The organism is Mesorhizobium sp. B2-9-1, assembly GCF_006439455.1.
In the GTDB taxonomy this organism is placed as follows: domain Bacteria; phylum Pseudomonadota; class Alphaproteobacteria; order Rhizobiales; family Rhizobiaceae; genus Mesorhizobium.
Map to the genome: position 1 here is coordinate 113,106 of NZ_VFTP01000010.1, position 45,261 is coordinate 158,366.

Below are 45,261 nucleotides of genomic sequence, written 5' to 3' on the forward strand. Positions count from 1 at the left end.
CCTCGCTTTCCGAACAGTCGCATGCGCGAGCGCTGATCGGCATATCCGGAGAGAAGGCGCGCGCGATGCTTGCGAAGCTGTCGTCGATCGACCTGCATCCCGATGTTTTCGGCGTGGGCGCGGCGGCCGCGACGTCGATGGATCACACCAGTGTCACGCTGTGGCGAGGTGGTGGTCACGATGACCAGGCTGTGTTCAATCTCCTGGTGTTTGCAACCTTCGCCGAGAGCCTCTGGCACACCATCCTCGACTCCGCCGCCGAGTACGGCGTGACGATCGGCCATTCGGAAGACGTGGCATAGCGATGCGCGACTCCCTTCTCCCCTTGTGGGAGAAGGTGGATCGGCGCGATAGCGCCGAGACGGATGAGGGGTGTTCCAGCGGAGTGAAACGCTGGCTTTCCCTGGAGCACCCCTCATCCGGCCGCTTCGCGGCCACCTTCTCCCACAAGGGGAGAAGGGAAGCCGGTGCTTGCCAAACGCATTCCCCCTGCTATTCTCTCAGCGAAAATAATTTTACACACAGGCAAACTTGTTTCTCGCTCGGAGGAGGGTTTTAGATGAGCCAGCCGCCCTACCCCGCCGTCCTGTCCGGACCGCCCAAGCCGAGCCTGATCCTTAGGCCCGGCCAGATCAGCCTGCCGCCGGGGATGGAGCGATATACCGTCCAGGGCAATGGCGCCGCGTTGATCGATGTCGAGGCCGGTGACAGCGTCAGCGTGAGCAATGTCGAAGGCGGCCAGCCTTGCGAGCTGCTGGCCTGGGACAAATCAGGCGCTACGGATCCCGGCATTTTCGGCGAACGGTCGAACAGCAACGCCGCCGGCATCAAGGCGCTGCTTGCCGAAGGCGACGACAGCCTCTCGGCGCAGCGCCTCAGCCTCGAGCGCCGCAACGTGCAGCTCGATCAGCCGAAGGCCGTGCGTGTGTTCGGTGGCGCCACGCCGGCCGGCACCGAGCAGAGCTTTGCCGTCCAGCGCGACGGCGCGTTGCTGATCGCGGCGCCTGGCGGGCCGATGCTGGTCGACGGCCACAACACCGCGACGCCGCTGACCGTCCTGGTGCGGCGCGCCACGATCCGCCTGAAGAACAGGTCGCAGCTTCCCGATCCGCTTGCCGATCCGGTGCTCGACCTTCGGGTGAAGTCGGCGACCGCAGAGGCCTATTTCGTCAAGGCCGGCGACTATCTGCAGATCATCGATGTCGATGGCCGGCAATGCACCGACTTCCAGTGTTTTTCCGCGCGCAAGCTGGACAAGGGGCGCGACCTGCCGCTGGACGTGACGACGACCCGCACGCTGATGGGTTCGGCCTATCCGATGCCTGGCCTGCATTCGAAATATTACGACCAGGACATGGAGCCGCTGGTCGAGGTGGTGCAGGACACGTGCGGCAGGCACGACGCCTTCGCGCTCGCCTGCGCCGCCAAATATTACGACGACATCGGCTATCCCGGACACACAAATTGCTCGGAGAATTTCAACAAGGCGCTCTCGGACAAGGGTGTGACGCCCCGCCCCGGCTGGATGGCGATCAACTTCTTCTTCAACACGGCGATCGACGCGCATGGCGTGATGGTGTCGGACGAGCCGTGGTCGCGGCCGGGCGACTATGTGCTCTTGCGCGCCCTGACCGACATCGTCTGCGTCTCCTCGGCCTGCCCGGACGACACCACGCCCGCCAATGGTTGGGATCTCACCGATATCCATGTGCGCGCCTATTCAGGCCAGCACAAATTCTCGCGAGCGATCGCCAGACGCATGAAGCCCGATTCGGAACCGAAAATGACCCGCGAGACAGCCTTTCATTCGAGCTTTGCCAAGCACACGCGCGACTTCGTCGAATACCGAGGTTATTGGCTCGCCAATTCCTTTGCCAAGGAAGGCCCCATCGCCGAATACTGGGCCTGCCGGCAGGCCGCGGTGATCATGGACCTGTCGCCGCTGCGCAAATTCGAGGTCACCGGTCCGGATGCCGAAGCGCTGCTGCAATACACGCTGACCCGCGACGTCAAGAAGCTTGGGGTCGGCCAGGTGATCTATACGGCGATGTGCTACGAGCATGGCGGCATGATCGACGACGGGACGTTGCTCAGGCTCGGCAAGGACAATTTCCGCTGGGTCGGCGGCGACGATCTTTCCGGCGAATGGCTGCGCGAGACCGCGAAGAAGCTCGGCCTCAACGTGCTCGTGCGCTCCTCCACCGACCAGATGCACAACATCGCCGTCCAAGGGCCGAAGAGCCGCGACATCTTGAACGAAGTGGTCTGGACCTCGCCCGTGCAGCCCTCGATCGGCGAGCTCGAATGGTTCCGCTTCGCCGTCGCGCGCATCGGCGGCGGCAATGGCGTGCCGGTCGTGGTCTCGCGCACCGGCTATACGGGCGAGCTCGGTTACGAGATCTGGTGCCATCCGCGCGACGCCGAAAAAGTGTTCGACGCCGTCTGGGAGGCCGGCCAGCCGCACGGGCTGAAGCCGATGGGCCTGCAGGCGCTCGACATGGTGCGCATCGAGGCGGGACTGATCTTCGCCGGCTACGAATTCTCCGACCAGACCGATCCGTTCGAGGCCGGCATCGGCTTCACCGTGCCGCTCAAGACCAAGGCCGACGACTTCATCGGCCGCGACGCGCTGATCCGGCGCAAGGAGCATCCGCAACACAAGCTCGTCGGCCTCGACATCGATGCCAATGTCGCCGTCGGCCACGGCGACTGCGTCCATGTCGGCCGCGCCCAGATCGGCGTCGTCACCTCCGGCATGCGCTCGCCGGTGCTCGGCAAGACCATCGCGCTGGCACGGCTCGACGTCGCCCACGCCGAGATCGGGACGGAGGTCGAGATCGGCAAACTCGACGGCCACGCCAAGCGGCTGCCGGCGCGGGTCGTCGCCTTCGCCCATTACGATCCGCAGAAGACCAAGCCACGTTCCTGATAGCGGCAACCCTTGCCTTCTTCCGTTGTGGGAGCAGGCAAGCGCATGTTTCGCAAGCGCGATGTGCATGACATCCACAAAACGCTTGACGCGAAAGCGCGTCGGATCAATCTTCACTCTTAAGAAAAAAATACGACTGAGTGGAAACACGACAGGCCGACGCCGATTTGCCGGGGAGCAAGCTTCGCAAGAGCCGAAGCATCGCTGGCGGGGAACAACAAAAAGGGGAAGACACAAGATATGAGCACGATAAGCACGGCCCTCGAGCAGCCTGTCGAAAGCAAGCTGCTCAGGCATATCGACTGGCGCGGCGCCTTCTGGGTGGCAAGCGGCGTTCCAGCGCTGGTCCTGTTCTCGATCGGCGGCATTGCCGGCACGACCGGAACACTGGCCTTCCTGATCTGGACGGTGTCCATGATCATGGGTTTCCTGCAATCCTTTACCTATGCCGAAATCGCCGGCCTGTTCCCGAACAAGTCCGGCGGTGCCTCGATCTATGGCGCCACGGCATGGCTGCGCTATTCCAAGTTCATCGCGCCGCTATCGGTGTGGTGCAACTGGTTCGCCTGGTCGCCGGTGCTGTCGCTCGGCTGCTCGATCGCCGCCGCCTACATCCTCAACGCGCTGGCGCCGATCCCGGCCTTCACCGAGACATCGCCGGAAGTCATCGCCTACATCGCCGCACATGCCGGGACGGCGCCTGCCGACGCCATCGCCGCGGTGGCGGCTGCCGCTACGCCCGCGATCCGCACATGGTCGCTGTTCAGCCATACGCTGGGTCCAGTGTCCTTCACCTTCAACGCCACCTTCTTCATCGGCGCGGTGCTGATGCTGATCATCTTCGCGATCCAGCATCGCGGCATCCTCGGCACGGCCAATGTGCAGAAATACATCGGCCTTCTGGTCATCATCCCGATGCTGATCGTCGGCGTCGTGCCGATCTTCACGGGCCAGATCGACTGGGCGAATTTCTCGCCGCTGGTGCCGTTGGCGGCCGCCTACGCGCCCGACCCGGGTTCGTGGAACATCGCCGGCTGGACGCTGGTGCTGGGCGGCATGTTCATCGCGGCATGGTCGACCTACGGCTTCGAGACGGCCGTCTGCTACACGTCGGAGTTCAAGAACCCCGGCACCGACACGTTCAAGGCGATCTTCTATTCCGGCCTGCTCTGCATGCTGCTGTTCATCCTAGTGCCCTTCACTTTCCAGGGCGTGCTCGGCCTGAATGGCATGCTGGCGACACCGATCGTCGACGGCTCGGGCGTCGCCGACGCGCTGGCCGGCATGGTCGGCGGCGGCAAGCTGATCCACAGCCTGCTGGTCATGCTGATGATCCTGGCCCTGGTGCTGTGCATCATGACGGCGATGGCCGGCTCCTCGCGCACGCTCTACCAGGGTTCGGTCGATGGCTGGCTGCCGCGCTATCTCAGCCACGTCAACGAGCATGGCGCGCCGACGCGGGCGATGTGGACCGACCTCTGCTTCAACCTGATCGTGCTGGCCATCGCCTCGGCCGACGCGACGAGCTTCTTCTTCATCCTCGCCGTGTCGAATTGCGGCTACATCATCTTCAACTTCCTCAACCTCAACGCGGGTTGGATCCATCGCATCGACAACGGCCACATCAATCGTCCCTGGAAGGCGCCGACCTGGCTGCTCGGCATCGGCGCGATCTTCGCCTATGTGAACGCCATCTTCATGGGCGCCGGCGCCAAGGTGTGGAACCCGATGGCGCTGTGGGCCGGCCTGATCACCGCTGCCTTGATCATCCCGGTGTTCTGCTTCCGCCACTACATCCAGGACAAGGGCAAGTTCCCCGAACACATGCTGGCGGACCTCGGCATGGCGGGGGCCGACCTCTCGGTCAAGAAGGCGGGCATGCTGCCTTACCTGACGCTGATTGCCGGCGTGGCGGTGATGCTGATCGCCAACTGGGTGTTCGTCATCTGACACGGCAGCCTGAAGACAGACGGGCGCGCCTCGGCGCGCCCGTTCGTTTTTTGCCGATCGCCTCGATCTCTGCATCAAACCGGCCTTTTGGACCGCCTCGCTTTCAAAGAGCCGATCTTCTGGACGCTTCGGGCCGAGATTCTCGCGCAGCGTCGAACCTTCGTCGCGTTGCCGAAAAGCAATTCTGTTTTGCCGAAATCTTGCCCCAGCCCCCGCGGACCTTTGATGCAGATCATCCGCCACCGGCTTTCACCGATGGCGGATGATGCAGGTTGCCACGTCTATTTCTATTCCGCAGCCAAGGCCAGCTGCGGTCTTTCGATGCCTTCGACCTTCTCCGGCTCGGGTGCCTGCTCGTCGGCCTTGGCCTTCTTCGGCGCGCGTCCGAAGAACAGGGCGTAGCCGGCCGGCAGCACCAGGATGGTGAGCACGGTGGCAACGAGGATACCGCCCATCATGGCGTAGGCCAGCGGCCCCCAGAAGACGCCGCGCGAGATCGGGATCAGCGCCAGGACGGCGGTCAGCGCGGTCAGCATGATCGGCCGGAAGCGGCGCACGGCTGCACCCACGATCGCTTCCGATCGCTCCATGCCGGCGGCGATATCCTGGTCTATCTGGTCGACCAGGATGATCGAGTTGCGCATGATGATGCCGAGCAGCGCGATGACGCCGAGGATGGCGACGAAGCCGAACGGCGCGCCGCTGATCAGCAGCGCCGCGGCGGCGCCGATGATGCCGAGCGGACCGGTGGCCAGCACCAGCATCGACTTACCGAAATGCTGCAGCTGGACCATCAGGAGCACGACGATGACGGCGAGCATGATCGGCGCCTTGGCGGCGATCGAGGCCTGGCTTTCGGCCGAATCCTCGGCGCCGCCCTGGATCTCGACCTTGTAGCCCGGAGCGAGACCGGCGCGCAGGTCCTTCATGTTGTTGTACATCTTGGTGACGACGTCGTTCGACTGCACCCCATCCGGCAGCGTGGCGCGCACGCTGATCGTCGGCAAGCGGTCGCGCCGCCATTCGACGCCCTGCTCCATCACCGGCACGACCTTGGCCACTTGCGAGAGCGGCACTGAGCCGCCGAAGTCGGTCGGGATATAGACCGAGTCGACTGAAGAGAGCAGGTGACGGGTCGCCTCCGGCTCGCGGGCGACGATCGAGACCGTCTCCTCGCCGTCGCGGAAGTCGTCAAGCGGCGCGCCGGACATGGTGGCCTGCAGCATCTGGCGGATGCGCTGCGAGGTGACCCCGAGGGCGCGGGCACGATCCTGGTCGATCACCAGCTTCATCGCCGGCACCGGTTCCAGCCAGTCGTCGTGGATGGCGCCGAGCAGCGGATTGGCCTGGAACCTCGCCTTCACCTCGTCGGCGATACGGCGCACCTCCTTGCGGTCCGGGCCCATGACGCGCATCTGCACCGGCCAGCCGGTCGGCGGACCGAGGAAGAGGCGGTCGACCTTGGCGCGGATCGAAGGGAAGTCCTGCGCCAGGATCTTGCGCATCTTGACGATCAGCCGCTCGCGCGCCGGCTCGTCCTTGGCCATGACCAGGAGCTGGGCGAAGTTCGGGTTGCGGAGCTGCTGGTCGAGCGGCAGGAAGAAGCGCGGCGCGCCTTCGCCGATGTAGGTGGCGATGAAGCGCTTGTCCGGATCGTCCGCCATCTTGCCCTCAAATGACCTGGCCTGGTTTTCGACATCCTTGATCGAGGTGCCTTCCGGCAGCCACAGGTCGACCAGGATTTCCGGGCGCGAGGATTGCGGGAAGAAGTTCTGCGGGATGAACTGGAAGGCCCACAGGCTGGTGGCGAAGGTAACCAGCGTCATCACCAGAACGATGATGCGGTGGCGCACGGCCCAGGTGACCGTGGCGCGCAGGCGGCGATAGAAGCCGGTGTCGAACACGTCGTGATGGGTGCCGGCATGCTTGCGCTGCTTGAGGATCATGTAGCCCAGCCACGGCGTGAAATAGACCGCGACGAACCACGACACGACCAGCGCGATGCCGACGACATAGAACAGCGTGCGCACATATTCGCCGGCGGTGGAGGCGGCGAAGCCGACCGGGATGAAGCCGGCCGTGGTGATCAGCGTGCCGGTCAGCATCGGGAAAGCGGTCGAGGTGTAGGCGAAGCTTGCTGCCTCGATCTTGACCAGCCCCTCCTCCAGCTTTCGCTCCATCATCTCGACGACGATCATGGCGTCGTCGACCAAAAGGCCGAGCGCAATGATGAGCGCGCCGAGTGAGATGCGCTGCAGGTCGATGCCGATCTCGTACATGATGGCGAAGGTGGCGGCCAAGACGAGCGGGATGGCGATGGCGATCACCAGGCCCGAGCGCCAACCGATCGACAGCAGCGAGACTGCAAGGACGATCAGCAACGCCTCGCCGAGCGCCTCCATGAATTCGCTCACCGCGTCTTTGACGACCTGGGGCTGGTCGGAGATCTGATCGACCGACACGCCGTAGGGCAGCCCTGCCTCGAAGCGCTGATAGGTCGCCTCGACATCCGTGCCGACGTCCCTGACGTTAAAACCCTTGGCCATGACGACGCCGAGCTGGACGCTCTGATGGCCGTTGAAGAGGTATTTGTTGTCATAAGGATCCTGGAGGCCGGAAGAGACCGTGGCGATGTCGCCGAGGCGCGTCACCTGGTTGCCCGAGCGCAGCCTCAGCTCGCGGATATCCGCGGCCTTGGTGACATCGCCCTCGACCGAGATGCGCACCGAGCGCAGGCCGGTGTCGACCGAGCCCGCCGGGTCCACGGCGTTCTGCCCTTTCACGGCGTTCTGCAGGTCGAGGATGGTCAGGCCGCGCTCGGCCAACGCCTTGGACGAGACGTCGATATAGATCTTCTCAGGCTGGTCGCCGATGATGACGGCCTTCTCGACGCCCGGCGTCGTCAACAACATGTCGCGCGCCTGGATGGCGAACTTCTTCAGCTCCGGATAGGTGAAGCCGTCGCCGCTGATCGAATGCAGCGTGATGAAGGTGTCGCCGAACTCGTCGTTGAAATAGGGGCCGAGCAGGCCCTGCGGCAATTCATTGGAGATGTCGCCGACCTTCTTGCGCACCTGGTAGAAGGCGTCCTTCACTTCCTCGGTGTTGGTGTCGCCCTTGACCTGCAAGGTGATGATGGCGCTGCCGGCGCGGGTGTAGGAACGGACGAAATCGAGATGCGGCGTTTCCTGCAGCTTGCGCTCGATCTTGTTGACGACCTGATCCTCCATGTCCTGGATCGAGGCGCCGGGCCAGATCGCCTGCACCACCATGACGCGGAAGGTGAAGTCGGGGTCTTCCTTCTGGCCCATGCGCATCAGGCCGAGCGCGCCGGCAAGGATGATCAGCCCGAACAGGAATCGCGCGATGCTCGGATGTCCGATCGCCCAACGCGAAAGATTGAAGGGCCGCTTTTCAGTGCTGCTGTCGCTGGTGGTCATGGCACACTTCCAGTCCAATTGATCGGCAAGGCACGCCCGCTCGGCATGCCGCTTCCAGTTCGGTGGGCTTCCGGGCGGCGAGGCCCCTCAAGCGGAGAGAGACTCGCAAATCGCGCTTGACGCGGCACTGCTGCGGGGGAGCCAACATGCCGGCATCTCACGATAGGGGCGTTCGCCGCCCGGAACCCATGCTTTCCCCGGCTCGCGGCGCAGGCAGCGAGAGCGGGAAAGGCGTTCGTCACGCCTGACTTCAGGTTTTAGTTCGATGCATGTCGTTGTCCCAAAACCGCTTCGCACTTTTGGGCGACAAGCATCAGTGCAGGCTGCTGGTGGTCGCGACGTCGTCCTCCGCCGAGGCGGATTGCTGAGCGTCGCTTGCAAGCTTGACCTTCAGGTTCTCGGTCATGAACTGTGTGCCGGCCGCCACCACGACGTCGCCCTTTTTGAGGCCGTCCGCCACGGCGACGCCGTCGGCAGTGAAGTTGGCGACCTTGATCGGGCGCGGATGGACTGTGTCGGAGGCGCGGTCGACCGTCCAGACGATCTGCTTGCCATCCTTCTCGGTCATCGCGGTCAGCGGGATCGACACGAGCTGCGCCTTGCTGCCGACGGTTGCCTCGACATTGGCGGTCATGCCGAGCAGCACGCGCGGATCGTTGGGCAGCGAAACCCGGACAGCGAAGGTACGCGACTGCGGATCGGCGCTGCCGGCGACCTCGCGGACCTTGCCGTCAAGCGTCAGCCCTTCGTCCGACCAGAAGCTCGCCTTGACTTCCTTGCCGGGCTTGAACCCTGCAATATCCATCTCCGGCACCGCGATCGAAACTTCCTTCTCGCCGTCCACCGCGACCGTCATGACCGGCGTGCCGGCGCCGACCACCTGGCCGACATCGGCGGAGATGGCGGTGACGATGCCGGCCTGGCTGGCCTTGAGATCGGTGTAATGGACCTGGTTCTGCGCCTGGGCCAGCGTCGAGCGGGCGGCATCGCGCGTCGCCACGGCCTGGTCGTAGGCCAGCCGCGCCTGATCGAGCTGCGACTTCGGCGCGAAGTTCTTGGCATAGAGCTGCTCGGCGCGCTTCCTGGCGAGATCGACGGTTTCGACCTGGCGTTCGGCGGCGTCTAGGCTGGCCTGCGCGCTCTTCACCGACAGCTCGTAGTCAGACGGGTCGACGCGGGCGAGCACGTCGCCTTCATTCACATGCTGGCCGATATCGACCAGACGCTCGGTGACCTTGCCGGCGATGCGAAAGCCGAGGTTCATCTCGGTGCGGGCGCGCACCGAACCGGAATAGTCGAGTTGGCGGGTGGTCCGCGCCTCGCCGATCTCGACCACCTTGACCGGCCGGACGACTTCCTGAACGACCTCGGCCTTTTCCTGGCTGCAGCCGGCAAGGGCAAGCGCGGCGACGACGATGCCGATGGCGGGAAGGCCGGTGGCCGGCAGCCTGCGGAGGATGGAACTGGACAAAGACACTTTAGCACTCCCGAACTGGAGATGATCTGTCGACCGCACGCGGCGGGCGGCTTCTATTTCAAGGCTCTGATGGCGTAGTCGATAAGTTCGTCGGGCATTGCCCGGTTGGTCTTGGCAAGGCACTGCGCCACCATCTGCGGGTGGCACAGAATGACGGTGGCGGCGCCGAAGCAGCGCGCGGCGGTTTCAGGATCCTGCTGCCTGAACTCGCCTGCCTCGATGCCCTCGCGGATCACCTCGGCGAACAGGTCGTGGATACTGTTGACGTGCTTGTCGATGACGGACCAGTCGCGCTCCAGCGCGACGATGACCATCTCATGCACCTTCTGCTCGTCCAGCATGGTCTCGAGCGTCATCTTGTACTGGGCATGAATATAGCGGCTCAGTCGCTCCTCGGCGCTGATCGGGAGGTGCATGATCTCGTAGGCCATGTTGTAGCTGGCGCCGAGCATGCGGCCGCAGACGGCCTGGTGGATTTCGACCTTGGAGGCAAAGAAGCGGTAGATGTTGGCGGGCGACATGCCGAGCTCGCGAGCGATGTCGGCAACATTGGTCTTGCCGTAGCCATAGTGGCGGAACAGGCGCTCGGCGCAGTCGAGAATGCGGGTCACATTCTCCTGTCTGGCGGGGTCTGCCACGATGTTGGCGGCTTCTGACATAGCGCTTTCGTTTTGATGAGTGACGAATTTCAATTTTCATCAGTCGTAAAACGAAAGCGGCGAGGAGTCAACGCGAAATCGACGTACGCGTATAATTTGGTGACAGATGGTGACAGGAACAAGCATGCGATGAGCGATGACGACCTCACAGGTGCCGGCGAAAATTGTCGGAGTCCTGGGGCTGCGCTCACACCCCCTTCGCCATCTCCCGTAGCCGGAACTTCTGGATCTTCCCCGTCGACGTCTTCGGGATTTCGGCAAACACCACCGCCTTCGGCACCTTGAAGCGCGCCAGCAGCCCTCGGCAGTGCTCGATGATCTCGGCCTCGGTCGCGCTCTTGCCGGGCTTCAGCTCGACATAGGCGACCGGGATCTCGCCCCATTTGTCGTCCGCGCGGGCAACCACACCGCACGAGGCAACCGACGGATGTCTGTAGAGAGCGTCCTCGACCTCGATGGACGAGATGTTCTCGCCGCCCGAGATGATGATGTCCTTCGAGCGGTCCTTGAGCTGGATATAGCCGTCCGGATGCATGACGCCGAGATCGCCGGAATGGAACCAGCCGCCGGCGAAGGCCTCGTCGGTCGCCTTGCGGTTCTTCAGATAGCCCTTCATGACGATGTTGCCGCGGAACATCACCTCGCCGATGGTCTCGCCGTCGGCCGGCGTCTCGGCCATCGTCCCGGGATCCATCACCGCAAGACCTTCGAGCGCGGCATAGCGCACGCCCTGGCGCGCTTTCTTCTGCGTCCTCGGTCCCTTCTCCAGCGCGTCCCACTCATTGTGCCATTCGTTGACGACGGCCGGGCCGTAGGTTTCGGTCAGGCCGTAGAGATGGGTGACGGCAAAGCCGGCATCAGCCATGCCGGACAGCACTGCCTCCGGCGGGGGCGCTGCGGCGGTGTTGAAGGTGACGGTCTGCGCGAACTGCCGCTTGTCCTCGTCCTTCGCGTTGATCAGCACCGACATGACGATCGGGGCGCCGCACAGGTGCGTGACGCCGTGGTCGGCGATGGCGTCGTATATCGGCTTCGCCCGCACCCAGCGCAGGCAGACATGGGTGCCGGCCTGCACGGCCAAAGTCCAGGGAAAGCACCAGCCGTTGCAATGGAACATCGGCAGCGTCCACAGATAGACCGCGTGCTTGGCCATGCCGGCATGGATGGTGTTGGTATAGGCCATAAGCGCCGCGCCGCGATGGTGATAGACGACGCCCTTCGGATTGCCCGTGGTGCCGGAGGTGTAGTTGAGCGAGATGGCGTCCCACTCGTCATCGGGCATCGACCAGGCGAAAGCCTCGTCGCCGGCGGCGACGAACTCCTCGTAATCAGCTGAGCCAATCCGTTCGCCCTTCGGATAGGGCGCGTCGGCGGCATAGTCCGGATCGTCATAGTCGATGACCAACGGCTTCATCTTGGCCAAGGCCAGCGCGTCCTTGATGACGCCCGAGAACTCGCGGTCGACGATCAGCACCTTCGAGTCGGCATGGTCGAGCTGGAAGGCGATGACGGCGGCATCGAGGCGGGTGTTCAGCGAATGCAGAACCGCCTTGGTCATCGGCGCGCCGAAATGCGCTTCCAGCATCGGCGGCGTGTTGGACAGCATCACTGTCACCGTATCGCCTTTGCCGATGCCGTGCTTCGCGAGCGCCGAGGCAAGCTTCAGCGAGCGACGCCAGAAATCCCGGTAGGTGATGCGCTGGCGGCCATGGATGATGGCGACATGGTCGGGATAGGTCTTGGCCGCGCGCTCGAGATAGGTGAGCGGCGTCAGCGGCTGGTGATTGGCGGCGTTCCTGTCGAGATCCTGTTCGTAGGGATTGGCCATCCCATTCTCCCCGATGATCTTTTCGAACTTTCTAACCTTAGGGCCGCCGTCACGCTATCCCCCCTTCGTGGCTGAAAATGCTATGCTGCGCCGGCTTGGTGGAATGGCGATCCGGATTGCGCCGCACCGCTAGGCGATCGCCGCTCACGCATGCAAATTTGACTTTTGTCGAGAGCCGTGACTAATGTCAGCCGAGGAGGCGGCATGGCGATCAGACCGGCAGAACAGCTCATCCACAAGGCCGCCTGGCTTTACTACGCGCACGGCCTGCGCCAGGACGAAGTGGCGAGTCAGCTCAACATTTCCCGCGCCTCGGTCGCCATGTATCTGCGCAAGGCGCGCGAGACCGGCATCGTCAACATCTCGACCTCGACCCAGCTCTTCACCGACGACGTCATGGCGCGACGGCTGGAAGATGCGTTCGATCTCGACGCCGTCTGGATCGCGCCGGAAAATGCCTACCTTGCCGATCCTTCGACCGATATCGCCGTGCTGGCGGCGAGCGTCTTTCTCGAGCTGGTGAAAAAAGGCGACCGCATCGGCGTCGCCTGGGGCCGCACCGTCTACACCATCGCCGACATCATGTCCTATGCCGACCTGCAGGACGTCACCGTGGTGCAGCTCTGCGGCAATCTCGGCGCGCCCTATTCCTACCGGCCCGACCAGTGCACGATGGAGATCGCGCGACGGCTGAATGCCAAGGGCCTCAACTTCTACGCCCCGCTGGTTCTGTCGACCGAAGGCCTGGCGCAAGGTTTGCGCGCCGAGCCGGTGATCCGCGACCAGTTGGCCGGCATCGCCGATTGCGATCTGGCGCTCTATTCCGTCGGCGCGGTCGACGCCGACAGCCATCTGGTGAAATGCGGCGCGCTGTCGCCGGCCGAGATGGAAACGCTGCGCAGCCAAGGTGCCGCCGGCGTCATCGCCGGGCAGATCATCGACGCCATGGGCGAAGTGCTCGACTGCAGCTACAATAGGCGCGTCATTTCCGCCGAGCTCGCCTCGCTATGCGCCATCGAGAAGCGCCTGATGGTGGTGCAGGAAGACACCAAGTTCGAGCCGCTGCTTGCGGCAATCGCCGGCCGGCTCTGCACGCATCTGGTGGTCGGCGCGCATATGGCCGAGCGCCTGCTGCATCACGCCGGCACGGCGAGCAAAAAGGCCTCGTAGAAAACCACCCTCGCCGCTTCTGTCATCACGACGTCGCGGCCTTCTGTTCATGAGCAAGAAAAGACGGAATCGGACGGATCGACATGCAGAACCTTTGGAATGACGCCGACGCGGAAAAGATGGTTGCCGACTATGCCAGGAAGGGCGTCGGCCGCGACCTTGCGCTACGCGTCTACACGACCCGGCTGCTCGGCGGCGAGCCGCGCCTGGTGCTGCATGGCGGCGGCAACACCTCCTGCAAGACCAAAGCCACCGATCTGGTCGGCGACGAATGGGACGTGCTCTGCGTCAAGGGCAGCGGTTGGGACATGGCCGTCATCGAGCCGCAAGGCCTGCCGGCGGTGAAGATGGGCGCGCTGCTCAAGGCACGCTCTCTGGACAAGCTCTCCGACGAGGACATGGTGGCGCTGCAGCGCTCCAACCTCATCGATCCGTCCTCGCCCAACCCGTCGGTCGAAACGCTGCTGCATGCCTTTCTGCCTCACCGTTTTGTCGACCACACGCATTCGACGGCGATCCTGGCCATCGTCGACCAGGAAGACAGCAAGCCGCTGATCAAGACCGTGTTCGGCGACAAGATGGGTTACGTGCCCTACATCAAGCCGGGCTTCGACCTCGCCAAGGCCGCGGCGGAAGTCTTCGATGCCGACCAAAAAGTCGAGGGCCTCATCCTCGACAAGCACGGCATCTTCACCTTCGGCGACGATGCCAAGCAGGCCTATGACCGCATGATCCACTATGTGACCATGGCCGAGGACTATGTCGCCAGGAACGGCAAGCCGCAGCCGGCCAAGGCAGCGCTGCCGGCGAAGCTTGCCAAGCCCAGCGACATCGCGCCGATGCTGCGCGGCGCCGTTGCCGTGGCGCGCGGCGAAGGCCGCTTCGACCGCATGATCAGCGACTTCCGCACCTCGGACGCGATCGTCGATTTCATCAACACCGCCAAGATCGCCGAGCTGGCAGGGCGCGGGGTGTCGACGCCGGACCTGTCGATCCGCATCAAGACCGGGCCGATGGCGGTGCCGGCGCCCGACGCCGACAAGCTCGGCGATTACAAGGCTGCCATCCGCAGCCATGTCGACGCCTTCGTCAGGGACTACACCGCCTATTTCGAGACCAATGACGCGCTGGACGACGTCAAGCGCACCATGCTCGACCCGATGCCGCGCCTGACGCTGGTGCCGGGCCTCGGCATGTTCGGCCATGGCCGCACGCTGAAGGAGGCCAAGATCGCGTCGGATGTCGGCGAGATGTGGATCGAGGCGGTGCGCGGCGCGGAAGCCATCGGCAATTTCCATCCGCTCTCCAAGGCCGACCTCTTCCCGCTCGAATACTGGTCGCTCGAGCAGGCCAAGCTCGCTTCGAACAAGCCGAAGCCGCTGACCGGCCAGGTGGTGCTGGTCACCGGCGGCGCCGGCGCCATTGGCGCTGCGACGGCAAAACTGTTCGCGGCCAATGGCGCGCATGCAGTGATTGTCGACCTCGATCCCGCCAAGGCGGCGGAAGCGGCGAAGGCGGCCGGCAACAACTCGATTGGCGTCGGCACCGACATCACCAATCCTGCCGAGATGCTCGCCGCCTTCGACAAGGCGGTCACCATCTATGGCGGCGTCGACATTCTGGTCTCGAATGCGGGTGCAGCCTGGGAAGGCCGCATCGGCGAATTGGACGACGCCGCGCTGCGCAAGAGCTTCGAGCTCAATTTCTTCGCTCACCAGTCGGCGGCGCAGAACGCGGTGCGCATCATGCTTGAACAGGGCACGGGCGGCGTGCTGCTGTTCAATACCTCGAAGCAGGCGATCAATCCCGGCCCAAAATTCGGCGCATATGGCATCCCGAAAGCCGCGACATTGTTCCTGTCGCGGCAGTATGCGCTGGACTACGGCTCCTATGGCATCCGCTCCAACGCGGTCAACGCCGATCGCATCCGCTCGGGTCTCTTGACCGACGCGATGATCGCCAGCCGTTCCGGCGCGCGCGGCGTGTCTGAGAAGGAATACATGTCCGGCAATCTGCTGGGACAGGAAGTGACGGCCGACGACGTGGCGCAGGCCTTCCTGCACCAGGCGCTGGCCGAGCGCACCACCGCCGATGTCACGACGGTGGACGGCGGCAACATCGCGGCGGCGTTGCGCTAATGCCAGTCCTGTAAAACGGCAGGCTTGCGGGAACGCCCCTTTGTAGCTACATTGTAGCTGAAAAGGAGTCGGAAATGGCAACAGATACGGTAGTCCGCGCTCGGATCGATAGCGCAACCAAGGATCAGGCCACGGAAGCCTTGGCGGCTATGGGCCTGTCGGTTTCCGACGCCATTCGCATACTGCTGGTCCGTGTCGCCGCCGACAAGGAATTTCCCTTTCCGGTGAAAGTCCCGAACGCAACGACACGAAAGGCGATGGCCGAATTGGAAAAGGGTAAAGGCAAGCGTTTCGCCTCGACCGACGAGTTGTTCAAGGATCTGGAAATCTGACATGTTGATCCCCGTTCGCTCCGGGCAATTTCGCCGGGATGTGAAGCGTATGGAGAAGCGTGGCAAAGACCTTGGCAAATTGCGTGAGATATTGGGTCTCCTGATCGGCGAACATGAACTGCCGCCGATTTACAAGGACCACCCGCTGAAAGGCGAATGGAAGGGCTATCGCGATGCTCACATCGAACCGGATTGGCTTTTGATCTACCGCGTTGCTAATGACGAACTGCAGCTTGCACGAACCGGTTCTCATTCGGACCTTTTCAACGAGTGAGGGCCGCGACTGACGGTGGCAACATCGCGGCCGCGCTGCGCTGACTAGGCAATGGCACCCACTCCTGGAGCGGTTCGTCGTTCTACGAAAACGAAGACATCCCCGTGTTGACGCGGTTTCGGACTGAAGGCCTCCTTCTGCTGAAGAACTGCTGGACCCCGTCAAAATCCACTCCAATCCTTCGCGTAATGCTCAGCCAGTTCAAGGGGCGCCTGACGTTTCACATGCGGCTCCAACGTTGATCATTGGTGGAGCTCCAGATGGCGGCTACAAGACTTCGTATCGGCGTGCTCTTCGGCGGGCGCTCCGCCGAGCATGAAGTATCGCTGCTTTCGGCAACCAACGTCATGGCTGCTTTGGAGCCGGCGAAATACGACGCCGTGCCGATCTTCGTCACCCGCGAAGGGCAATGGCTGCTGAGCCGCTTCGAGGACGGCGCGCTGGCGGCGCCGTCGGCCGGCACGCAGCTCTGCCTGGTGCCGGGCGGCCATGGACGGATGCTGGCGATCCCCGCCGGCGGCGTGCCCCACGAACTGCCCGCCATCGATATCCTGTTCCCGGTGCTGCACGGTCTGCATGGCGAGGACGGCGCGGTGCAGGGCCTGGCCGAGGTGGCGCGCGTGCCGCTCGCCGGCTGCGGCATCCTCGGCTCCGCGGCGGCACTCGACAAGGATATCGCCAAGCGGCTGCTGAAAGCGGCCGGACTGCCTGTGGCGCGCTCGGTGACGATCGGTGAGGGTGCCGCGCCTTCGCTCGCCGAGCTGGAGGACCAACTCGGGCTGCCGCTGTTCATCAAGCCGGCGCGGCAGGGCTCGTCGGTCGGCGTCGCGAAGGTCAACGCCAGCCAGGAATTCGATCGAGCGCTCGAGGAAGCCTTCCTGCACGACCGCAAGCTGCTGGCAGAGGAATTCGTCCGTGGCCGCGAGATCGAATACAGCGTGCTGGAGAGCCCGGCGGGCGAACTCTTCGTCTCGCGGCCGGGCGAGATCGTGCCTGCGGAGAGCCACGGTTTCTACAACTACAACGCCAAATATGTCGACGAGAATGGTGCGGCCTTGATCGTGCCAGCCGAGCTGCCGCAGGAGGTCGAGGATGCCATGCGCGATGCGGCTGCAAGAGCGTTCAGGGCGCTCGGTTGCGACGGCATGGCCCGCGTCGACTTCTTCCTGATGCCGGACATGCATTTCCTGATCAACGAGCTCAACACCATTCCTGGCTTTACCAACATCAGCATGTACGCCAAGGCGATGGCGGCGAGCGGCGTCAGCTATCCGGAGGTCATCGACCGCCTGGTGGCGCATGGGTTGGCGCGCGCCGGCCGGTGAAAAAGACCTGAGGAATTGGACGCGAGTTGCCGTTTGTCTTGGCGCAGGATCTCCGCCCATTTTCGTGAAATCGGCGCAAACGCCGGGAATTGGTTGAAGCCGCCCCAACCTCGTCATTCTATGGCGGAGCAAGGAGCGAAGCGACGCGGCGAAGACCATATTCCATTCCGCGACTTGAAAGCGCCGCCACGGTGCAGAATTCTGCTCCGTTGCACGCCTTGGCGAAAGTAACGGAATGGATTCCAGGGTCTGCGCGACGGAGCTTCGCTCCTGCTCCGCCCTGGAATGACGACCGCGATGGGCGTTTCGGCCAATCTCCAACGCATGCCACCTGACAACGCAAACAGAGCCGACGGGTCAAAATCCTGCGCTGGGGCGACTAGGCCGTCATCGTGGCCACATCACTCCGGCAGGCCGGCCTTGCGGAAGCCGTCGACGAAATGCTCAAGCATCGCGTCGTCGCGGAACGGCTCCGTCTCGACCCAGCGCTGCGTGGAGAAATGCGGATTGCCGACGAGGAACAGCGCGACCTCGGTGCGCGCCTCGTCGAGACGGCCGAGCTGCGCCAGGCTTGCCGCCAGAAAGCGGCGCGAGCTTGTGCGGTAGGTCTCGTCCCGACGCAGCGTCTCGACGGCCGCTTCGTAGTCACGGGCCGCATACTGTGCCTGGCCGAGCGTCAGATAATACCAGCTCGGCGGAAAGGGGTTGAGCCGGAAGGCCTTGCGGATGTGCTCCAGGCCCTCGCCTATCCGCCCGCCCAGCACGTCGATGTCGGACAATGTAGCCCAGATATCGGCCTCGTTCGGATCGAGCTCGATCGCCTTGGCGAATTCCGCCTCGGACCGTTCGAAATCGCGTTCATAGGCGAGAAGGTTCGCCAGAACCCAGCGGCAACCGGCATCGTTGGGATCGATCGCCACGGCCTTGCGCGCCAGTTCCAGGGCCGTGCTGCGGGCGGGCTCGAACGGCTCGCCCCAATGCACCCAGCCCATCCAATGGTTCATGGCCAGCCAGCGATAGGCCTCGGCATAGTCCGGGTCGAGCGAGATCGCGCGCGTCAGCATCAGATGCGCTTCGCGCGCCATTTGCGGCGACTCGTCGAACAGTTTTCGCGCCCGCACGACGAGATCATAGGCTTCGAGGCTCTTCGGCCGGTTGCGCTCCGGCAATGCGCGCAGCCGCCCGAGCAGCGCTTCCACAATCTTGCCTGTCGCCTCGTCCTGAACGGCGAAGATGTCCTCAAGGCCGCGATCGAAGCGCTCGGCCCAGAGATGCTCGCCGCTCAGCGCATCGATCAGCTGGGCATTGATGCGCACCCGCCCCGCGGCGCGCCTGGCGCTGCCCTCCAGCAGATAGCGCACGCCGAGCTCCCCGGCGATGGCGCGCACATCCATGGCCTTGCCCTTATAGGCAAAGACCGAGTTGCGCGCGATGACGAAGAGGCCCGGGATCCGGGAGAGATCGGTGATCAGGTCTTCGGTCAGGCCGTCGGCGAAAGAGTCCTGCTCGGGATCGCTGCTCAGATTGACGAAGGGCAGCACGGCGATCGACGGCTTGTCGGGCAGCGGCAAGGGTTTGCGTGTGGTATCGGGCTGCTCGACGGTACCGGTGAAGCGGTAGCCGACGCGCGGCACCGTGGCGATCCACTCGCCGCCACTGGTCGCCGGACCAAGCAGCTTCCTGAGCTGCGCGATCTGGACGGTGAGATTGCCTTCCTCGACTGCCATGCCGGGCCAGGCCGCATCCATCAGCTCGGCCTTGGCCAGGATTTCACCCGGACGCGCAACGAGCGCCTCGAGCAGCTTCAGCCCACGATGGCCGGCGGCGACGGGAACATCGCCCCGAAGCAGCGTTCCCGCGCCCGGATCAAGCACGAACGGTCCAAAAGCAAAGCGCGATCCCTGCATGCGGCGATCTATAGCCGATTTGGAAGTTCTGAGAACTATTTGGGAGGGCTTAATTACGCCGCCGGCCGCCTGCGGCACACTGCAATCTCAATCAGATCCAGGGTTTTCGAAACCCTCATTCGATGGAGGTTGCCATGAACGATAGCTTCACGCCCTCTACGTGTCTGGCGGCACCGGCAACGCGCTCAAGGCGCGGGCGTTTCAGCCTGGCGGCCTTGCGCAGCCTTATCGCCGAGCGGCGCAAGCAGGCCTATTTCCGCTTCGAGCTCAAGCGCATGGCGACGGACAATCCGCATCTGATCGACGACATCGGGCTGACCAGAAAAGAGGTCGAGGCCGAGATCGCCAAGCTGCCCTTCTGGCAGCGATAAGACCGACTCGGACCGGCTGAAAAGGCAGAGAGCGGCCCATTGGACCGCTCTCTTCATCAGAAACAGGCAAAAACCTTACTTAGCGTTCGGGTTCGGCATCCAGGCAGGCATCGCGACATCGGCATGGGCGAACTGCGGCAGCTTGGCCGACAGGTCCTCCATGTTCTTGATGTCCTTGTCGATCAGCTCCTTCTGGGTGATCAGCGTCGGCGGCACGATGACGTTGTGGCCGGGATCCTCGCCGGCGAGCAACTGCGCCAGCGCACGCACCGAGACCTGGCCGACGACGGCCGGGTTGGTGGCGGCGGTCGCCGCCCAGGCGCTGTCCGGCTCGCGCATGGCGGCGATGTCGGAGGTCGAGATATCGGCCGAATAGATCTTGATGCCCTTGTTCAGCCCCGCCTCGTCGACGGCGATCTTCACGCCCTTGGCGAACTCGTCATAAGGCGCGAACATCACCTTGATGTCGGGGTGCGCCTGCAGCACCGAGCGCGCCTGGTTGGCAACGGAGTTGGCGATCGGGTTGTCGAGCGTGCCGAACATGGCGACCTCGCTGATGCCCGAATATTTCTTTTTCACGTCGACCCAGGTCTCGTTGCGTCGGTCGAGCGGGGCGATGCCGGCGACATAGACATAGCCGGCCTTCCAGCTCTCGCCATTGTCCTTGACCGCCTGCTCGAGCGCGAGCTTCGCCAGGTCGCGGTCGGACTGCTCGACCTGCGGGATCTTCGGGTTCTCGACATTGACGTCGAAGGCGACGACCTTGATGCCGGCATTGACCGCGCGCTGCGCGGCGTCTTTCATCGATTCCGTCAGGCCGTGCTGGATGATGATGCCCTGCACGCCGAGGGCGATGGCCTGGTCGACCATGTCGGCCTGGAGCGCCGCATCCTGTCGGCTGTCCAGCACGCGCAGGTCGACGCCGAGCGCCTTGGCCTGCGCCTCGACGCCGGAGAGATAGGCCTGGAAGAAGTCGCCGGTCGACAGATAGCGCACCAGCGCGATCTTGACGCCGGGCTTATCGAACGGCGCCGGACGGTCCGCGGCAAGCGCCGTTCCCTGCATCAGCAGCGCCGCACCGGCGAGGCCGAGTGCCGCCTTCCCCAAAAGTCTTCTTGTGATGCTCACTTCGTTTTCCTCCATTTGTTATGCCCCGGTCGAAACTATCTCTTGCCCCTGCCGGAAAGGGCGAAGGTGAAGACAAGGGCGACGACAAGCACCGCGCCCTTGACGAAATCCTGCGTATAGTAAGGGGCGTTCATCATCGTCAGGCCTTGCAGCAGGACGCCGACGAACACCGCGCCGACAGCCGTGCCGAAGGCGTTTGGCTTGGCGGCGCCGAGCACCGCGTAGCCGATGAGCGCCGCCGCGACTGCGTCGAGCAACAGATTATTACCCGAGGCGATGTCGCCGCGTCCAAGTCGGGCGGCGAGCAAAATCCCGCCGATCGAGGCAAAAACTCCCGAAATCACATAAGCCCAGATCTTGTATGCCTTGACAGGCGCGCCGGCGAGCTCGGCCGCCCTCTCATTGCTGCCGACGGCATACATCATGCGGCCGAAGCGGGTGTATTCGAGGAAGAACCAGATCAGTACCGCGAGCACGACGAGCACGACGACCGAAACCGGGATCAGGTTCGGGATGAAGAAGTCGACGCGGTGGCGGCCGAGCGCCAGGAACGCCTCGGAGAACTTGCCGTTGGCGACCGAGCCGTCGGGCATGGTCATGCCGGTGGCGATCGAGCGGCCTTCCGTCGGAATGCGCTGCAGGCCGAGCAGCAGGAACATCATGCCAAGCGTCGCCAGAAGATCGGGCACGCGCATATAGACGATCAGCCAGCCATTGATCAGGCCGACGATAACGCCGATGACAAGACAGGCAATAACGGCGATGATGGCGTTCTGCTCCAGCACGACCATGGCATAGGAGGCCGCCATCATGGCGCTGGTGGCGACCGAGCCGATCGACAGGTCGAAGCCGCCGACGACCAGCGTCGCGGTGACGCCGAGCGCCAGCACACCGGTGATGGCCACCGACTGGAAGATGAACACAGCGCTCTGCGGCGAAGCGAAGCCGTCGGCGGCGACCGCGAAATAGGCGATCAACCCGACCAGCAGGACGATGAAGCCGTAGCGGATGGCGTAGTCGCGCAATGTCATCGAACGCTCCCGCGCCGTTGCCTTGCCCGCCAAACTGGAACTCATGCCTGCACTCCAAGTCTCGTCATCCTGCGATCTCACGCCGCGCTGGTGAGCGGTCTGCCGGCCACTTCCGCCAGCAGCCGGTCGAGATCGATGTCATCGTTGCGGTGCTCGCCGACGATCGTGTGTTCCGACATCACCAGGATGCGGTCGGCGGTCTCCAGCGCCTCGTCGATCTCAGTGACGAAGACGAGCGTCGCGCGGCCGTCGGCGCTGGCTCTTAGTTTGGCGGCGATGTCGCGACGCGCCGAAATGTCGACACCCTGGAAAGGCTCGTCGAGGATGAAGAGGCGCGAGGCCTGCGACATCCAGCGCGCCACCATCACCTTCTGCTGGTTGCCGCCGGAGAGCGCCGACAGCTCGTCCTTCTCCGAGCGGCAGACGATACCGAGCTCGTCGATCTGGCGGCGGGCGGCGAGCCACTCGGCGCGCTTCTTCATGACGCCGAGGCCCGACATGCGTTTGAGGAACGGCAGGCTGATATTGCGTTCTATGTTGAAGCCGCCGACGATGCCGCTCGCGGCGCGATCCTTGGCGACGAGGAAGACGCCGGCGGCGATCGCCTCTCGCGCCGAGCCCGGCGCGTAGGGTTTGCCGTCCATGTGCATGCTGCCGGCGAGCGGCCGGCGCACGCCGAAGAGCGTCTCCGCCAAAGCCGTCTTGCCGACGCCGACCAGGCCGGTGATCGCCACCACTTCCCCGGCGCCGAGCGTCATCGAGATCGGCCGCGAACCTTGCGCCAGCCGCAGGCCCTCGGCGGTGAAGACGGCTCGGGCCGAGCTTCTGGCAACGACCTTGTCGAGATGGATCTTGCGGCCGAGCATGGCGTTGACCGCACCCTCATAATCGAGCGGCTTCCGGTCGAAAATGCCGGAGACCACGCCGTCGCGCATCGACACGATGCGGTCGGCCAGTCGCCTGATGTCGGACATCCGGTGCGAGATATAGAGGATGGCGACGCCCTGCCCGCGCAGCCGGTCGATCAGCGAGAACAGCCGGTCGGCTTCGGCGCTCGACAGCGAGGAGGTCGGCTCGTCGAGGATCAGGACCTTGGGCTTGTGCGCCATGGCGCGGGCGATGGCCACCATCTGCCGATCCGCCAATGACAAGTCGCTGACGCGCGCCTTGAGGTCGATGGTGAGCCCCATGCGATCGGCGACGGCCTTGGCTTCGGCTCGGACATTGGCAGGCTTGAAAAGCAGCGACGCGCCTTTGCCGCTCAGCCGGTCGAGCGTCAGATTGGTGGCGACGTCGAGGTCGGCGACCACGCCGTCATTGATGTTCTGGTGCACGGTGACGACGCCGGCGCGAATGGCCTCGGCGGGGGTCTGGGGGTCGAAGGCCTTGCCGGCGAGCCGCATCGAGCCTGCGCCGTGCTCGTAGACGCCGCTGACGATCTTGACCAGGGTGGATTTGCCGGCGCCGTTGGCGCCCATGAGCACGGTCACCTCGCCCGCAAAGAGGTCGAGCGAGATGCCGCCAAGCACCTCGTTCTGGCCGAAGGATTTCCTCAGGCCCTCCACATGGAACACGGCATCTGCGCCCATCCATTCCTCCCGGATCGTGACGCTATGGGCTCATTCGGCAATTGTCAACACGATTGACATTTGCCAGAGCGCTTCCTAGCTTGGCCCCGCCGCCGTGGCTCCGCTATCGTCGGAAACCACGCGCAGGAGGGAGAGCATGACCGGGAAGTTCGAAGCATTGTCGGTGGAGACGCTGCCGAAGCGCCTTGGCGAGACCGCGGCGCTAACCGAGCGCATCGGCAGCGAAATCAGCCGCTGGAAGGTACGCGAGGTCGGCGACGGCAATCTGAACCTCGTCTTCATCGTCGAAGGCGATCAAGGCGCGGCGGTGGTCAAGCAGGCGCTGCCCTATGTGCGGCTGGTCGGCGACAGCTGGCCGCTGCCCTTAAAACGCTCCTTCTTCGAATATCATGCGCTGACCCGGCAGGAGCGCCGTGCGCCCGGCTCGGTGCCGGCGATCTACCATTTCGACGAGAGCCAGGCGCTGATCGTGATGGAGTATCTGGCGCCACCGCACATCATCCTCAGGCGGGCGCTGATCGACGGCCGCGAATTGCCGAATATCGCACGCGACATCGGCCTGTTCATGGCGCGCACACTGTTCCGCGGCTCCGACCTGTCGATGGCAGCAAAGGAGCGCAAGGCCGATCTTGCGCTGTTCGCCGACAATGTCGAACTGTGCGACATCACCGAGAACCTGGTGTTCTCCGACCCTTATTTCGACGCCAAGATGAACCGGCATACCTCACCGCAGCTCGACGGCCTGGTCGCCGAACTGCGCGCCGACCGCGATCTCAAGGTCGAGGCGCAGCGGCTGAAGCATCTGTTCGCCGCCAACGCCGAGACGCTGCTGCATGGCGACCTGCATTCAGGCTCGATCATGGTGACAGGCAGCGAAACCCGGATGATCGATCCGGAATTCGCCTTCTACGGTCCGATCGCCTTCGACGTCGGGATGCTGCTCGCCAATTTCTGGATGGCCTTCTTCTCGCAACGGGGCCACGAGGAGAAAGGCAGCCGCGACTCCATGCGCGCCTATCTGCTCGGCGTCACGGCTGAGACCTGGGCGACTTTCCGCGCCGAGTTCTCGCATCTGTGGCGGACCGAGCGCAGCGGCATGCTCTACCAGCGGAGCCTGTTCGAGGATCAGGGCGACCTGCTCGGCTCCGAGCAGGCGCTCGACCATATGCTGCATTCGATCTGGACCGACCTGCTCGGCTTTGCCGGCATCGAGGTGCACCGGCGCATCCTGGGCCTCGCCCACAATGCCGATTTCGAGACCATTGCCGATCAAGACCTGCGCGCCAGATGTGAAGCCAAGGCCTTGCGCTTCGGACGCCATATCGCCGTCAACCGGCGCCAGATCCACAGCATCGACGAGGTCAACAAGCTGGCCGCGCTGATCGAACAGGAGAAGAGCCTTTGAACGTCGGCGAACGCCACTATCGCACCATCTGGCTCAGCGACGACAAGCGCTCGGTCGAGATCATCGACCAGCGCTGGCTACCGCATGAATTCCGCATCGAGAAGATCGGAAGCGTCGCCGGCATCGCCACCGCGATCCGCGACATGTGGGTGCGCGGCGCCCCGCTGATCGGCGTCACCGCCGCCTATGGCGTCGCCATCCAGATGATGGACGACCCGTCGGACGAAGCGTTCGACGCGGTGTGGGAGACGCTGCATAGGACACGGCCGACGGCGATCAATCTGCGCTGGGCGTTGGACGAGATGCGCCGGCACCTCAAGCCGCTCGCGCCTGCAGAGCGTGCCGAAGCGGCCTACAGACGGGCCGCGGAGATCGCCGACGAGGATGTCGGGCTGAACCGCGCCATCGGCGAAAACGGGCTTGCCATCATCAGGGAGCTTGCGGCACGCAAGCAGCCGGGCGAGCGCGTCAATATCCTCACCCATTGCAATGCCGGCTGGCTGGCGACGGTCGATTATGGCACCGCCACCGCGCCGATCTACCTGGCGACCGAGGCCGGCATTCCGGTGCATGTCTATGTCGACGAGACGAGGCCGCGCAACCAGGGTGCCCAGCTGACCGCCTGGGAGATGGCCGGGCACGGCGTGCCGCATACGCTGATCGTCGACAATGCCGGCGGCCACCTGATGCAGCGCGGCGACATCGACATGGTGATCGTCGGCACCGACCGCACCACCGCCAATGGCGACGTCTGCAACAAGATCGGCACCTATCTCAAGGCTTTGGCCGCCGCCGACAATGACGTGCCCTTCTATGTCGCGCTCCCCTCGCCCACCATCGACTGGACAGTGGCCGACGGGCTAAAGGAAATCCCGATCGAGGAGCGCTCTGGCGACGAGGTTTCGCTGGTCTGGGGGAAGACGGCTGACGGCAAGATCGCGCAGGTGCGGGTCTCACCGGATGCGACCCCGGCGGCGAACCCAGCCTTCGACGTGACGCCGGCAAGGTTGGTGACCGGGCTGATCACCGAGCGCGGCGTGGCCAAGGCCTCGCGCGAGGGGCTGAAGGCGATGTTTCCGGAGCGTGGGTGACTAGCTGATCTCCCCCCAGCTCGTCGTCATTCTCGGGCTTGACCCGAGAATCCATGCCGTGACCTCCGTCGTCGAGCGCAACGATGCAGAATTCTGTGAACTTTGCAAAGCCTTAGCGCCACGGCATGGATCCTAGGGTCTGCGCGCGTCGCTTCGCTCCTTGCTCCGCCCTAGGATTGACGACCGCGATATCGTTGACAATTGACAACACCTTCCTGCCCCTCCATACCTTCGCCGTTAATGTTCTCAGGGCGGGGTGAAAGTCCCCACCGGCGGTAAGGGCGATTTCGACCGCTCAAGCCCGCGAGCGCCTTCTGCGTAAACGGAAGGGTCAGCAGATCCGGTGCGATTCCGGAGCCGACGGTTACAGTCCGGATGGAAGAGAACGTACGCAAGACGGCTCGCTCGCGCGGGCCGCATTTTGCGTCGTGCGTCCTGATTCTGGTTCGAAACGGAAGGAAGGACCCATGAATCAGCATTTCCCCAAAGACCATACTGTCCGTCGTGTCGCCGTCATCCGGGCGCGCTGGCATACCGATATCGTCGACCAATGCGTGACGGCGTTCGAGACAGAGCTTGCCGCGCTCGGCGGCTTTGCCGTCGAGGTCTTCGACGTGCCGGGCGCTTACGAGATTCCGCTGCACGCCAAGACGCTTGCCGAGACCGGCCGTTACGCCGCGATCCTCGGCACCGCCTTCGTCGTCAATGGCGGCATCTACCGGCACGATTTCGTGGCGAGCGCCGTCATTGACGGCATGATGAACGTGCAGCTCGCGACCGGCGTGCCGGTGCTGTCGGCGGTGCTGACGCCGCACAACTACCATGACAGCGCCGAGCACCACCGCTTCTTCCACGAGCATTTCACCGTGAAGGGCAAAGAGGCGGCGAAGGCCTGCGTCGAGATCCTCGCCGCGCGTGCAAGGATCGCTGCGTGAAAGAGCTGCCGGGCGAGGAAACCCGCCCGGCATGCTTCGGTCCGGTTACAGCTTCAGGTCGAAATTGATCTTGAAGATGTGCCCCTGGGCTTGCTTGGCGATCTGCCCGGAATAGGATGCGCCGAGCGTTGCCTTGGGCGACAGGAACACATCGAAGCCGGCTTCCAACGCCAATGCGTCCCTGGCGATCGGCACACCCGCGCCGGCGAAGGACGCCCCGGTATTGAAGGTAAGTGTCGTCGCCGGTTGGACATCGCCGTAGGCGTGCTGCCAGCCGAGCATGCCATGCAAGGCGGTCATGCCCGTCCCGAACCGTGTCGAGGCGCGCAGGCCCAGCGTCGAGAAAGTATTTTGGCTCGACGCACCCTGACTGGCCAAAGCCGAGGTGGTGCCGCCGGTTTCGGCAAAGCCGTTTGCGTCCAGATGGACATAGGCCAGATTGGCGAAAGGTTCGAACGCGCCCAGGCTCGTGTCGAGCTTGTAGGCGAGCTCGCTGAAAGCCTGCGCCGTCTCGGCCTTGTAGCCGGCCGACAACTGTTCGCTGAAGGCCGGGAAGACGACGTTGCGCCGCACGTCGATATCGTGCCAGCCATAGATCGCGCCTGCCCGGAAGCCGAGACCTCCCCATTGCGTGCCGGCATAGAGGCCGAGATCGTAATTGTCGCTGGTGCCGGAGGAAGCGCGGTCGCTGACGTCGAGATTGGTGCGGCTGTAGCCGGCAAGCACGCCGAGCCGCCAGCTTGCCAGCGGAACGTCGGCGCCACCGACGAAGCCAGCGGTCGTGCGGTCGAAGCCGGCGGCATCGCCCGAGCCGCTCGCATTGCCGGTCATCGCAAGCGCCTCGCTCCAGATCACGATGCCGTCGGCAGTGGCAGGCGCGGCATGCAGCCCCGTGGCATCGATGGCGGCGGTGGTCAGGGACACGTCATCCGCATCGAAGGCGGAACGGAGCCGGCGGTTTGCCGAATCCCGGGCGAAGCGGCTGTCGTCGACAAGCGCGCCCATGATGTCGGCATGGACCTCACCGGAAAGCGCGTTCCCGTAGGGGCGCAGATAGCGATAGAAGCCGACGGCCTCCTCGTCCGGATTTCCCTCCAGCGCTTCCCGGTTGAGGATGTACATCGACCAGCCGTCCTTGGTCATGTTGAAGGACAGACCTTCGACCTCCTGCTCGCGGTCGATTTTCAGGTTGCCCAGGTTCTCGACTTCGCCGGTCTTCAGGTTCGCCCGGTAGATGATCTTGTCGTCATTGTCGGTGGAAAAATACATCCAGCCGTCGAGCAGCTTGCCGCCTTGCGCCTGATCGATGGTGTGCGACAGCGGGATGTATTCCTTGAAGCTCCAGTCCGAGAGATTGTAGACGGTTAATTCCGTGGCGTTCTCATAGGCCATGCCGTAGCCGAGGCCGTTCTTGGCGTCGACGGCCACCCAGCTCGCGATGTCATGGATGCCGTGCGGCGGATTGAGCGCAAAGGCTTGGCCGGTGAAGCTCAGGTCGCTGGCGCGGTAGACCGCGAAGACCGGGTTTTCGTACTTGCCGCCGGTGACCGGGTCGCGCTTGCTGGAGTCGAGCGAGATGTAGAGATAGCCGTCGGCATAGTCTATGTCGCCTATGTGATTGAGCCCGATGTCGGAATATTGGGACGGGAGCTCGAGGACATTCGGAATGGCCGGCGAAACCTGCAGGCTGGGATTGTAGTTCTTGTCGGTGCGCTCCAGCACATCGGTGCCGGAGAAATACCAGTTCGTTCCGTCTGTCGTCACACCCTGCTGCTTGGAGACGATCGCGTCGCCCGTGAAGGTCGTCTTCTCGACCATGATCCACGGCTCCACGGCAAAAGCCGGCGCCGACGCCATGACCAGAGCTCCAGTCATAAGAAGGCCGGCCCTGGCTTTGGGAATGCAAGTTGTTGCCGTTCGCTTCGCGGGGCTGGCGCGGGTAATCATCAAGGAAGACATCTTTGTCGCGTTCCTGTTGTATGGCTCGTCGACAAGATTGCGCGCACGACATCGCGCGACGACGGGAGGCGCCGCCGGCGATGTCAGAAGCCCAGTTTTTTGTGGTTCTTCAGGTGCGGTTGCGCGGAATTTTGTCGATCGGCTCTGGCTGCTTTTTCAACGGTGTGCTTACTAGGCGGCGCACGTGACAATCATATGAATAATAGGAATAGTATGAAGATTAACGCTAGCCCCCGGAAGCTCCGGATGCCGCCGTTCATGGCTGGCTCCTCGCATACCGGCTTGCACGGCAGGCTGCTCAACGAGATCGGCCAAAGCATTGTCAGTGGGGAATTCACGCCCGGCGACCAGTTGCCGAACGGCGACGACTGGAGCGCCTCTTATGGCGCCAGCCGCACCGGCCTGCGCGAAGTGATCAAGGTTCTGGCCGGCAAGGGCATGGTGGAGATGCGCCCGCGAACGGGAACGCGGGTGCGCCCGCGCCGGGACTGGAATTTCCTCGACCCGGACGTGCTGATGTGGCGGTTCGGGCCGCGGGCGACGGCCGAAGATGCGCGCTCCCTATTCGAGCTGCGCCGCGCGATCGAGCCGATGGCCGGGGCGCTCGCGGCGGAGCGCGCCACGCCCGAGCAGATAGCCGAGCTGTGGGCAATCCTGGACGAGATGGAAAAGGCCGGCGACGACGGCGAACGCTTCGCTGTCCCCGACCTCGCCTTCCACCAGTCGATCCTGCACATGTCCGGAAACGAGCTGATCGGCTCACTGGCGGCCCTGATCGAGACGGCGCTGATCATCAGTTTTCGGCTTTCCGACGACAATCCGGCCGGGCAGAGTCATTCGCTGAGGCTGCATCGGGAAATCGCCGAGAACATCGAGAGGCGCGATCCGGCAGCCACCAGCAAGGCCCTGATCGCCCTACTGGACGGAGCGGAGGAAGATGTGCGGCTTTCGCTCGCGGCAAGGCAAGGCGGCCGGACATAGCGCCGGCGCGCCTCCTACAGGCTGTAACAAGAATTGCGCCGCGCGGGCCGGCGGGCTGTTGCGATCCGGCGGGATTCCGGCCAGAAGCAATGGACCGCCCGCCCGGGCGGCCTTTTCAAACACGGGCTCGAACCAGATACGGGAGACTATTCGTTGGCTCGCATCACACTGAGACAATTGCTCGACCATGCCGCCGAACATGGCTATGGCGTGCCTGCCTTCAACATGAACAATATGGAACAGGGGCTCGCCATTATGGAGGCGGCGGAGGAGACCAAGTCGCCGGTCATCCTGCAGGCCAGCCGCGGCGCGCGCGCCTATGCCAATGACGTGGTGCTGGCCAAGCTGATCGACGCGCTGGTCGAGATCCATCCCGACATCCCGGTCTGCATGCATCTCGACCACGGCAACAACGAAGCGACCTGCGTCACCGCCATCCAGTACGGCTTCACCTCGGTGATGATGGACGGCTCGCTGAAGGAAGACGGCAAGTCGCCGGCCGACTACGCCTACAATTCCGGCATTACGCGCCGCGTCGTCGACATGGCGCATTGGGGCGGCGTCTCGGTGGAAGGCGAGATCGGCGTGCTGGGCTCGCTGGAGAGCGGCGGCGGCGAGCAGGAAGACGGCCACGGCGTCGAAGGTGCGATCAGCCACGACCAGTTGTTGACCGACCCGGTGCAGGCCGAGCAGTTCGTGCGCGACACGCATGTTGACGCGCTGGCCGTCGCCATGGGCACCAGTCACGGCGCCTATAAATTCTCGCGCAAGCCGGACGGCGCGGTGCTGGCGATGAACGTGATCGAGGAGATCCACCGCCGCCTGCCCAACATGCATCTGGTCATGCACGGCTCGTCCTCGGTGCCGGAGGAACTGCAGGAAATCATCAACAAATATGGCGGCCAGATGAAGCCGACCTGGGGCGTGCCGGTGGAAGAGATCCAGCGCGGCATCAAGCATGGCGTGCGCAAGATCAACATCGACACCGACAACCGCATGGCGCTGACCGGCGCGATCCGCAAGGTGCTGACCGAGAACCCCAGCGAGTTCGATCCGCGCAAATATCTGACGCCGGCGATGGCCGCGATGAAGAAGCTCTGCAAGGAGCGCTTCGAGCAGTTCGGCACCGCCGGCAACGCTTCGAAGATCAAGCCGATCCCGCTGGCCGACATGGCCAAGCGCTACAAGTCGGGCAGCCTCGACCCGAAATTCGGCTGAGCCAACTTTCCCGCGGCCGGTTTTCGGCCGGTCGCGGTAGCCGGCCCTGCCCCGCCTCAGCATCCGCGTGGCGGAACTTCATGCCGGCCAAAACGGTTCCTGCTCTGACGCCTCCCGTGCCCGCTCACAGGGAAGGAGACAACCATGAGCAAGGACCGCGATAGTGAAGGTCCGGTGTTTTCCGGGCAGGACGCGCGACAGGGCGAAATCATCCTGCGCACGCGCACCCGTCGCATCATCTTCATCGCCGGACTGGTCGGCATCGTCGTGCTGGCGCTGGTGCTGAGCATTGCCGTCCGGTGAGGGCGATTCGCGCATGATGGAGTAGCGGCCAGGGAACCATCGGCGGCCAAGCCTAGTTGAGCATTCCAGACGCAACGGAGGGCGCGCTTAGGCTGCCCCGACGGACCATGCTCACGCCGCTTTGCTGCGACATGCCGCTTCATCCGATCTGGCCGGACCTCGTCGCGCGGCTGCTGGTCACGCTGCTTGCAGGCTTCCTCATTGGCCTGAACCGCGAGGCCCGCGGCCATTCCGCCGGGTTGCGGACGACCATCCTGGTCGGCCTTGCGGCCTGCGTCGCAATGGTCCAGGCCAATATGCTGCTCGATGTCTCGGGCAAAGGACCGGACTCCTTCGTGCGCATGGATGTGATGCGTCTTGCGCTCGGCGTGCTCACCGGTGTCGGCTTCATCGGCGGCGGCGCAATTCTGCGGCGCGGCGATCTGGTCACCGGGGTCACCACCGCCGCCACGATGTGGATCATGACCATGATCGGCCTTGCCTTCGGCGGCGGCCAGTACGGCCTCGGCGCGATTGCAACCGTGCTGACGCTGGTGACATTGCAGGCGCTGAAATGGGTCGACCTCAAGATCCGGCGCGATCACAAGGCAATCCTTTCGGTCTCCTGGCCGAAAAACGCGCCGCCCGACCTCGAGGAAATGGTACGGCCGCTTGGCTACAGTGCCCGCTTCGTCGGCATGGAGCACGACGCCGACCGTGAGCGCTTTGTTTATTCCTTCAATATTCAGTGGAAGCAGCCCGACGCTATTCCACCTTCGACCGACGTGCTGACGCTTGTCGGCGAGCATTGCGCGGTCGAGCGCTTCGAGGTGATCGGCGAGAAGCCGTTCTGAGTGTCGTAACGGAGGATGCTTGAAATCGTCCCCGGGCATGAAACTTTCCCGCCCGCGGATGGTTCTGGACAGAGATGGTACTTGTCCATGATCGGTAGGCATTGATGGCCGAACTTTCCCTGACCCGCGGCCGGATGGTCGATGTCCAGATCGCCCAGCGTGGAATTCATGACCGCCGGGTCCTGGAGGCCATGCGGGAGGTTCCACGCGAGGCCTTTGTCGATCCCGATTTCGAGGAATTCGCCTATGAAGACACCCCTCTGCCGATCGGCAAGGGTCAGACGATCTCGCAACCCTTCATGGTCGCCTACATGATCGAAGCCGCCGAGATCGATCCCGGCGACCGCGTTCTCGAGGTTGGTACGGGTTCGGGCTACGCGGCGGCGGTGATGAGTCGTGTTGCGGCCAGCGTCTACACGATAGAGCGCCATGCGATGCTCGCCGAGATCGCCCGGCAGCGGTTCGAACGCCTCGGTTACGACAATATCGAGGTTCGCGCCGGCGACGGCACCAAGGGATGGAGCGACGCCGCTCCGTTCGATGCCATATTGGTGGCCGCAGCCGGTCCCGGCGCGCCGCTGGCGCTTCAGGAACAACTCGATGTCGGTGGCCGTCTGGTGATCCCCGTCGGCAAGGAGGTCGACGACCAGCGGCTGCTGAAGGTCACCCGAACCGGCGCAACGACCTACGAGGAGGAAGACCTCGGTGGCGTGCAGTTCGTTCCGCTCATCGGCGAAGAAGGTTGGGCGGAACGGCCTCGATATGAAGACGATCGACCGGCGGTGGTCACGCCGCAACCGCGCGAAAGAAGCCTGCCGGAGATGATCGCGGTCGCCGCCGAGCCGCTGCCGGATTTCGAAGATCCGGCCTTCGGCGATCTGTTCGACCGCTTCGCGGACCGGCGTGTTGTCCTTCTCGGCGAGGCCAGTCACGGCACCTCCGAATTCTACAGGGCGCGCGGCGCGATCACGCGTCGGCTCATCGAAAAGCATGGCTTCAGCATCGTCGCGGTTGAAGCGGACTGGCCGGATGCCGCGGCCATTGACCGCCATGTCCGCCATCGACCGCCGCGCGCGGCCACAGAGCCGCCGTTCCAGCGCTTTCCCACATGGATGTGGCGCAACACCGATGTCGACGCATTCGTCGGCTGGATGCGGGATCACAATGGAGGTCTCGACGATGTAAACCGCCGGGCCGGCTTTTATGGTCTCGATATCTACAATATGAGCGCGTCGATTGCGGCCGTCCTGCGCTATCTCGACCAGGTCGATCCGGAAGCCGCCGCCGCTGCGCGGCAACGCTATGGCTGCCTGACTCCGTGGCAGAAAGAGCCTTCCACATACGGGCGCGCCGTGCTCACCGCCGGTTATCGCAAATGCGAACAAGCCGTGCTGGAGCAATGTCAGGAGCTGCTTGCAAGACAGCTCGACTACGCTCGACAGGACGGCGCCGACTTTCTCGATGCCACGCAGAATGCAAGGCTGATCGCAGCTGCCGAACGCTACTATCGCATCATGTATTACGGCGGGGCGGAATCCTGGAATCTCCGCGACACGCACATGTTCGAGACGCTAGAGCATCTGCTCGAGGCGCGCGGCTCGGAGTCAAAGGCCGTCGTCTGGGCCCACAACTCGCATATCGGCGATGCCCGCTTCACCGAGATGGGAACGATCAGGCAGGAGTTGAACATCGGCCAGCTCTGCCGCGAGCGCTTCGGCGACCAAGTGGCGCTGATCGGCTTCGGCACCCATTCCGGAACGGTAGCCGCGGCTTCGGATTGGGACGATCCGATGCAGGTCATGCGGGTGCGCCCTTCGCATGCGGACAGCTACGAACGGCTCTGCCACGACAGCGGGGTGTGGCGGTTCCTGCTCGATATGGACCGCGACGCCGCGCTGAGACATCGCCTGCTGGAGCGGCGGCTGGAGCGCTTCATCGGCGTGATCTACAGGCCGGAAACCGAACTGCGCAGCCACTATGCCGATGCCTCGCTGCCGCGGCAGTTCGACGCCTTTGTCTGGTTCGACAAGACGAAAGCGGTGACGCCGCTTGGGCCGGAGCATGCCCGGACCGGTGTACCCGAAACCTATCCGTTCGGACTTTGACGATGTCGGAGTCTCGGAACACAGCGGTGGCCAAACACGCTCGGGAACATTCGCTTCGACCAATCAGTTCCTCATCCAGCAAATCTTGGAAGGAGCCTGCCATGAGCACCAAGCATCTCAAATCGCGCAAACCGAGCGACGCCGATCTGGAAAACAATCCAGGCATCGGAACGTCAAAGGGCAGCATCAAGGAAGGCGATGATCTCGAGCTCGGCGAGAACACGACCGAAGGCGACGTCGAGAACGACACAACGGCCAGCGGCGGCATCAATCCGCGGCAAAAAATGCGCACGAACAAATAGCGTCTAAGCCGGGCGAACGCCTCACATATCCGTTTTTGGCTCTTCCGCGTCGGCGCGAACGAGCTTGATGTCGGCCGCCAGGCGCCGATGTCTTCGCGGCGCAGCGCCGCCGCCATCATGTCCGCCGGTTCCTGCCCTCCCCTATTTTTTTAATCTACCAGTCCAGCTCTTGAACGTCGTTCATTTTTCTCTTGAACGCGGTTCACAATGTGCTATGTTGCGCATCTGAACAATGTTCAAGGATTGTATCCGGCCTGAAACAGACCGGCGCCGGTCCGGCTTAACGCTGAAACGAAAGGGATCATATCGATGCTCGCCGACAGCCAAGCCCGCAAACAGTCACGTGCCTGGAAGGCCTGGAGACCGATCGTGGACGACAGATTCCAGGCGCCGAGAACAAGAAACAAATGGTTCGGATTGAATCGCAGTAACGAAGCTTAACGGCTTCCCGATAAACAAGGCTCAAACCGCGCAAGTGTCCGCTCAATCCAATCGGATTGCCAGCCGGGACTTGCCCAATGGAAATTGCCATGAACACCCATCTGATGATGTCGCGGCGCTTCGCGCCTCTCTTCTGGACGCAATTCCTCTCAGCCTTCAATGACAATTTCCTGAAGAACACGCTGGTGTTCCTCATTCTCTTCACTCTTGCCAAGGACCAGGCCGCGTCGCTGGTGACGCTGGCGGGCGCTGTCTTCATGGCGCCCTTCCTGCTGCTGTCGGCGCTTGGCGGCGAGATCGCCGACCGCTTCGACAAGGCGCTGATCGCGCGGCGGCTGAAGTTCACCGAGATCGCCGCGGCCGCCGTAGCCGTCGCCGGCATCGCGCTGTCGTCGATCCCGGTGCTGATGACGGCGCTATTGATGTTCGGCACCATCTCGGCGCTGTTCGGGCCGATCAAATACGGCATCCTGCCCGATCACCTCGAACGCAAGGAACTGCCCAAGGCCAATGCCTGGATCGAGTCGGCCACCTTCGCAGCGATCCTCGGCGGCACCATCGCCGGCGGCGTCGTCTCCGCCGATGGCATCGGCGTTTGGGTGTTCGGACCGATCATGATGGCGCTGGCCGTCGGCTGCTGGTTAGTCAGTCGTTACATCCCGTCCACCGGTTCGGCCGCGCCCAATCTTGCCATCGACAAGAACATCTTCCGCTCGACCTGGCGGCAGGTCGCCGACTTGCGCACCGACACGCGCATCTGGCGTGCCGGCCTGATGACCTCCTGGTTCTGGCTGGTCGGCGCGATCGTGCTGTCGATCCTGCCGACGCTGATCAAGGATTCGCTCGGCGGCAACGAGATCGCCGTCACCGCCTATCTTGCCGTGTTCGCCGTCTCGATCGCCGTCGGCTCGGCCATCGCCGCCTGGATGTCGCAAGGGCGCATGGTGCTGCTGCCCGCGCCGGTCGGCACCGCGCTGCTGGCGCTGTTCGGCCTGCATCTTGCCTGGACCATCGGCAGCATGCAGCCCTCGCCGAAGTCCGAGACGCTTGCCGCCTTCTTCGCCGGGCCCAACACCATCCGTGTCGCCATCGACCTCGCCGGCATGGCCATCGCCGCCGCCTTCCTGGTGGTGCCGACCTTTGCCGCCGTGCAGGCCTGGTCGCCGGAAGCGCGCCGCGCCCGCGTCGTGGCCGCCGTCAGCATCGTCAATGCGGGCTTCATGACCGTCGGCGGCATCCTCGTCGCCGCTATCCAGGCAGCCGGCGTCTCGATCGCAGGCATCCTGTTCGGCCTTGTCGCAGCCAATGCCATCGCCGCCTGGCTGATGCTGAAATACCTGCCGACCAATCCGTTCCGCGACTTCGTGTCCATCCTGTTTCGCGCCTTCCTGCGCCTGGAGATCGAGGGCATCGAAAACCTCAAGGCGGCCGGCAAGGCGCCGATCCTGGCGCTCAACCATGTCAGCTTCCTCGACGGTCCGCTGGCGCTGACCCTGACCGACGAGGAACCAGTCTTCGCCATCGACTATACGATCGCACAGGCCTGGTGGATGAAGCCGTTCATGAAGCTTGCTCGCGCCTTGCCGCTCAATCCGGCGAAGCCTATGTCGACCCGCACGCTGATCAAGATCGTGCAGGGCGGCGACCCGCTGGTCATCTTCCCGGAAGGCCGCATCACCGTCACCGGCGGCCTGATGAAGGTCTATGACGGCGCGGCCATGGTGGCCGACAAGACCAGCTCGATGGTGGTGCCGGTGCGCATCGAGGGGCTGGAGAAGAGCTACTTCTCGCGGCTGACCGCGCAGCATGTGCGCCGCCGCCTGTTCCCGAAGGTCAAGGTGACCATACTGGAGCCGGTGAAACTCGAAGTCGCGCAGGAACTGAGGGGCCGCCAGCGTCGCGCCGCCGCCGGCTCCGCGCTCTACCAGGTGATGTCGGACCTCGTCTTCCGCACCCAGGATATCGGCAAGACGGTGCTGGAGAAGATCATCGAGACCGCCAACGAGCGCGGCATGAAGGAGCTCGCCGTACAGGATCCGGTCGCCGGGTCGCTGAGCTACGGCAAGCTGCTGACGGCCGCCGCCGTGCTCGGTGAGAAGTTCGAGCACCTCTATGCCGGCCAGCAGACATTGGGCATCATGCTGCCCAACGCCAACGGCGCCTGCGCGGCACTTCTCGGCGTGATGTCGGCCGGCAAGGTTCCCGCGATGATCAACTTCACCGCGGGTGCGGCGAACATCCTGTCGGCCTGCAAGGCGGCCGAGGTGCGCACCGTGCTCACCTCCCGCGCCTTCGTCGAACAGGCAAAGCTCGGGCCGGTGGTGCAGGAGATCGGCCGTTCGGTCGACATCGTCTGGCTCGACGACCTGCGGGCCACGATCGGCCTCAAGGACAAGCTGCTCGGCGTGTTGCGCAAGACGACGCCTCGAGTGGCTCGCAAGGCGGACGATCCGGCCGCGATCCTGTTCACCTCAGGCTCGGAAGGCACGCCCAAGGGCGTGGTGCTCACCCACCGCAACATCCTGGCCAATGCCGCCCAGGCAGCCTCGCGCATCGACTTCCATTCGGGCGACAAGGTGTTCAACGTGCTGCCGATCTTCCACTCCTTCGGCATGACGGCGGGCACGGTGCTGCCGCTGATCTCCGGGGTGCCGGTCTATTTCTACCCCTCGCCGCTGCACTACCGCATCGTGCCGGAACTGATCTATGCCTCGAACGCCACGATCATCTTCGGCACTGACACCTTCCTCTCCGGCTATGCCCGCACGGCACATCCTTACGACTTCCGTTCGGTGCGCTACTGCTTCGCCGGCGCCGAGCCGGTCAAGGCCGCGACGCGCACGACTTATATGGAGAAATTCGGCCTACGCATCCTGGAAGGCTATGGCGTGACCGAGACCGCGCCGGTGATCGCCATCAACACGCCGATGTACAACAAGTCGGGCAGCGTCGGCAAAATCATGCCTGGCATGGAGTATCGGCTGCAGCCGGTGCCCGGCGTCGACGAAGGCGGCCGGCTCTTCGTGCGCGGCCCCAACGTCATGGCCGGCTATTTGCGCACCGAGAATCCGGGCGTGATCGAGCCGCTCGCGGATGGCTGGCATGACACCGGCGACGTCGTGACAGTCGACGATGCGGGCTTCATCTCGATCCGCGGCCGCGCCAAGCGCTTCGCCAAGATCGGCGGCGAGATGGTCTCGTTGGCCGCGGTCGAGGCGCTGGCCGGCGAGCTCTGGAAAGGCTCGCTGTCGGCCGTGGCCACGATGCCGGACGCCCGCAAGGGCGAGAAGCTGATCCTGATCACGGAAGCGCCCAGCGCGACCCGCGCGGACTTCCTGGCCTTCGCCAAGGCGAACGGCGCCATGGACCTGATGGTGCCGGCCGAAGTGCGCGTCGTGGCGAAAGTGCCGGTGCTCGGTTCCGGCAAGCTCGACTTTGCCGGCGTGACCAGGATGGTGCGCGGCGAGGAAGACCTGAAGGTCAAGGCCGCCTGACCCGGGCGTGCGAACAGGCCGGCAACAAGCTCCGGCCTGTTCATTGCCAATCGCTGGCGTTCCGTGTCAAATCCCGCCTTCGAGGGCAAGGGCATGACGCTGGAACTCTGGGACAGACGGCTGGAGCGCAGCAAGGAGGAGCTGCTCCCCCCGCCCGCGCTTCGGCCTCGATCTCCGAAATCGGGAGCGGGTTCGCACGGTGGTGCATTAGAGGAACTAGCTGACTGTCCGAGCTATCACGGTCCAGCCAAACGCACTTTCTTCACGAGACGGCATGGCAAGACCTCTTGATACACTTGCGCCCTATACTCAGAAACGATCCTTCAAAGTCCAGACTTCATATCGGCACTGTGCCTGTGGAAATGTTGACTCTTTGCTGCTATCCAAGGTTGATGGATAAAGGGGGTGCATATTGCCTGAGTCGACGATACCGGAAATTCTGGATGGGGGACTGCGACTCATCCAGGCTGATGTTTCGAACGCACTCGATTTGGTGGACGACGGTTCAGTCCAGCTTGCTCTGACGTCGCCGCCGTACAATCTCCGAAAAATTTACGAGCGCGATAGAGCTATGTCCCTTGAGGAATACGTGGACTGGCTCACTCCGGTTGTCGACAAAATTTGCAAAAAAATCACTACCAGTGGAAGTGTTTGCTGGCAGGTTGGGAACTTCCTGCGCGACGGAGAAGTATTCCCACTTGATTATTATTTCTATAATATGTTTGCTAGCAGAAATTTTAAACTCCGAAATAGAATAATTTGGAAGTTTAATTTCGGACTACACGCAACAAAGCGACTCTCGGGTAGGTATGAAACCTTGCTTTGGTTTACTAAATCCGATGAGTATTTATTCAATCTCGATCCGATCCGGGTTCCACAACTGTATCCAGGGAAACGCCATGCGGCTCGAAAGGGTGAGGCCAAGGCCGGAAAGCCAAGCGGCAACCCGCTTGGTAAGAACCCCTCAGACTTCTGGACGTTTTCAGCCGATGATTGCTTCAGCGAAAACCCAATCTGGGAAATTCCAAACGTGAAGGCGAATCATCCCGAGTATACTTCTCATCCTTGCCAGTTTCCGCATGAGCTCGCGGAACGCTGCGTATTGGCCTTTTCCAAAGTCGGCGACGTTGTTCTTGACCCTTTTGTCGGCGCCGGTACGACCGCCATAGCAGCGATCAAGGCGGACCGTGTTGCGATCGGCATCGACCGCAGTAAAGAATATGTCGATCTCACGCATCAGCGGGTTAAAGCGCTTCGCGCTGGAACGCTAGAACTGAGGCGGTCTGGAATTGAAGTGAGAAAGCCCCTGGCCGACGAGAAAGTCAGCCAAGTGCCTGGCGAATGGTCCGAAGCGGCGGAATGATGGCAAAGACGCCCCAGAAGCCCGGCAAGGGAAAAAAGGCCAAAAAACCAACACTGTCGCCCGCCGAAAAGGCGTTCAATAAGCTCAAGGCCGATCATCGCTCAGCCATCAGATCTTCTTTCCGATACGCTGGCTTCCAACGCCTCGCAGGGCTCAGTGATCGGGAATTTACCTTTGAGAATCAGAAATCAGACCTCGACGACGTTTTCGTCTACGAGAACGTCATCATTTTGGCCGAATATACGTGCTCCCAACCATCAGGTGTTGGGGAGCATTTGAAAAATAAAAAGATAATCTACGACAAGATCTTAGCAAATCCGACGGGTTTTCTGAAACTCCTTCGCGACGAGTTTCCAGCTGGCGCTGGCCAGTTGGCGCCTCAATATCATCCTCAACAGACGATTGTGAAGATCGTTTATTGCTCAAGATATGACTTTGACGAGAAATATCGGACCAACGTTCCTGGCCCAATTTATATGGACTATCCTGCGGTCCGATACTTCGCGGCAGTTACTGACGCGGTCCGCAAATCGTCTCGTTTCGAATTAATGCACTTTATGGGTATCGCCGCAGCCCAAGTGGGTTTGAATGGCAAAATTGAAATTAGCACGGGCTCGAAAGATTATGCTGGGTCTCTTCTTCCTGAGGCACACTCGCACTTTGACGATGGCTTTAAGATCGTCACCTTCTATGCGGACCCCGAGGCGCTGCTTCGGACCGCGTACGTACTGCGGAAGGACGGCTGGAGGGACTCTTACAATCTCTATCAGAGGATGATTTCCAAACTCAAGATTGAGGCGATACGCTCTTACTTGAAGAAGCAGAAGCGTGTTTTCATCAACAATATCATCGTGACTTTACCACCTGAAGTAAAACCCCTGGATAAAGAACTAGAAACAGTCGACACCTCTACACTTACGAAAACTGCCGCGGTAACCATTAAGCTTCCGGACAAGCCGAATAGTATTGGTATCATAGACGGACAGCATCGCGTCTTTGCTTATCACGAAACGGCGGATGATGACCCTCAGATCGCTCAGCTAAGGGTCCAGCAAAATTTACTTGTAACTGGATTGATATATCCGACTGACTTACCTGCAACTGAACGAGAAAAATTCGAGGCTAGATTATTCCTAGAGATTAACTCAACACAGACCAACGCAAAGTCACATCTTAAGCAAGCTATTGGATTGGTGTTGGATCCATTTGCCAGCGAATCTATCGCAACTCGCGTGCTTTCCCAATTGGCGAAGTCAGGGCCTTTGCAGGGTGTCGTCGAGCAATATTTCTTTGATACTAACAAACTCAAGACATCCTCGATTGTCAGCTTCGGTCTGCGGCCACTCGTGAAAACGAGCGGCAACGACTCGTTATTTTCGATCTGGACCCATGCGGCACGTGAAGATGTTGCAAAGGGCGTCAACGACGACGCGTTGGCCGAATATGTATCTTTCTGTGTCGCGACCATCAATAAGGTACTGATTGCTATCAGGAAAAACCTGTCCGCGGGCCGGTGGACGACAGATGCAAAGGTGGCGAAGCGTGTTCTTGCGACGACCTACGTAAACAGCTTCTTAATAACTATCCGTTTGCTCATAGAGAAACAGAAATCGTTGACTGACGACTATCTAGAAAAGGCGTTCTCAGGCATCGACGACTTTAATTTCGGCGCGTATCATTCCAGCCAATATAAGCGAATGGCTGAGCAAATAGTCGAGACGCACTTCAGCTCATAACTTGGTTGCTGCGCGCCGTAAAAAGGTTTCGATCCTGGTGCGGACGACCGCAATGATGTGGAGCATTTGCCGAGGCTGCTCGATCCTTCCAGCCTCACGGAAACTCACGCCTCACCAATGGAAAGCATGCAGCTCCTGCCCGACTTGTGGGGAGTTCAACCGCTCACCCGCAAGCCGATTAGCAGGCTAAGCTTCACATGTTCGCCGCCATCGGGCACACGATCACTTCGTTGACGTCGACTCCGTCGGGTTGCTCGAGCGCAAAGCGGATCGCCCGGGCTATGGCGTCCGGGTTCAGCGACTTTTGCCGTCGCTCTTTCGAAGCTGCCACCTGAAGATCGTTGATGTCGTCGCCCCATTCGGTCGCAATGACGCCGGCCTGGATCGCAGGAGGTTTCGCGAGTGACCGATCGGCTCAGGCCGCGTATCTTGCCATTGCCGGCTGCCTCGACCATTGCGCGTACCAGGTGTCGAAGAGCTTGAGTTGCTGCTCGGCATAACCGCGCTGGCTGTCGCTCAGCGCGTCCGTCTCGTTGAAGTGCAGCCTGTATTCGGGATTACCCTTCAACACCATCATGTGCTTGAAATAGAGCACGAGGTCCGGTCCCTCGTCGAAAGAGGACAGCACGGCCAGTGCCGCGTCCAATTCCTGCGCCAGCCGGCGCGCTTCGGCATCTCCTTGCGCCGCCGCCTGGCTGAGGCCCACCAGATGCAGCACTTCCTTGGGCAGGACATTGCCGATGCCGGTGATGGCGCCGGACGCACCGCAATTGACGAAACCGTGGAAGACGGCGGTATCGACACCGATCATCAGCGCAACGTCATCGTCGCGGCTGGTGATGTTCTCCGCCGCGTAGCGCAAATCCGCCGGGCCGCCGAACTCCTTGAAGCCGACCAGGTTCGGATGCTCGGCGCGCAGCGCGAAGAAGAGGTCGGCGCGCGTGGCAAAGCCGTAATAGGGACTGTTGTAGATGACGGCCGGCAGGTCGGGCGCGGCGGCAAGGATTGCCTTGAAGTGGTGGCGCTGCGCGCTGACCGAGGGGCCGCGCGACAAGACGCGCGGGATGACCATCAGGCCCCGGGCGCCGACCTTTTGCGCATGGGCGGCGTGCGTCACGGCGCTGGCGGTGTTGACCGCGCCGGTGCCGACGATCACCGGAACGCCGGCCTTCACCAGGCGCTCGACGCCTTCCATGCGCTGCGCGTCGTTCAGCAGCGGCCAGTCGCCCATGGAGCCGCAATAGACGACGGCCGACATGCCGGCGGCAATCAGCTCGCGCCCCTTGCGCACCAGCGCGTCGAAGTCGGGAAGTCGGTCATCGGTGCAAGGCGTCATCAGCGCCGGCATGCAGCCGGAAAAAACATTGGCGGGCATCTTCGAAGTCTCCTTGAGGCAGGCATGCGGAATGACCAGTTTGGCCCGACGCAGCACCGCTTGCCAAGCGGATAGTCGCTTTTCCGGCTGAAGCGAGCCTCAAACGGTCACCACGATCTTGCCGAACTGTTCGCCTGCTTCCAGAAAACGATGCGCCTCGGCGATCTTCTCGAACGGAAAGGTCTTCGCAATGACCGGCTTCAGCGCGCCTGAGGCGAGGCCGTCGAGGATGAAGGCCTTGGCGGCTTCAAGCCGGGCGGGATCGCCGGTGATCTCGTGGACGAGGTAGCCGCGCAGCGTCAGCGTCTTCGCCAGGACATCGGGCAGCGGGAACGGCGTCGGCTCGGGGCTGAGGCCGCCATATTCGATGAGAATGCCGCCGCGCGCCATCGCGGCCGTCAGCGGCGTGAAGATCGGACCGCCGACCGCGTCGAGGACGACGCGCACGCCTTGCGGTGCGATCTCCGTCAGCCTCGCTTCGATATCCTCCTCGGCCAAGGCCACCACATGCGCCGCGCCGGCATCGAGCAACGCCGTCTTCTTGGCCGATGTCCGAGTGATGGCGATCGGCACTGCGCCTATTCTGCTGGCGATCTGGATGGCGGCAAGCCCGACGCTGCTCGACGCGGCGGTGATGACGAGAGGCTCGTCAGGGCCGAGACGCGCGATATCGACAAGCGCGCCATAGGCGGTGAGATATTGCATCCATGTCGCGGCGGCGGCTTCGAACGAAAGCGATGGCGGATGTTTCACCACAAGCTCGGCCGGAAAATTCACCAGCTGGCCATAGGCCGGCCAGCGCGCCATCGAGCGCGGCGGGATGATGCTGACCACATCGCCTTGCGTGATGCCTTCCACGCCGGCTCCCACCGCCTCGACGATCCCCGCCGCTTCGAGGCCGAGGCCGGACGGCAGCGTCGGCGTCTCGATGTAAGAGCCGCTGCGCATCGAGGCTTCGGCGCGGTTCAAGCCCAGCGCCCTGACGCGGATCCGCACCTCGCCGGGGCCTGGCGACGGAACATCCATATCTTCGATGCGAAGCACCTCGGGACCGCCGTGACTGTGAAAGCGAACAACCCTTGCCATCCTGAAACTCCAAACCGAACCGATGGAATGGACTATGCAGCGGTATCGAGAACCGATAAATCGCCACGCAGGCAGAACAGTCGAAACATTTGGTTTTGAATATGGATCGCCTCGAAAGCATGGAAGTGTTCGTCAAAGCTGTCGATCTCGGCTCGTTCGCGGCCGCCGCGGCGGCGCTCGACCTGTCGGGGCCGATGGTCGGCAAGCATGTCCGCTTCCTCGAAGAGCGGCTCGGCATGCGGCTCATCAACCGCACCACGCGCCGGCAGAGCCTAACCGATTTCGGGCGCGCTTATTACGAGCGCTGCCGGATCGTGCTGGCCGAAGCGCAAGCGGCCGATGCATTGGCAGCCGACCAGTTGTCCGAGCCGCGCGGCACACTGCGCGTGACGATGCCGGCGCATTTCGGTCGCCACTGCGTCACGCCGATCCTAATCGAGCTGGCACGGCGTTATCCGACGCTGGAATTGGACCTGTCGCTCAGCGATCGCTTCGCCGACCTCGTCGAGGACGGTTTCGACCTGGCGATCCGTACCGGCACGCTGGACGACAGGGCCGGCATCATCGCGCGCCGCGTCGCGCGCCAGCGCATGATCGTCTGCGCGTCGCCGTCCTACATCGAAAGCTTCGGCCGACCGCTTCGGCCCGAAGACATCGCCAGCCATCAGGCGATCGTCTACCGGCGGCTCGGCCACGTGCTGCAGCCATGGTTGTTTACGCGCGACGATGACTCGGTGACGCAGATCGCCCCCGCCGGCCGGCTGCGGCTCGACGACCTCGACGCCATCGCCGATGCGGCAACCGACGGCATGGGACTGGCCTGGCTGCCATACTGGCTGGTGCGACAACGCGTCGAGGGCGGCACACTGGTCCGCCTGCTGCCTGAGCAACGGGACTATCTCTACGACTGCCATGCGCTCCGGCTGCAGGCGCCGCATCTGCCGCTGAAAGTGCGGCTGGCCATCGACGCGCTGGCGGCGGGATTGCCGAAGATGATGAGCTAGTGGCGCTGCACAGGGACTTTGACCGGTCGGCTCTGTTTGCGTTGGCAGGCGGCATGCCTTGGAGATTGGCCGAAACGCCCAT

33 protein-coding genes, 1 pseudogene and 1 riboswitch (1 of these 35 cut by a window edge) are annotated in these 45,261 nt (G+C 63.1%); of the genes and pseudogenes, 22 read left to right on the forward strand and 12 right to left on the reverse strand.

Features of this window, described 5'->3' with window-relative positions:
• The 3 genes from FJW05_RS18620 to FJW05_RS18630 all read left to right on the forward strand — a co-directional run.
• Positions 1 to 302, forward strand: partial view of a sarcosine oxidase subunit gamma family protein gene (locus FJW05_RS18620; RefSeq protein WP_140634676.1) — the 3' portion only. Its footprint begins 322 nt before the window's first position; only the last 302 of its 624 coding nucleotides appear in the window; its start codon lies beyond the left edge, outside the window; its stop codon occupies positions 300 to 302.
• Positions 303 to 559: 257 nt separating this feature from the next.
• A complete protein-coding gene (locus FJW05_RS18625) occupies positions 560 to 2,929 on the forward strand; it encodes an aminomethyltransferase family protein (RefSeq protein WP_140634678.1) in 2,370 nt (789 codons plus the stop codon).
• Between the two features lie 240 nt (positions 2,930 to 3,169).
• Positions 3,170 to 4,879, forward strand: a complete 1,710-nt coding sequence (locus FJW05_RS18630; protein ID WP_140634680.1) for an APC family permease — start codon at positions 3,170 to 3,172, stop codon at positions 4,877 to 4,879.
• A gap of 287 nt (positions 4,880 to 5,166) precedes the next feature.
• Here the strand turns inward: FJW05_RS18630 and FJW05_RS18635 are convergent, their stop codons facing one another.
• The 4 genes from FJW05_RS18635 to FJW05_RS18650 form a co-directional block, all read right to left on the reverse strand.
• Positions 5,167 to 8,319 (reverse strand): efflux RND transporter permease subunit, encoded by a 3,153-nt coding sequence (locus tag FJW05_RS18635; RefSeq protein ID WP_140634682.1) that lies wholly within the window; start codon positions 8,317 to 8,319, stop codon positions 5,167 to 5,169.
• Between the two features lie 313 nt (positions 8,320 to 8,632).
• Positions 8,633 to 9,796 carry an efflux RND transporter periplasmic adaptor subunit gene (locus tag FJW05_RS18640; protein ID WP_140634684.1) on the reverse strand — a complete coding sequence of 388 codons (1,164 nt, stop codon included), beginning with the start codon at positions 9,794 to 9,796 and terminating at the stop codon, positions 8,633 to 8,635.
• Positions 9,797 to 9,849: 53 nt separating this feature from the next.
• On the reverse strand, positions 9,850 to 10,455 hold the full coding sequence (locus FJW05_RS18645) for a TetR family transcriptional regulator (RefSeq protein WP_140543365.1): 606 nt from the start codon (positions 10,453 to 10,455) through the stop codon (positions 9,850 to 9,852).
• A gap of 187 nt (positions 10,456 to 10,642) precedes the next feature.
• Complete coding sequence (locus FJW05_RS18650) at positions 10,643 to 12,283, reverse strand: acyl-CoA synthetase (protein ID WP_140634686.1); 1,641 nt, start codon at positions 12,281 to 12,283, stop codon at positions 10,643 to 10,645.
• A gap of 204 nt (positions 12,284 to 12,487) precedes the next feature.
• Between FJW05_RS18650 and FJW05_RS18655 the strand changes: the two genes are divergently transcribed.
• From FJW05_RS18655 to FJW05_RS18675, 5 genes are all read left to right on the forward strand, one after another.
• Positions 12,488 to 13,453 (forward strand): sugar-binding transcriptional regulator, encoded by a 966-nt coding sequence (locus FJW05_RS18655; RefSeq protein ID WP_140634688.1) that lies wholly within the window; start codon positions 12,488 to 12,490, stop codon positions 13,451 to 13,453.
• An 83-nt stretch (positions 13,454 to 13,536) separates the two neighbouring features.
• The gene (locus tag FJW05_RS18660; protein ID WP_140634690.1) at positions 13,537 to 15,591 is read left to right on the forward strand and encodes a bifunctional aldolase/short-chain dehydrogenase; all 2,055 of its coding nucleotides are present in this window, start codon (positions 13,537 to 13,539) and stop codon (positions 15,589 to 15,591) included.
• Between the two features lie 74 nt (positions 15,592 to 15,665).
• Positions 15,666 to 15,923 carry a type II toxin-antitoxin system RelB/DinJ family antitoxin gene (locus FJW05_RS18665; protein ID WP_140634692.1) on the forward strand — a complete coding sequence of 86 codons (258 nt, stop codon included), beginning with the start codon at positions 15,666 to 15,668 and terminating at the stop codon, positions 15,921 to 15,923.
• 1 nt (position 15,924) lies between these two features.
• Entirely contained in the window at positions 15,925 to 16,197 is a 273-nt protein-coding gene (locus FJW05_RS18670) for a type II toxin-antitoxin system YafQ family toxin (RefSeq protein ID WP_140543375.1), read from the forward strand.
• A gap of 260 nt (positions 16,198 to 16,457) precedes the next feature.
• Entirely contained in the window at positions 16,458 to 17,522 is a 1,065-nt protein-coding gene (locus FJW05_RS18675; protein ID WP_140634694.1) for a D-alanine--D-alanine ligase family protein, read from the forward strand.
• A gap of 401 nt (positions 17,523 to 17,923) precedes the next feature.
• On the opposite strand, the gene FJW05_RS18680 is transcribed toward FJW05_RS18675, so the two are convergent.
• Positions 17,924 to 19,429: a winged helix-turn-helix domain-containing tetratricopeptide repeat protein gene (locus FJW05_RS18680; protein WP_140634696.1), complete on the reverse strand. Its 1,506-nt coding sequence runs from the start codon at positions 19,427 to 19,429 to the stop codon at positions 17,924 to 17,926.
• A 134-nt stretch (positions 19,430 to 19,563) separates the two neighbouring features.
• On the opposite strand from FJW05_RS18680, the gene FJW05_RS18685 reads away from it, so the two are divergent.
• On the forward strand, positions 19,564 to 19,800 hold the full coding sequence (locus FJW05_RS18685) for a DUF1127 domain-containing protein (protein ID WP_140634698.1): 237 nt from the start codon (positions 19,564 to 19,566) through the stop codon (positions 19,798 to 19,800).
• Between the two features lie 75 nt (positions 19,801 to 19,875).
• Here the strand turns inward: FJW05_RS18685 and FJW05_RS18690 are convergent, their stop codons facing one another.
• The 3 genes from FJW05_RS18690 to FJW05_RS18700 all read right to left on the reverse strand — a co-directional run bounded on the left by FJW05_RS18690 (position 19,876) and on the right by FJW05_RS18700 (position 23,548).
• Entirely contained in the window at positions 19,876 to 20,928 is a 1,053-nt protein-coding gene (locus FJW05_RS18690; RefSeq protein ID WP_140634700.1) for a substrate-binding domain-containing protein, read from the reverse strand.
• Positions 20,929 to 20,963: 35 nt separating this feature from the next.
• Positions 20,964 to 21,959, reverse strand: coding sequence for an ABC transporter permease (locus FJW05_RS18695; RefSeq protein ID WP_140634742.1), 996 nt, complete (start codon positions 21,957 to 21,959; stop codon positions 20,964 to 20,966).
• 77 nt (positions 21,960 to 22,036) lie between these two features.
• Positions 22,037 to 23,548, reverse strand: a complete 1,512-nt coding sequence (locus FJW05_RS18700; RefSeq protein WP_140634702.1) for a sugar ABC transporter ATP-binding protein — start codon at positions 23,546 to 23,548, stop codon at positions 22,037 to 22,039.
• A gap of 136 nt (positions 23,549 to 23,684) precedes the next feature.
• Between FJW05_RS18700 and mtnK the strand changes: the two genes are divergently transcribed.
• The 3 genes from mtnK to FJW05_RS18715 all read left to right on the forward strand — a co-directional run bounded on the left by mtnK (position 23,685) and on the right by FJW05_RS18715 (position 26,979).
• Positions 23,685 to 24,953 (forward strand): S-methyl-5-thioribose kinase, encoded by a 1,269-nt coding sequence (gene mtnK / locus FJW05_RS18705; protein ID WP_140634704.1) that lies wholly within the window; start codon positions 23,685 to 23,687, stop codon positions 24,951 to 24,953.
• Positions 24,950 to 26,044: an S-methyl-5-thioribose-1-phosphate isomerase gene (gene mtnA / locus FJW05_RS18710; protein ID WP_140634706.1), complete on the forward strand. Its 1,095-nt coding sequence runs from the start codon at positions 24,950 to 24,952 to the stop codon at positions 26,042 to 26,044. Before mtnK ends, mtnA begins: the two co-directional genes overlap by 4 nt.
• A 238-nt stretch (positions 26,045 to 26,282) precedes the next feature.
• A riboswitch (FMN riboswitch) is annotated at positions 26,283 to 26,435 on the forward strand.
• Positions 26,436 to 26,511: 76 nt separating this feature from the next.
• The gene (locus FJW05_RS18715; protein WP_140634708.1) at positions 26,512 to 26,979 is read left to right on the forward strand and encodes a 6,7-dimethyl-8-ribityllumazine synthase; all 468 of its coding nucleotides are present in this window, start codon (positions 26,512 to 26,514) and stop codon (positions 26,977 to 26,979) included.
• A 45-nt stretch (positions 26,980 to 27,024) separates the two neighbouring features.
• Here the strand turns inward: FJW05_RS18715 and FJW05_RS18720 are convergent, their stop codons facing one another.
• On the reverse strand, positions 27,025 to 28,836 hold the full coding sequence (locus FJW05_RS18720) for an autotransporter domain-containing protein (protein WP_181164994.1): 1,812 nt from the start codon (positions 28,834 to 28,836) through the stop codon (positions 27,025 to 27,027).
• Between the two features lie 360 nt (positions 28,837 to 29,196).
• Between FJW05_RS18720 and FJW05_RS18725 the strand changes: the two genes are divergently transcribed.
• The 9 genes from FJW05_RS18725 (at position 29,197) to FJW05_RS18765 (ending at position 41,714) form a co-directional block, all read left to right on the forward strand.
• On the forward strand, positions 29,197 to 29,919 hold the full coding sequence (locus tag FJW05_RS18725; protein ID WP_246673521.1) for a FadR/GntR family transcriptional regulator: 723 nt from the start codon (positions 29,197 to 29,199) through the stop codon (positions 29,917 to 29,919).
• A 153-nt stretch (positions 29,920 to 30,072) separates the two neighbouring features.
• Positions 30,073 to 31,137: a class II fructose-bisphosphate aldolase gene (fba, locus tag FJW05_RS18730; protein ID WP_095768796.1), complete on the forward strand. Its 1,065-nt coding sequence runs from the start codon at positions 30,073 to 30,075 to the stop codon at positions 31,135 to 31,137.
• Between the two features lie 144 nt (positions 31,138 to 31,281).
• On the forward strand, positions 31,282 to 31,440 hold the full coding sequence (locus FJW05_RS18735) for a peptide ABC transporter permease (protein WP_140634712.1): 159 nt from the start codon (positions 31,282 to 31,284) through the stop codon (positions 31,438 to 31,440).
• Between the two features lie 107 nt (positions 31,441 to 31,547).
• A complete protein-coding gene (locus FJW05_RS18740; protein ID WP_140634713.1) occupies positions 31,548 to 32,273 on the forward strand; it encodes an MgtC/SapB family protein in 726 nt (241 codons plus the stop codon).
• 104 nt (positions 32,274 to 32,377) lie between these two features.
• On the forward strand, positions 32,378 to 34,378 hold the full coding sequence (locus FJW05_RS18745; protein ID WP_140634715.1) for a protein-L-isoaspartate(D-aspartate) O-methyltransferase: 2,001 nt from the start codon (positions 32,378 to 32,380) through the stop codon (positions 34,376 to 34,378).
• 101 nt (positions 34,379 to 34,479) lie between these two features.
• Positions 34,480 to 34,680, forward strand: a complete 201-nt coding sequence (locus tag FJW05_RS18750) for a hypothetical protein (protein WP_095768799.1) — start codon at positions 34,480 to 34,482, stop codon at positions 34,678 to 34,680.
• Positions 34,681 to 35,210: 530 nt separating this feature from the next.
• On the forward strand, positions 35,211 to 38,615 hold the full coding sequence (locus FJW05_RS18755; RefSeq protein WP_140634717.1) for an acyl-[ACP]--phospholipid O-acyltransferase: 3,405 nt from the start codon (positions 35,211 to 35,213) through the stop codon (positions 38,613 to 38,615).
• Positions 38,616 to 39,027: 412 nt separating this feature from the next.
• Positions 39,028 to 39,978, forward strand: coding sequence for a site-specific DNA-methyltransferase (locus FJW05_RS18760; protein ID WP_140634719.1), 951 nt, complete (start codon positions 39,028 to 39,030; stop codon positions 39,976 to 39,978).
• A complete protein-coding gene (locus FJW05_RS18765) occupies positions 39,975 to 41,714 on the forward strand; it encodes a DGQHR domain-containing protein (protein WP_181164995.1) in 1,740 nt (579 codons plus the stop codon). Before FJW05_RS18760 ends, FJW05_RS18765 begins: the two co-directional genes overlap by 4 nt.
• A 193-nt stretch (positions 41,715 to 41,907) precedes the next feature.
• Here FJW05_RS18765 and FJW05_RS18770 read toward each other — a convergent pair.
• The 3 genes and pseudogenes from FJW05_RS18770 to FJW05_RS18780 form a co-directional block, all read right to left on the reverse strand.
• Positions 41,908 to 42,015, reverse strand: a pseudogene (locus FJW05_RS18770) (oxidoreductase); the annotation flags it as partial.
• A 114-nt stretch (positions 42,016 to 42,129) separates the two neighbouring features.
• Positions 42,130 to 43,089 carry a dihydrodipicolinate synthase family protein gene (locus tag FJW05_RS18775; protein WP_140634722.1) on the reverse strand — a complete coding sequence of 320 codons (960 nt, stop codon included), beginning with the start codon at positions 43,087 to 43,089 and terminating at the stop codon, positions 42,130 to 42,132.
• A 99-nt stretch (positions 43,090 to 43,188) separates the two neighbouring features.
• Complete coding sequence (locus FJW05_RS18780) at positions 43,189 to 44,175, reverse strand: zinc-dependent alcohol dehydrogenase family protein (protein ID WP_140634724.1); 987 nt, start codon at positions 44,173 to 44,175, stop codon at positions 43,189 to 43,191.
• 101 nt (positions 44,176 to 44,276) lie between these two features.
• Between FJW05_RS18780 and FJW05_RS18785 the strand changes: the two genes are divergently transcribed.
• On the forward strand, positions 44,277 to 45,179 hold the full coding sequence (locus tag FJW05_RS18785; protein WP_140634726.1) for a LysR family transcriptional regulator: 903 nt from the start codon (positions 44,277 to 44,279) through the stop codon (positions 45,177 to 45,179).
• Positions 45,180 to 45,261 lie beyond the last annotated feature (82 nt).

Bases quoted from the DNA above. Each gene is read 5' to 3' on its own strand.
- FJW05_RS18625 (WP_140634678.1), top strand. From the start codon at position 560: ATGAGCCAGCCGCCCTACCCCGCCGTCCTGTCCGGACCGCCCAAGCCG.
- FJW05_RS18630 (WP_140634680.1), top strand. From the start codon at position 3,170: ATGAGCACGATAAGCACGGCCCTCGAGCAGCCTGTCGAAAGCAAGCTG.
- FJW05_RS18635 (WP_140634682.1), bottom strand. From the start codon at position 8,319: ATGACCACCAGCGACAGCAGCACTGAAAAGCGGCCCTTCAATCTTTCG.
- FJW05_RS18645 (WP_140543365.1), bottom strand. From the start codon at position 10,455: ATGTCAGAAGCCGCCAACATCGTGGCAGACCCCGCCAGACAGGAGAAT.
- FJW05_RS18650 (WP_140634686.1), bottom strand. From the start codon at position 12,283: ATGGCCAATCCCTACGAACAGGATCTCGACAGGAACGCCGCCAATCAC.
- FJW05_RS18655 (WP_140634688.1), top strand. From the start codon at position 12,488: ATGGCGATCAGACCGGCAGAACAGCTCATCCACAAGGCCGCCTGGCTT.
- FJW05_RS18660 (WP_140634690.1), top strand. From the start codon at position 13,537: ATGCAGAACCTTTGGAATGACGCCGACGCGGAAAAGATGGTTGCCGAC.
- FJW05_RS18665 (WP_140634692.1), top strand. From the start codon at position 15,666: ATGGCAACAGATACGGTAGTCCGCGCTCGGATCGATAGCGCAACCAAG.
- FJW05_RS18670 (WP_140543375.1), top strand. From the start codon at position 15,925: ATGTTGATCCCCGTTCGCTCCGGGCAATTTCGCCGGGATGTGAAGCGT.
- FJW05_RS18675 (WP_140634694.1), top strand. From the start codon at position 16,458: ATGGCGGCTACAAGACTTCGTATCGGCGTGCTCTTCGGCGGGCGCTCC.
- FJW05_RS18680 (WP_140634696.1), bottom strand. From the start codon at position 19,429: ATGCAGGGATCGCGCTTTGCTTTTGGACCGTTCGTGCTTGATCCGGGC.
- FJW05_RS18685 (WP_140634698.1), top strand. From the start codon at position 19,564: ATGAACGATAGCTTCACGCCCTCTACGTGTCTGGCGGCACCGGCAACG.
- FJW05_RS18695 (WP_140634742.1), bottom strand. From the start codon at position 21,959: ATGACATTGCGCGACTACGCCATCCGCTACGGCTTCATCGTCCTGCTG.
- FJW05_RS18700 (WP_140634702.1), bottom strand. From the start codon at position 23,548: ATGGGCGCAGATGCCGTGTTCCATGTGGAGGGCCTGAGGAAATCCTTC.
- mtnK (WP_140634704.1), top strand. From the start codon at position 23,685: ATGACCGGGAAGTTCGAAGCATTGTCGGTGGAGACGCTGCCGAAGCGC.
- FJW05_RS18715 (WP_140634708.1), top strand. From the start codon at position 26,512: ATGAATCAGCATTTCCCCAAAGACCATACTGTCCGTCGTGTCGCCGTC.
- FJW05_RS18720 (WP_181164994.1), bottom strand. From the start codon at position 28,836: ATGGCGTCGGCGCCGGCTTTTGCCGTGGAGCCGTGGATCATGGTCGAG.
- FJW05_RS18725 (WP_246673521.1), top strand. From the start codon at position 29,197: ATGGCTGGCTCCTCGCATACCGGCTTGCACGGCAGGCTGCTCAACGAG.
- FJW05_RS18735 (WP_140634712.1), top strand. From the start codon at position 31,282: ATGAGCAAGGACCGCGATAGTGAAGGTCCGGTGTTTTCCGGGCAGGAC.
- FJW05_RS18740 (WP_140634713.1), top strand. From the start codon at position 31,548: ATGCTCACGCCGCTTTGCTGCGACATGCCGCTTCATCCGATCTGGCCG.
- FJW05_RS18745 (WP_140634715.1), top strand. From the start codon at position 32,378: ATGGCCGAACTTTCCCTGACCCGCGGCCGGATGGTCGATGTCCAGATC.
- FJW05_RS18750 (WP_095768799.1), top strand. From the start codon at position 34,480: ATGAGCACCAAGCATCTCAAATCGCGCAAACCGAGCGACGCCGATCTG.
- FJW05_RS18755 (WP_140634717.1), top strand. From the start codon at position 35,211: ATGAACACCCATCTGATGATGTCGCGGCGCTTCGCGCCTCTCTTCTGG.
- FJW05_RS18765 (WP_181164995.1), top strand. From the start codon at position 39,975: ATGATGGCAAAGACGCCCCAGAAGCCCGGCAAGGGAAAAAAGGCCAAA.
- FJW05_RS18775 (WP_140634722.1), bottom strand. From the start codon at position 43,089: ATGCCCGCCAATGTTTTTTCCGGCTGCATGCCGGCGCTGATGACGCCT.
- FJW05_RS18780 (WP_140634724.1), bottom strand. From the start codon at position 44,175: ATGGCAAGGGTTGTTCGCTTTCACAGTCACGGCGGTCCCGAGGTGCTT.
- FJW05_RS18785 (WP_140634726.1), top strand. From the start codon at position 44,277: ATGGATCGCCTCGAAAGCATGGAAGTGTTCGTCAAAGCTGTCGATCTC.